The organism is Alteromonas sp. McT4-15 (assembly GCF_020515205.1).
Classification (GTDB): Bacteria; Pseudomonadota; Gammaproteobacteria; order Enterobacterales; family Alteromonadaceae; genus Alteromonas.
The window spans coordinates 1-57671 of record NZ_JAJALG010000020.1 but is presented as its reverse complement, the minus strand read 5'-3'; the positions used below and the strand labels follow the sequence as shown (position 1 = coordinate 57671).

General features: G+C 43.4%; 54 protein-coding genes and 1 tRNA gene (1 of these 55 running past the window's edge). 24 read left to right on the top strand and 31 right to left on the bottom strand.

The window, feature by feature from the left end; translation table 11 throughout:
* Window positions 1–473 carry the 5' end (the start) of a thioredoxin-disulfide reductase gene (gene trxB, locus LHL20_RS14070; RefSeq protein WP_159625795.1) on the bottom strand. Its footprint begins 493 nt before the window's first position, so the window shows 473 of its 966 coding nt (coding positions 1–473); the start codon lies at window positions 471–473; the stop codon falls past the left edge of the window.
* A 446-nt stretch (window positions 474–919) separates the two neighbouring features.
* Here trxB and yfbV point away from each other — a divergent pair, with 446 nt between their 5' ends.
* Window positions 920–1369: a terminus macrodomain insulation protein YfbV gene (gene yfbV, locus LHL20_RS14065; protein ID WP_226433747.1), complete on the top strand. Its 450-nt coding sequence runs from the start codon at window positions 920–922 to the stop codon at window positions 1367–1369.
* A 71-nt stretch (window positions 1370–1440) separates the two neighbouring features.
* Here the strand turns inward: yfbV and LHL20_RS14060 are convergent, their stop codons facing one another.
* The 3 genes from LHL20_RS14060 to LHL20_RS14050 form a co-directional block, all read right to left on the bottom strand.
* Entirely contained in the window at window positions 1441–1893 is a 453-nt protein-coding gene (locus tag LHL20_RS14060; RefSeq protein WP_226433760.1) for a SprT family zinc-dependent metalloprotease, read from the bottom strand.
* A 115-nt stretch (window positions 1894–2008) separates the two neighbouring features.
* Window positions 2009–3874 (bottom strand): signal peptide peptidase SppA, encoded by a 1866-nt coding sequence (gene sppA / locus LHL20_RS14055; RefSeq protein WP_226433746.1) that lies wholly within the window; start codon window positions 3872–3874, stop codon window positions 2009–2011.
* 130 nt (window positions 3875–4004) lie between these two features.
* Window positions 4005–4202, bottom strand: a complete 198-nt coding sequence (locus LHL20_RS14050; RefSeq protein ID WP_226433745.1) for a hypothetical protein — start codon at window positions 4200–4202, stop codon at window positions 4005–4007.
* Between the two features lie 46 nt (window positions 4203–4248).
* On the opposite strand from LHL20_RS14050, the gene LHL20_RS14045 reads away from it, so the two are divergent.
* Entirely contained in the window at window positions 4249–4860 is a 612-nt protein-coding gene (locus LHL20_RS14045; protein WP_226433744.1) for an HvfX family Cu-binding RiPP maturation protein, read from the top strand.
* A gap of 156 nt (window positions 4861–5016) precedes the next feature.
* The gene (locus LHL20_RS14040; protein ID WP_226433743.1) at window positions 5017–5568 is read left to right on the top strand and encodes an NAD(P)H nitroreductase; all 552 of its coding nucleotides are present in this window, start codon (window positions 5017–5019) and stop codon (window positions 5566–5568) included.
* 72 nt (window positions 5569–5640) lie between these two features.
* On the opposite strand, the gene LHL20_RS14035 is transcribed toward LHL20_RS14040, so the two are convergent.
* The 18 genes from LHL20_RS14035 to LHL20_RS13950 form a co-directional block, all read right to left on the bottom strand.
* Complete coding sequence (locus LHL20_RS14035; RefSeq protein WP_226433742.1) at window positions 5641–5916, bottom strand: hypothetical protein; 276 nt, start codon at window positions 5914–5916, stop codon at window positions 5641–5643.
* A 17-nt stretch (window positions 5917–5933) separates the two neighbouring features.
* Window positions 5934–6512: a DUF6624 domain-containing protein gene (locus LHL20_RS14030; protein WP_319003234.1), complete on the bottom strand. Its 579-nt coding sequence runs from the start codon at window positions 6510–6512 to the stop codon at window positions 5934–5936.
* Between the two features lie 136 nt (window positions 6513–6648).
* On the bottom strand, window positions 6649–7488 hold the full coding sequence (locus tag LHL20_RS14025) for a DUF2797 domain-containing protein (protein ID WP_226433740.1): 840 nt from the start codon (window positions 7486–7488) through the stop codon (window positions 6649–6651).
* Between the two features lie 13 nt (window positions 7489–7501).
* Window positions 7502–8509 (bottom strand): asparaginase, encoded by a 1008-nt coding sequence (gene ansA, locus LHL20_RS14020; protein ID WP_226433739.1) that lies wholly within the window; start codon window positions 8507–8509, stop codon window positions 7502–7504.
* Between the two features lie 193 nt (window positions 8510–8702).
* Window positions 8703–9665 (bottom strand): lipoyl synthase, encoded by a 963-nt coding sequence (gene lipA, locus LHL20_RS14015; RefSeq protein WP_202261632.1) that lies wholly within the window; start codon window positions 9663–9665, stop codon window positions 8703–8705.
* Complete coding sequence (gene lipB / locus LHL20_RS14010; protein WP_202261631.1) at window positions 9658–10329, bottom strand: lipoyl(octanoyl) transferase LipB; 672 nt, start codon at window positions 10327–10329, stop codon at window positions 9658–9660. The genes lipA and lipB overlap by 8 nt, the downstream gene beginning before the upstream one ends.
* A complete protein-coding gene (gene ybeD / locus LHL20_RS14005) occupies window positions 10330–10593 on the bottom strand; it encodes a DUF493 family protein YbeD (protein WP_159625775.1) in 264 nt (87 codons plus the stop codon). It abuts the gene before it with no gap.
* Window positions 10594–10692: 99 nt separating this feature from the next.
* A complete protein-coding gene (locus tag LHL20_RS14000) occupies window positions 10693–11877 on the bottom strand; it encodes a D-alanyl-D-alanine carboxypeptidase family protein (protein WP_226433738.1) in 1185 nt (394 codons plus the stop codon).
* 335 nt (window positions 11878–12212) lie between these two features.
* Entirely contained in the window at window positions 12213–13184 is a 972-nt protein-coding gene (locus tag LHL20_RS13995) for a septal ring lytic transglycosylase RlpA family protein (protein WP_226433737.1), read from the bottom strand.
* 4 nt (window positions 13185–13188) lie between these two features.
* Window positions 13189–14304, bottom strand: coding sequence for a rod shape-determining protein RodA (gene rodA / locus LHL20_RS13990; protein ID WP_226433736.1), 1116 nt, complete (start codon window positions 14302–14304; stop codon window positions 13189–13191).
* Entirely contained in the window at window positions 14301–16220 is a 1920-nt protein-coding gene (mrdA, locus tag LHL20_RS13985; protein ID WP_226433735.1) for a penicillin-binding protein 2, read from the bottom strand. The genes rodA and mrdA overlap by 4 nt, the downstream gene beginning before the upstream one ends.
* A 30-nt stretch (window positions 16221–16250) precedes the next feature.
* Entirely contained in the window at window positions 16251–16721 is a 471-nt protein-coding gene (gene rlmH, locus LHL20_RS13980) for a 23S rRNA (pseudouridine(1915)-N(3))-methyltransferase RlmH (protein ID WP_226433734.1), read from the bottom strand.
* A 97-nt stretch (window positions 16722–16818) separates the two neighbouring features.
* Complete coding sequence (rsfS, locus tag LHL20_RS13975; protein WP_159625763.1) at window positions 16819–17136, bottom strand: ribosome silencing factor; 318 nt, start codon at window positions 17134–17136, stop codon at window positions 16819–16821.
* A 17-nt stretch (window positions 17137–17153) separates the two neighbouring features.
* Complete coding sequence (gene nadD, locus LHL20_RS13970; protein WP_226433733.1) at window positions 17154–17831, bottom strand: nicotinate (nicotinamide) nucleotide adenylyltransferase; 678 nt, start codon at window positions 17829–17831, stop codon at window positions 17154–17156.
* Window positions 17832–17833: 2 nt separating this feature from the next.
* Window positions 17834–18862: a DNA polymerase III subunit delta gene (gene holA, locus LHL20_RS13965; protein ID WP_226433732.1), complete on the bottom strand. Its 1029-nt coding sequence runs from the start codon at window positions 18860–18862 to the stop codon at window positions 17834–17836.
* 7 nt (window positions 18863–18869) lie between these two features.
* Window positions 18870–19388 carry an LPS-assembly lipoprotein LptE gene (locus LHL20_RS13960; protein WP_226433731.1) on the bottom strand — a complete coding sequence of 173 codons (519 nt, stop codon included), beginning with the start codon at window positions 19386–19388 and terminating at the stop codon, window positions 18870–18872.
* A gap of 10 nt (window positions 19389–19398) precedes the next feature.
* Window positions 19399–22002 carry a leucine--tRNA ligase gene (leuS, locus tag LHL20_RS13955; protein WP_226433730.1) on the bottom strand — a complete coding sequence of 868 codons (2604 nt, stop codon included), beginning with the start codon at window positions 22000–22002 and terminating at the stop codon, window positions 19399–19401.
* Between the two features lie 223 nt (window positions 22003–22225).
* Complete coding sequence (locus tag LHL20_RS13950) at window positions 22226–22846, bottom strand: SRPBCC family protein (RefSeq protein WP_226433729.1); 621 nt, start codon at window positions 22844–22846, stop codon at window positions 22226–22228.
* Window positions 22847–23069: 223 nt separating this feature from the next.
* Here LHL20_RS13950 and LHL20_RS13945 point away from each other — a divergent pair, with 223 nt between their 5' ends.
* The 3 genes from LHL20_RS13945 (at window position 23070) to LHL20_RS13935 (ending at window position 27314) form a co-directional block, all read left to right on the top strand.
* Complete coding sequence (locus LHL20_RS13945; protein WP_226433728.1) at window positions 23070–25466, top strand: Lon protease family protein; 2397 nt, start codon at window positions 23070–23072, stop codon at window positions 25464–25466.
* A 130-nt stretch (window positions 25467–25596) separates the two neighbouring features.
* On the top strand, window positions 25597–26403 hold the full coding sequence (locus LHL20_RS13940) for an alpha/beta fold hydrolase (RefSeq protein WP_226433727.1): 807 nt from the start codon (window positions 25597–25599) through the stop codon (window positions 26401–26403).
* A complete protein-coding gene (locus LHL20_RS13935; protein WP_226433726.1) occupies window positions 26400–27314 on the top strand; it encodes a GGDEF domain-containing protein in 915 nt (304 codons plus the stop codon). The genes LHL20_RS13940 and LHL20_RS13935 overlap by 4 nt, the downstream gene beginning before the upstream one ends.
* Window positions 27315–27434: 120 nt before the next feature.
* Here the strand turns inward: LHL20_RS13935 and LHL20_RS13930 are convergent, their stop codons facing one another.
* Together LHL20_RS13930 and yhbY are read right to left on the bottom strand one after the other, a co-directional pair.
* A complete protein-coding gene (locus LHL20_RS13930; protein WP_226433725.1) occupies window positions 27435–28211 on the bottom strand; it encodes a 3-hydroxyacyl-CoA dehydrogenase in 777 nt (258 codons plus the stop codon).
* A 102-nt stretch (window positions 28212–28313) separates the two neighbouring features.
* Window positions 28314–28607, bottom strand: a complete 294-nt coding sequence (gene yhbY / locus LHL20_RS13925; RefSeq protein ID WP_159625746.1) for a ribosome assembly RNA-binding protein YhbY — start codon at window positions 28605–28607, stop codon at window positions 28314–28316.
* A gap of 95 nt (window positions 28608–28702) precedes the next feature.
* On the opposite strand from yhbY, the gene rlmE reads away from it, so the two are divergent.
* The 7 genes from rlmE (at window position 28703) to LHL20_RS13890 (ending at window position 35033) form a co-directional block, all read left to right on the top strand.
* Complete coding sequence (rlmE, locus tag LHL20_RS13920; protein WP_202261618.1) at window positions 28703–29332, top strand: 23S rRNA (uridine(2552)-2'-O)-methyltransferase RlmE; 630 nt, start codon at window positions 28703–28705, stop codon at window positions 29330–29332.
* 101 nt (window positions 29333–29433) lie between these two features.
* The gene (gene ftsH, locus LHL20_RS13915) at window positions 29434–31380 is read left to right on the top strand and encodes an ATP-dependent zinc metalloprotease FtsH (RefSeq protein ID WP_159625742.1); all 1947 of its coding nucleotides are present in this window, start codon (window positions 29434–29436) and stop codon (window positions 31378–31380) included.
* Between the two features lie 152 nt (window positions 31381–31532).
* A complete protein-coding gene (folP, locus tag LHL20_RS13910; RefSeq protein WP_202261617.1) occupies window positions 31533–32357 on the top strand; it encodes a dihydropteroate synthase in 825 nt (274 codons plus the stop codon).
* A gap of 9 nt (window positions 32358–32366) precedes the next feature.
* On the top strand, window positions 32367–33710 hold the full coding sequence (gene glmM, locus LHL20_RS13905; RefSeq protein WP_202261616.1) for a phosphoglucosamine mutase: 1344 nt from the start codon (window positions 32367–32369) through the stop codon (window positions 33708–33710).
* A gap of 96 nt (window positions 33711–33806) precedes the next feature.
* A complete protein-coding gene (gene tpiA, locus LHL20_RS13900; RefSeq protein ID WP_226433724.1) occupies window positions 33807–34550 on the top strand; it encodes a triose-phosphate isomerase in 744 nt (247 codons plus the stop codon).
* Between the two features lie 10 nt (window positions 34551–34560).
* Window positions 34561–34935, top strand: a complete 375-nt coding sequence (gene secG / locus LHL20_RS13895; RefSeq protein WP_226433723.1) for a preprotein translocase subunit SecG — start codon at window positions 34561–34563, stop codon at window positions 34933–34935.
* Between the two features lie 12 nt (window positions 34936–34947).
* A tRNA-Leu gene (locus tag LHL20_RS13890) sits at window positions 34948–35033 on the top strand.
* 314 nt (window positions 35034–35347) lie between these two features.
* On the opposite strand, the gene LHL20_RS13885 is transcribed toward LHL20_RS13890, so the two are convergent.
* The gene (locus LHL20_RS13885) at window positions 35348–36763 is read right to left on the bottom strand and encodes a sensor domain-containing diguanylate cyclase (RefSeq protein ID WP_226433722.1); all 1416 of its coding nucleotides are present in this window, start codon (window positions 36761–36763) and stop codon (window positions 35348–35350) included.
* 282 nt (window positions 36764–37045) lie between these two features.
* Here LHL20_RS13885 and LHL20_RS13880 point away from each other — a divergent pair, with 282 nt between their 5' ends.
* Window positions 37046–39340 (top strand): EAL domain-containing protein, encoded by a 2295-nt coding sequence (locus LHL20_RS13880; protein ID WP_226433721.1) that lies wholly within the window; start codon window positions 37046–37048, stop codon window positions 39338–39340.
* 255 nt (window positions 39341–39595) lie between these two features.
* Window positions 39596–39754: a YqaE/Pmp3 family membrane protein gene (locus LHL20_RS13875; RefSeq protein ID WP_014949371.1), complete on the top strand. Its 159-nt coding sequence runs from the start codon at window positions 39596–39598 to the stop codon at window positions 39752–39754.
* Between the two features lie 184 nt (window positions 39755–39938).
* On the opposite strand, the gene LHL20_RS13870 is transcribed toward LHL20_RS13875, so the two are convergent.
* The 3 genes from LHL20_RS13870 to LHL20_RS13860 form a co-directional block, all read right to left on the bottom strand.
* Window positions 39939–40394, bottom strand: coding sequence for a hemerythrin domain-containing protein (locus tag LHL20_RS13870; protein ID WP_226433720.1), 456 nt, complete (start codon window positions 40392–40394; stop codon window positions 39939–39941).
* Between the two features lie 193 nt (window positions 40395–40587).
* The gene (gene gdhA / locus LHL20_RS13865; protein WP_226433719.1) at window positions 40588–41934 is read right to left on the bottom strand and encodes an NADP-specific glutamate dehydrogenase; all 1347 of its coding nucleotides are present in this window, start codon (window positions 41932–41934) and stop codon (window positions 40588–40590) included.
* Between the two features lie 4 nt (window positions 41935–41938).
* A complete protein-coding gene (locus tag LHL20_RS13860; protein WP_226433718.1) occupies window positions 41939–43570 on the bottom strand; it encodes a diacylglycerol kinase family protein in 1632 nt (543 codons plus the stop codon).
* A 214-nt stretch (window positions 43571–43784) separates the two neighbouring features.
* Here LHL20_RS13860 and LHL20_RS13855 point away from each other — a divergent pair, with 214 nt between their 5' ends.
* Together LHL20_RS13855 and LHL20_RS13850 are read left to right on the top strand one after the other, a co-directional pair.
* Window positions 43785–44309 (top strand): DUF2878 domain-containing protein, encoded by a 525-nt coding sequence (locus LHL20_RS13855; protein WP_226433717.1) that lies wholly within the window; start codon window positions 43785–43787, stop codon window positions 44307–44309.
* Window positions 44310–44335: 26 nt separating this feature from the next.
* Window positions 44336–45040, top strand: a complete 705-nt coding sequence (locus tag LHL20_RS13850; RefSeq protein WP_226433716.1) for an SDR family NAD(P)-dependent oxidoreductase — start codon at window positions 44336–44338, stop codon at window positions 45038–45040.
* 2 nt (window positions 45041–45042) lie between these two features.
* On the opposite strand, the gene LHL20_RS13845 is transcribed toward LHL20_RS13850, so the two are convergent.
* Together LHL20_RS13845 and LHL20_RS13840 are read right to left on the bottom strand one after the other, a co-directional pair.
* Complete coding sequence (locus LHL20_RS13845; protein ID WP_226433715.1) at window positions 45043–45873, bottom strand: HAD family hydrolase; 831 nt, start codon at window positions 45871–45873, stop codon at window positions 45043–45045.
* A gap of 185 nt (window positions 45874–46058) precedes the next feature.
* On the bottom strand, window positions 46059–46616 hold the full coding sequence (locus LHL20_RS13840; RefSeq protein WP_226433714.1) for a hypothetical protein: 558 nt from the start codon (window positions 46614–46616) through the stop codon (window positions 46059–46061).
* Between the two features lie 406 nt (window positions 46617–47022).
* Here LHL20_RS13840 and LHL20_RS13835 point away from each other — a divergent pair, with 406 nt between their 5' ends.
* The 5 genes from LHL20_RS13835 (at window position 47023) to LHL20_RS13815 (ending at window position 53485) form a co-directional block, all read left to right on the top strand.
* Window positions 47023–48060, top strand: a complete 1038-nt coding sequence (locus LHL20_RS13835; protein WP_226433713.1) for a DNA topoisomerase IB — start codon at window positions 47023–47025, stop codon at window positions 48058–48060.
* Window positions 48061–48493: 433 nt separating this feature from the next.
* The gene (gene putP, locus LHL20_RS13830; protein ID WP_226433712.1) at window positions 48494–49993 is read left to right on the top strand and encodes a sodium/proline symporter PutP; all 1500 of its coding nucleotides are present in this window, start codon (window positions 48494–48496) and stop codon (window positions 49991–49993) included.
* Between the two features lie 16 nt (window positions 49994–50009).
* A complete protein-coding gene (gene proB, locus LHL20_RS13825; protein ID WP_226433711.1) occupies window positions 50010–51119 on the top strand; it encodes a glutamate 5-kinase in 1110 nt (369 codons plus the stop codon).
* The gene (locus tag LHL20_RS13820) at window positions 51116–52363 is read left to right on the top strand and encodes a glutamate-5-semialdehyde dehydrogenase (RefSeq protein WP_226433710.1); all 1248 of its coding nucleotides are present in this window, start codon (window positions 51116–51118) and stop codon (window positions 52361–52363) included. The genes proB and LHL20_RS13820 overlap by 4 nt, the downstream gene beginning before the upstream one ends.
* Window positions 52364–52549: 186 nt before the next feature.
* Entirely contained in the window at window positions 52550–53485 is a 936-nt protein-coding gene (locus tag LHL20_RS13815) for a mechanosensitive ion channel family protein (RefSeq protein WP_226433709.1), read from the top strand.
* Here LHL20_RS13815 and LHL20_RS13810 read toward each other — a convergent pair.
* Complete coding sequence (locus LHL20_RS13810) at window positions 53482–54036, bottom strand: HNH endonuclease (RefSeq protein ID WP_226433708.1); 555 nt, start codon at window positions 54034–54036, stop codon at window positions 53482–53484. The genes LHL20_RS13815 and LHL20_RS13810 overlap by 4 nt on opposite strands.
* Window positions 54037–54362: 326 nt before the next feature.
* Between LHL20_RS13810 and pnp the strand changes: the two genes are divergently transcribed.
* Window positions 54363–56474 carry a polyribonucleotide nucleotidyltransferase gene (pnp, locus tag LHL20_RS13805; protein WP_159625706.1) on the top strand — a complete coding sequence of 704 codons (2112 nt, stop codon included), beginning with the start codon at window positions 54363–54365 and terminating at the stop codon, window positions 56472–56474.
* A gap of 162 nt (window positions 56475–56636) precedes the next feature.
* Complete coding sequence (locus LHL20_RS13800) at window positions 56637–56930, top strand: DUF1244 domain-containing protein (protein WP_061485818.1); 294 nt, start codon at window positions 56637–56639, stop codon at window positions 56928–56930.
* The last annotated feature ends 741 nt before the right edge of the window (window positions 56931–57671 follow it).

The window sequence follows — 57671 nt, the reverse complement described above, 5'->3', positions numbered from 1 at the left end:
GCTGTATTCCCACCGCCCACAACGGCTACTTTTTGATTGCGATAGAAGAATCCATCACACGTTGCACATGCAGACACACCTTTGCCCATGAACGCTTGCTCTGACTCCATACCAAGGTATTTCGCCGAAGCACCTGTTGCGATGATAAGCGCATCACACGTATACGTACCACTGTCACCGTACAAGGTGAATGGACGTTTGGTTAGGTCAGTTTTGTTGATGTGGTCAAAAATGATTTCGGTATCAAATTTTTCGGCGTGCTTTTGCATACGCACCATTAGGTCTGGACCAGTAAGTCCTTCCGGGTCGCCTGGCCAGTTCTCCACTTCAGTAGTGGTAGTAAGCTGTCCGCCTTGTTGAATACCAGTTAGAAGTACAGGTTCTAAGTTAGCGCGTGCCGCGTAAACTGCAGCTGAATAACCCGCGGGGCCTGAACCCAAGATAAGTAGACGGACGTGTCTGCTTTCTGCCATTTTCGTCTCCAAATAATTCACCCAAGCGGGCTACTTTATTAAATCTCTTAGAACGCTAGGTAAGGGCAATCATGATTAAATCAACCTTATCACTGCGTTTCTTTTTGTTGTTATACATTAAAGGCAGCTATGATGCCTTTTAGCGATGAAAATGTCACTCAAAGAGTAGCGCCTCTTTTAGAGCAAGTTAGTCTTTGATGTATGCTTTTTTGCTAAAACAATTACCATTGACCTTATTTTTGCGACGAACAAACGGCGTAAAATGATACGCTCACCAATGAAATTAAACTTCTGTTAGGTTTCTGTGTCTTAAGATAAGTAGGCGTATAAAACCCACAAACAGTCTTGTATTAGCCCAAAAGACGATTACAATTTGACTTAGGAATGGTGATAATAAATTACGCATTCTTTTTGGTTATGCATGATTTTAGGCGCAGAGGTGAAGCATGTCTCAATCGGTGATCACGTTGTTAAAAGATGGACAGCAATACATGAAGACATGGCCTGTAAAGAAGGAGCTATACGCTTACTTCCCTGAGTGTCGAGTGATTGCAGCAACCAAGTTTGCCATTAAAACCATGCCGCCGGTTGCCATTGTGTCCTGTGCGTTACTATTGCAAAATCTTGGTGTGGAGTATTTGCCGCAGACAATCGCGATTGGTGCGTTTTTTCTAAGTCTTCCCATGCAAGGATTGTTGTGGCTTGGACACCGTTCCGACCAGTATCTACCGCCCCAGCTTAAAAGTTGGTATCAGGATATTCATTCCAAAATGCGATCTCAGGGATGTAATGTTGCATCAATTAAGTCTAAGCCAAAGTATAAAGAGCTGGCTCACCTACTAAAAACGGCGTTTAACGACTTAGACAGTGTATTCACTAAACACTGGTTCAACTAAAGCGCTCAACAAACACCAATATAGTTAATTGTGTGTCGCTTTAAATGCGCGTTTATCGAGCGCTAGTGCTCTTACGTACGCTCAAGTATACCGTTACACTTCTTACAGCGATACTGAGCCCCCTTAAGAATCTTATTATGCCGTCTAATAGTAAGTGCGTAGTTATCGCATAAGCAGTGGTAATTTACTGTATTGGTGGTGTTTCCTATATCAAAACTATGCGTCGTATTTGGCATGCACCCGAAAACCTGCTTCATGATAGCTTGCCACTCGATGCCGTGAGGTTTAACTTTTCCATATAATTGCCAAGTTAATAGATGGCTAACTTCGTGAGGAACGACATCTTGCAAAAAAGCGCTGGTATTGTCTTTGTATAGTATTGGGTGAAAGTTAATTCTGTTTTGTTGTAAAAACGCGGTACCTGCGTTCTTTCCAGAGCGTCGATAGCTAATCGATGGGCGAGGGAAGTGTTTGTCGAAGAATCGTTCTGCACGCTCGTAACAAACAAAAACAGCGTCTTGTATAACTTGACGCTGCTCTGGTGATAAATCATGTGTTGCGATGTTTTCTTACTCTACAGATTAGGCCATTGGGTAACCGCTAGCTAATAGACGCGTAGCGGTTACCCTTTTTAAGGCGCTATTTTACATCGCAAGGTAAGCAAAGCACATAGGTACCTTTCGGATCGTTCAATTTGGTCACTGTACTTACTTCATTGAGAACGCGTTTTAGTTCATTGACCAACGCCGTGTCTGTATTTGCAAATTGCCATTTACCGACTACTGCCATTGCTTGTCCGAAAAATTCTTTCCAGAATATTTCCTGAGCAGAAAGAGTACGCTGTACATAGAAAGTATCGAAGTTTTCAAGTTCAGCCATTTCCGCAGCGGCGGTAACGGCATCATCTAAAGTGCCTAGTTGATCGACAAGTCCTAAGTCAATGGCATCACTACCAATCCATACGCGGCCTTGTGCTACCTTATCAACCTCTTCAACAGACATATTACGTGCGTTTGATACCAGTGATAAGAAATTGCCATAGGTGTTCTCGACATTGCGCTGAAGTATTTGACCAAACTCTGGCGCAAGGGGGCGGGCCGCAGAAAAACCAGTAAGTTCTGTAGAGCCTACGCCATCACTGTGAATACCTAAGTAATCCAGTGAATTTTCGTAAGTCATAAACATGCCAAATACACCAATAGAACCGGTAATAGTACTAGGGCTAGCGATAATGCGATCGGCACTTGCTGCAATCCAATAACCACCTGATGCTGCGTAGGTGCTCATTGAAGCAATAACCGGTTTGCCAGCACGCTGAAGTTCAAGTACTTCCTGACGTATAATCTCAGAAGCAAACGCGCTGCCTCCCGGCGAATCGATTTGTAGTACGACAGCCTTAACATTGTCGTCAAAACGCGCTTTTCGCAATAACTTTGCAGTACTGTCACCACCTACCGTGCCCGCTTTTTGGTTACCATCTAAAATAGTACCTTTGGCGACGACAATCGCGACTTTATCGATATCGTTGTTAACCACTGGCATCGGTGGGTTGACCACCTTCAAGTACGTGTTGAAAGCGGTGTAGTTAATACCAAGTTGATTTTCATCCTTGCCAACTAACTCAACAAGTTCTTGGCGCACTTCTTCACGGGTTTTAAGTGCATCTACCCAGTTGTATTCAAGCGCGTATTGAGCAAAGTCACCGCCAGCCGCTTCGAATTTATCCAACAAGCCTTGTAGCGTTTCGTCAAAGTTAGCTTCGTCGATACCACGAGCTTTTGCAACGTCTGCTTTATACTGTGCCCAGTAGCCATCTAGCCACTGCTTTTCGGCACGCTTAGCGTCTTCTGACATGTCGTTACGTATTATTGGCTCTACTGCCGACTTATAAGTTCCTACACGGAAAATGTGTGTAGTAACCTTGAGTTTTTCCAGCATATCTTTGAAATACATGCCATAACGACCGTAGCCTTCAAACATTAGACCACCCATAGGATTCAAATAGATATGGTCGGCATGGGCAGCAAGATAGTATTGGTCCTGAGAAAAGTAATCACCAATTGCATACACTGGTTTCTCAGACGTTTTAAATTCATCGATAGCGTTGGCAACAGTACGCAATTTATCTAAACCACCGCCACGAAGGCCCTGAAGGTCAAGCACTAACGCTTTAATACGGCGGTCTTTCTGTGCATTTTCTAGTACTTTTACTACATCGCGTACCAGTACTTCCGGATTTTCAGGTTGGTCACCCAACGACTCTTGAATGAATTGCTCGAAAGGGTCAACGCTTTCTTTTTCAATTACCAATTGGCCATTGAGTGTTAGAAATAGCGCGCTGTTTGATTTCACGGTGAGTTGATCACCATCTTGGCTAGTAATGGCGATGATAAGACCAACAAAAATAACCAAAAAGATGATGTTAAAAAACAGTTTGCGGGTAAAGTTTAGCACCGTCCACAAGCCAATAAACAAGGATTTCGTCCAACTTCCTTTGGCTGCCATAAATCACTACCTTTTCTAAATTTAATCAATGAACTCTTGCTGCTTTAGCGCAACGCGTTCAGCGTATAAACGTATATAAGCCTATTATGTTACCGAAAACGAGTAAGATCGCGAATTTAATTGTAACTTTTTATTTGGCGCTATCACTTTTCTCATTTTCATCCTCGATCCATTTGGCGATGAGTTGTGCAATACGTTTGTGGTCGTTTTCGCTTAGCGTTAACAATAGGTTACCTGACGTTTTTTTATACCCCGTTTTTTTGTGACCTTTTTGCATTATTCGCAAAAACGGTGAATGGTTATCGTTTTGAGATGAAAGATTTTTCATAAACCACCGTTCTTTTAAAGTATAAATACCGATAAGGATAACAATAATGATAGGCCTATATACACGAGTAGTTAAAAGTTTACGACACGCCGATGGTATACCACTGCTTTTGTTGCGACTTTATTTAGCACCAGTAATGATTCAAGCGGGTTGGAATAAAGCATCAAGCTTTGAAAGTATTGTAGAGTGGTTCGGCAATGAGGACTATGGTTTGGGCCTGCCTTTTCCAATGGTGTTAGCATTTTTGGCCACAGCCGCTGAACTCGTAGGTGGTGTGCTAATTCTATTTGGTGTATTAACACGACTAGTCTCTATCCCTTTAATGATAACGATGGTTGTTGCCATGGTGAGTGTGCATGCAGAAAACGGCTGGTTAGCAATTGCTGATGCGTCGTCGTGGCTTGCTGACGGTACCATTCTTCACAGCGAAAGTATTTTATCTGCACCCGAAAAACTCGCGGCGGCCAAGTCATTGCTTCAAGAATACGGAAATTATGACTGGCTGACTTCCAGTGGTAACTTTGTAGTGCTAAATAACGGGATTGAGTTTGCTGCAACCTATTTTGTCATGCTGCTTGTTTTGTTTTTCTACGGTGGCGGTAGGTACGTTAGTGTCGATTACTTTTTTACACCATCTAAGAGCGAACGCTTTGAATAGATAAACCTTGATAAAGACCGGAAATTTCTGGTCTTTTTTATTGTGCAGTCGTAGGATCATTACAGCTAGCGCGTGTAAACCTTTGCGGTACATCCTTAACGCAAAGCTCAACATTCGCGAATTTAAATTACACTATTTTACAGCTGGAGGTTGCACGTGGATGCATTAACCCTACTACTTAACAGAAGCTCTCAGCCCAGATTGTCAGCACCAGCACCAAGCGGTGATGAACTTGAAAATATTATGCAGGCAGCGCTTAGAGCGCCTGATCATGCGTGTTTAACGCCGTGGCGATTTATTGTCTGTGAAGGAAAAGGGTTAGACAAGTTAGGTGCGCTCTACGAGCAATCTGCTATTGAAAACGGAAAGTCACAAAAAGAAATTGATAGGGCTGTTCAGTTACCTCATCGTGCACCTATGGTGATAGTGGCTATTGCTAAGTATCACGAGCATGAAAAAGTACCGCGCGTCGAGCAGATTGCATCGGCAAGTTGCAGCATAATGGCAATGCAAATGGCAGCCGTAGCACAAGGTTTTAATGGCATGTGGCGCACAGGTAGCTACGCGCAATGCGATACCGTAAAGAACGGTTTTGGTTTGGCTGAAGACGATGAAATAGTTGGTTTTTTATATCTAGGTACGCCAGCATTTAAGCCTGCCCCTAAGCCACAACGAAATACACAAGACTATTTTGAATATTGGCGTTGAGTTTTTTTACATGTAGTTTGAGTTACAAAGTGCGCTGCTCTTACGCGGCGTGTTTTTTACTGTCACGTTTTATTAAGAAATTTTCTTAAATCGACTCGGCATAATGGCGTAAATGACCGAACATATTGTTATTACAATGAACGAATGAATAATGAGGCCTACTGAATTTAGCGGGTCAGGCTGACATTGTGTTTTAAGGACAGAGCAGAAAAGAAACTCCACGGTAAACGTAGACATGACAGTTAATCCGACTATCGCTAAGTAGCTGAACAACTCTCTTAATTTTAGGGTCACGATGACTAATAAAATGACTATTACTGGCACACCCATAATTAATAATGTTTGCATCTTCTTTCCTTAGCTTGTTATTTCACCGGCATTCCATAGGCTTTTGATATTAACTTTTTATATTCTTCCAATGAAGGTAGCCCAACTTCGGCTCTTCTACTGTCTACGTTATCAATATCGTAAATTGGGTCAAACACTAACTCACCATCTTCAATATTTAACTGAGTGCCATACACTTGTTGTTTATCTTGATGAACCAAAACTCGGTCTGTTAAAAGCGCAAGCTCTTGACCTGAAATGCCTTCACCATTTAAGTATGAACGTTTTAACACAGGGAGCATTTCTTCTTGAAAAGCATAATCAGGCGAGTGTTGAACAATCAAAAAAGCAGCGTTAACGCCATCTTTGCCTACTGATTTTTCATTTACCCATGAGTGCTTTTTAACGATAGCTTTTAGTCTTGCGGTGTTTTTGCTGTCAACTGAGCGCATCTTTTCGAATAGCTCAAAAGGTGCATTTTCCAACCCTATGCGAGTTATCTCGTTCCTCACTGTTTGATCTGCTCTGGCCATGGATTGAAGTTCTTTTTGCAATGGAACATTCGATGCGCCTAAACAATTAAATGAGAAAAAAAGAGTGAGAAGAAAGATACGCATTGCTAAAGTCCTTTTTTAGTACGTCGTTAATCGGTCGGCTACACAATGCACAAAAGAAAGAAGAAAGGGAAACTTCGTTTAGTCGCATAATCAAAAAGCGAGGTATTGGCGGTCACATAAAACCTCTCTTTTCTTGTTAGCATGTTAGCGTAGCGTTGTAGCCAGCAAACTTTCTAATGTTAATAACTCTATCGTTATCAAGTAGCCAGTATTGGCCTTTTATGCCTTTTAATACGCCTGAAAAGCTTGGATCTTTGTCCAGGTTAAGTGATTTAATTTTTACCGGATAATCATTAACAGGGTAGTGAATATCATGGGTAGTGGTTGTCACTTCGCTGACAGCTTGTAAACCTTTCTCTTGCTTTAGTGCGTCTAAATTGGTGGCAATTTTTTCAAGTAATTCTTGTTTTACTTGCAGCAAGTCTACATCCTCAGGCTTGCCTTTTAACATTGTTCGCCAGTTTGTTTTATCTGCAATATGCTCTTTACACAGCGTCTCAACAAGCCCGCTGGTTAATCTGTCAGGTACGCGTAACATTACTGTTGCCTGTGTTGCGCCTTGGTCCATCCAGCGGGTCGATACGCCTTCGGTGATTTGTCGCGTAATTCCTACTTTAACCGTGCCAGTATTCGCCAAATAGACAAAATGTTCGTTAAAACAGTGTGCTTCGCCCCATTCAGGTTCACGGCATGTTCCTTCATGATAGTGGCATTTCTCAGGCTTGATGATGCAACTGTCGCATTGTGCGAGTGAAATTAGGCAAGGGTAACAATAGCCTTGGTTGAAGCTTTTTTTGGTCTTGCGGTTGCAATGTACACAGTTTATTTCGCCGTTGTACGTGAGTGATATTTCATTGCCTATTAGCGCATTAATATCAACATTCTCATCGCCTATGGGCAGTGTATAGTGCACGTTATTATTATCGTCTGCGTGAGTGCGCATTTTACGCAATACGCCAGTATAGGTTGTTGTCACGGTATTACCTTTGTTATTCGCTTAGCTCGCCGCGCAAGTTTAGCGTGAGCTTTTCACTGATTTCTTCAAAAGACAAGCCTTTGCTGAGTAAGTAATGCAGCTTCGCCAATGCTGCCTCGGGTGTCATATCGCTGCCTGACAATACGCCGACTTCTTGTAATCCATGACCCGTAGCGTAGCCCCCCATATTTACGCGACCACGCATACATTGGGTGCAGTTAAGTACAGGTATTTCGCGCGCTTTTGCATACTTTAGCTGTGCAATCAACTCAGGGTTTTGTGGTGCATTACCTACACCATAACTCAGTAAAATGAGTGCATTGACAGGTTGCTGCAGCGTATTTTTAATTACCTCTGGAGCAATGCCCGGGTAGAGACTTACCATTCCAATCGGTTGTGCTTTAACGTTAGACACCGTGAGTGAATCGGATGGGGTAGTGGCTAGCTTTCCCGATTTAATGCGAATGTTAATGCCAGCCTCAAGCAATGGCGGAAAGTTAGGTGAGTCAAATGCGCTAAACCCATCAGCGTCCACCTTTCTGCTGCGGTTTCCGCGTAGTAAACGATTGTTAAAAAATAGACCGACCTCAGCAATAGGGTAGTTCGCTGCGACATAAAGCGCGTTTAATAAATTAACCTGACCATCTGAACGCAATTCGGCAAGTGGTATTTGCGAGCCTGTGACAATAACCGGTTTAGAAAGGTCTTCTAGCATGAAACTGAGCGCCGATGCGGTATACGCCATGGTGTCAGTACCATGCAAAATGATAAAGCCATCATAGGCATCATAGTTTTGTGCTATGTCATCGGCAATACGCTGCCAATCGGACGGGTTCATGTCAGACGAGTCTATGAGATTGTCATACTCATGAAGCGTAAACAACGGCATTTCTGGGCGATGGAATTCAGGCATGTTTTTAAGAGTATCTGCCAAAAAGCCAGCAGCAGGGACGTACCCTTGCTTCGAAGGCTTCATACCGATGGTTCCGCCAGTATAAGCAATGTATATGTGTTTGCGCATTGAATGCCCTTAGCGTTAACGAGGGAATAAACTTTTAAGACGGGCATTCTAACAACCCGAATTAGTTTGTCACGCTAATAGCGTTAATTTCGACAATCCAAGTGCTCCGATTTAAAGACACAAAAAAAGCGGTGATAACACCGCTTCTTAATTAAACACATACCGCAAAGGCAATCATAGTAAAGAAAATGACTTACTTAACTTCTTTACCTGCTGCTTGTTGGTCTGCATGATAACTTGAACGAACCATTGGGCCACATGCTGCATGGGTAAAACCAATTTCTTTAGCATAGTCACCTAGTGCGTCAAACTCTTTCGGGTGCACATAACGCTTCACAGGGTAATGGTGACGGCTTGGCTGAAGATATTGACCAAGGGTTAACATGTCTACGTCATGTGCACGTAGGTCACGAAGTACGCCTTCAATTTCTTCATTTTCTTCGCCCATACCCATCATTAGACCTGATTTAGTCATCACATCCGGGTGTTGCGCTTTAAACTTCTTAAGTAAATCTAGCGACCACTGATAATTAGCCCCTGGACGACATTCACGGTACAAACGTGGAATGGTTTCAAGATTGTGATTGAACACATCAGGAACACCATTTTTGAAAATCTCTAGCGCACGGTCCATACGACCACGGAAATCAGGCACTAGCACCTCAATGGTGGTCGATGGACTATGTTCACGAATAGCGTTAATACAATCAACAAAGTGTTGAGCACCGCCATCGCGCAAGTCATCACGGTCCACAGAGGTAATAACCACGTAACGAAGATTCATTTCAGCAATCGTTTTAGCGAGTTTTTCAGGCTCTTCTGCACTTGGTGGTAACGGTTTACCATGGGCAACGTCGCAAAATGGGCAGCGGCGAGTACAAATGTCACCCAGAATCATGAAGGTTGCAGTGCCGTGATTAAAGCATTCTGCTAGGTTAGGGCAGCTTGCTTCTTCACATACTGAATGCAGATTGTTTTTGCGAAGTGTTTTCTTGATGTGATCAATTTTTTCAGTTGTTCGAGGCAACTTAATTTTGATCCACTCCGGTTTACGCAGCATTTCTTCCTTTTCAGTAGGAATAATGGTGACGGGAATATGTTTTACTTTTTCATCATCACGGAGCTTAACCCCCGCTTGCGGTCGTGCGTTACTCATCAAAACCTTCTTTGTAAGTTGTTTGGGTAATGGACAGCGCTTCTAACAATAAGTCAGTTAGCTCACTACCCGCTATTTCAAGCGACGTGGGACCGTTTAGACGTGCAGTATCAATCATTTCCATACCTGCATATCCACACGGATTAATTCGCTGAAACGGCGATAAATCCATATTAACATTTAACGCCAAGCCATGAAATGAGCAGCCATTACGTATTCTTAAGCCAAGGGAGCAAACTTTTTTCTCATCCACGTACACGCCAGGTGCGTCGGGCTTCGGGTAAGCTTTTACACCATATTTTGCAAGTAATCCGACCACTGCTTCTTCCATCGCAGTGACTAAATGACGTACACCTAACTTTCTGCGTTTGATGTTTAGCATTAAATAAATAACTTGCTGACCTGGGCCGTGATAAGTTACCTGACCACCGCGGTCCACTTGGACTACTGGGATATCACCGGGCATAAGAATATGTTCAGCTTTTCCCGCTTGTCCTTGGGTGAATACAGCGTCGTGTTCCACTAGCCAAATTTCATCTTCAGTGTCAGCGGTTCGCTCATCGGTGAAGCGTTGCATAGCCTTAAAGATAGGCTCATATGATTGTCGGCCTAACTGACGAATAATCACGTTGTGATCACTGCTGATAGTTGACTGCTCGTTCACTTATAGTACAACCCTAACTAGCTCAAGCTTTGCCAGTTCAGTATAAATGGTTTCCATATGCTCTTTGCTGGTAACGCGCACGCTAACAGAGATTGAGTGATAGCTACCTTTGCTGCTTGGTTTAACCGTTGGCGAGTAGTCGCCAGGGGCATGTTGTTGTAGACACGTTACCACTTGCTCAGGCAAGTCTTCATGAGCAACGCCCATTACCTTAAACGTTTGGTGTGTCGGAAAATCAAGTAATTCGTCGAAACGGGTATCCATGCGATATCCTCGGTACAGTAAATCTCATATAAAAAAACGGCCAGATTGTAACAAATCTGGCCGCTTCACCACTAGGTTTTTGACGTATTTTATACGTCGCTACTCATCATCAAAGCCTAGCTGAAGCATTATGTAGTCTTTCATGCGGTTGAAGAAGCTGCCTTCTTTCACTTCTTGAAGTGTCACAAGCGGGTAACTTGCTACATCTTCTCCTTCAAGTTGAAGATAAAGTTTACCGACTACTTGGCCCTTCGCCAGTGGTGCCTCAAGCTTTTTGTCTAGCTCAAAGTTAGCTTCTAGGTTCGCCGCTTGACCGCGTGGAATAGTAATGGGGGTAGATTGGTTAATTCCAAGGTCTACTGTTTCTCTATCACCCATGTAAATACGGTGAGCAACAAAGCTGTGGCCTGCTTCGTAAGGAGTCAGTGTTTCGTAGAAGCGGAAGCCATATTTTAACAGCTTCTTGTTTTCTACTTTTCGAGCGCGTTCGCTGTCTGTACCCATCACTACCGAGATTAAACGCATGCCGCCTTGTTCTGCTGAAGTAATTAAGCTGTAACCCGCATCAGACGTGTGGCCAGTCTTAATACCGTCAACGTTTAGGCTCTTGTCCCACAACAGACTATTGCGGTTGTACTGCTTAATGCCGTTGTAGGTGAATTCTTTTTCGCTGTAAATCTTGTACATTTCAGGCGTCTCTGAAATAAGTGCGCGAGAAAGCGTGGCCATATCACGTGGAGTGGTGTAATGGTCTGGGTCGTGTAAACCATGTGCATTCACCCAATGAGAGCCAGTTAAACCGAGCGAAGCCGAATGCGCGTTCATCATGCTAGCAAACGCAGATTCTGAACCTGCAACGTGTTCGGCCATTGCGACACAAGCGTCATTACCCGATTGCACTACAATGCCGCGTAGAAGGTCGCGTACTGATACTTGAGTACCAACTTCAATAAACATTTTTGAAGAGTCAGGAAACTTCTTAGCCCACGCATTTTCTGAAATGGTCACTTCGTCGTCTAAGCTAATATTACCAGCTTGCAACTCTTTGCCGATAACATAGATGGTCATGATTTTGGTCAAACTTGCTGGCGCAAGCTGCATGTCTTCGTTTTTAGACGCGATAATGTGACCGGTTTCAAAGTCGGTAAGAAGAAAGCCTTCTGCCGCAACGGTTGGAGCCGGCGGTGTTACCACTGCAGCGTTAGCCATTTGCGTTAATGCGCCAAGCATTAAAAAGGCAAAGGTGAGGAATGACGGTTTAGCGCGTTTAATTGTTTTTAGCATGGTTCTAATTTCTTTGACCGTTGTGTCCGTGTATTTGTGAAGCTTACTCTAACAGGTATTGAACTACCTAAAGAGCGACCCAATTTTAGCTTTTCTGTTCAACACCGTTTCTTAAGTGTTGTGACTGTTATTATGATCCTATCGAAAGGCTTAGTAGAAAGCTAGCGATATAAGAATTCTAGCGATTTGCATTCATCGCTCAGCGATAGGACTAGGTTTTATCAAAAAAGTTTAGTGAAGAGTAGGGACAAGGCGAAGAAATACGGATATTGCCTGTTGAATGACACATTGTTGCCACATTTGCGCTGGATAAATCACCAATATAATCGTGCTAGCTACAAAGTTTGAGTAACCGTGTATGCGTTGGGATAGCCATTTTGTTTTAACTGCTCAAGTACTTCCGCTGCAACTGCTTCTTCAAAGATAGGACCTAATTGCAATTTGTAGATATTGTTCGATATAGGTAGGTGGGCTGGAATTTGATAAAGCGCCGACAATACATTCGAAATAGACTTGGCTTTCTGTGCGTCAGAAAGTGCTGCAACTTGGATATAAATGCCATTTGCATCACTCGCCGTTGTTTTGGCTAGTTGTTTATCACCACCCAATTCTTCTGCCTCAAAATGCTCACTGTGGGGGGGACTTGCTATTTGCGGGGAAGGTACAACTGCGATACCAAGATACTCATCGTATGACACCGTTGGTTTATTACCCACTGTCACGTTGTTGTTTTCATCAAAGTGAATAACTTCGAGTTTTACTTTAGTTGTCCCTTTGCTGTGATAACCCAGTTTTACCGCTGCGGCATACGATAAATCAATTATGCGATTGTCGTGGAAAGGCCCTCTATCATTTACTCGCACAATAGCTTGTTTGTTATTTTCAAGGTTTGTAACGCGCACATATGACGGCAATGGTAGGGTCTTATGTGCAGCACTCATCGCGAACATATTGTACGTTTCGCCATTTGACGTTAAGTGCCCATGAAATTTTTGACCGTACCAGCTAGCGTAGCCTTCTTCTTCGTAGCCTTTGCCCGTGCTCATAGGGGTGTAGTGCTTGCCTAATACCTTGTAAGGTCTACTGTTAAACATGCGGTAGGCCTCGTATTTTGGCACTGCATCTAACGTTTCAGGCGTTTTGGCAACATGACGCGGGGCAGAGTCTTGTTTTTGTGTATAGCGGCTTGGTGCAGTGCTACTACAGCTAAACAAACACAAAGTAACCAGCGCGGCCAATAGCGTGTTTAAATACGTCTTTGACAAAGACGCAATGTGTGCAGGCTTCTTAATTAGACCATAGCGCATAGTGTTACCGGGACATCAGCCTTTTCTGTGTGGCAATTGACATAAGAATGCCAAAACCTGCCATCAAAGTCACCATAGAGGTGCCACCATAACTTACAAGAGGTAAAGGTACGCCTACCACGGGTAACAAGCCAGATACCATTCCCATGTTTACAAAGACGTATACAAAAAACGTTAGGGTAATACTGCCACCTAATAATTTGGCGTAAGCATCCTGTGCGCGGCTGGAAATAATTAGGCCACGTAAAATGATAAAAACGTAGATAGCGAGAAGACCAACAACACCAGTTAACCCAAATTCTTCACTGAAGACCGAAAAGATAAAATCGGTATGACGTTCAGGTAAAAACTCTAATTGTGATTGGGTTCCCTGAAGCCATCCTTTCCCGTCTACGCCACCCGAGCCGATGGCTATTTTAGATTGAATGATGTGGTAGCCAGATCCAAGCGGGTCGCTTTCTGGATTTAAAAACGTCAACACACGTTGTTTTTGATAATCCTTCATAAGGAAAAACCACATTACCGGCGCAAAAGCGCCCACCATAGCGCCGACAATTGAAATCAGTCGCCAACTCATCCCGGCAAGAAAAATGGCAAAAATTCCTGAGCTTGCAATAAGCAAAGACGTACCTAAATCGGGCTGTTTGGCAATAAGAATTGTGGGCATAACAACAAGAGCGAAACCCACTACAATATGTGTAGTGTTGGGCGGCATGGTGTACTTGCTAATATACCAGGCTACCATCATAGGTACAGCAAGCTTCATTAGTTCAGAAGGTTGAAAGCGCACAAACCCCAAGTCTAACCAACGCTGGGCACCTTTACCCATGTCGCCAAAAAGTAGTACCGCTACCAGCATCAGTAAGCCCACTATATAAGCATAAGTGGAAAGGCGTCGATAGAATCCAGGAGGGAGTTGGGCTAGCACTAACATAACAAAAAAGCTCAAGCCCAAGCGGATAAACTGGCGCTGCATTTGCCCCATATCTTGCCCTGACGCAGAGTATAGCGTGAATAGACCAACGCCACTTAGTACCAGTAGGCCAACCAACAGCCATCCGTCAATGTGAATGCGCTGAAGAAAGCTTATTTTGTTTGGGTTTAGCGTGGTCCGTTTCATGGTTGGGTCGTATTTACCTGATTTTGTGCTATGTCGGTATCGTTAGTCACCGTCTCGAAGACGCGATCTCTAAAGTAGAAGTCCATAATCTGTCTGGCAACAGGGGCGGCATTTTTACTACCGCCACCCACGTTTTCAAGCACTACCGTTACCGATATTTCAGGGTCGTTAAATGGAGCAAAACCTACGTACATAGCATTGTCACGTAAACGCTCGTCAATTTTAGTGGCGTCGTATTTTTCGTTTTGCCCAACAGAGAACAACTGCGCCGTACCTGTCTTACCTGCTGAATCGTAATTTGTATCAGCAAATGCGTGTCGCGCACCACCTTCTTCACCGCTCACTACATCGTGCATAGCGTTTAGAATAACGTCTAAGTTCTCTTCGTTTTTAATTTCAATGGGACGTAACGATTTAAGGGGAATAAGATCTACTGAGCTATCTACATTCATGTAACCTCGAATAATTTGAGGTATATAGCGTTCACCACGGTTAATCAGTGCATTCACTGAATGATTTAACTGAATAGGGGTGGTTGTCCAAAAGCTTTGACCGATTCCTACAGGAATTGTATCTCCGATATACCAGGGCTGATTAAAGCGAGCACGTTTCCATCCGCGACTGGGCATGTTGGCATCAGACTCTTCATACAAATCTATTCCCGTAAAGTCACCAAAACCGAATTCGTACATGGCTTCACTGATTTTGTCGATTCCTAATTTATAAGCCAGTTCGTAATAAAACGTGTCGCACGATACTTCAATAGCCTTAGATACATTAACTTTACCATGGCCCCAACTGCGCCAGTCGCGCCATACGTGATTAACATTGGGCAACCGGTAGCGACCTGTATCATTAATGGTATAGTCGGCAGTTATTGTGCCTTCTTCAAGACCAAGTAAGCCCAAATGAGGCTTGACCGTTGACGCGGGCGGATATTGCCCTTGTGTTGCTCTGTTGATAAGTGGTCTGTCAGGAGAATTTAATAGAGCAGAATAATTCTTGCTACTTATTCCGTGAACAAACAAATTGGGGTCGTAACTTGGATTTGAATACAGTGCTAATACACCACCTGTTTTTACATCGGTGACCACAATGGCGCCCCGAATGCCTTCTATAATACGTTGAGCTTCAAGCTGTAACTCAAGGTCAAGGTTTAAAACAATGTCTTTGCCTGGCGTTGGTGGTTCAACGTTGAGAACGCGTATTATTCGCCCCTGATTATTTACTTCTACTTGTTGGTAACCCACTTTACCGTGCAGTATTTCTTCGTGGTATTTCTCAATACCTAGCTTACCGATGTCATGAGTTGCAGCGTAATTGTCTTCAAGGCCTGCTTCTACTAACTTTTGTAGGTCTCGCTTATTAATGCGAGCAACATAACCTAACGCGTGGGTAAGGGTTTCTTTATAAGGGTAATAGCGAGCAAGACGCGCTTCTATTTGAACGCCTGGGAATTTGTGTTTACTGGCAGAGAAAAGCGCAACGTCTTCTTCGCTTAACTGTGTACGTAGTGCCACAGGCTTAAAACGACGAGTGCCTTTCAAGGTTGATTGGAAGCGTTCAATCTCGTCACTTGTTATACCCATTAACTGCGTGAGTTGCGCTAATGTGGCGTCAATGTCTTCAACCTGTTCTGGGATAATCTCAAGGCTAAACACGGGACGGTTTTCGGCCAGTAAAATACCGTTTCTGTCGTAAATTAAACCGCGATTGGGCGCAACCGGTAGCACTTTGATGCGGTTGCCATTGCTGCGGGTTTGATAGTCTTCATATTGTGTCACCTGCAATGAATGCAGGTTGTTGAGCACTATACCCAGCATGGCAATTACAATGATAAACGCAATTGTTGCTCTTCGAGCAAACAAGTTCGCTTCAGCAGAGTGGTCGCGAATTGCTTGGCGTTTTCGGTGCATTGACGTTCTTTGCATAGTCCAGTTTACGCGCTATTCGCGATGGTATGGATGATTTTGGGTAACAGACCACGCGCGGTATAAACTCTCGGTGAGAATAATACGCACAAGTGGGTGAGGTAATGTTAAAGCGGAAAGCGACCATTTTTGTTCAGAAGCCGCAATGCATTCTGGGGCTAGGCCTTCTGGACCGCCGATAAGTAAACTAACGTCTCGTCCGTCCATCTTCCAATTGTCTAGCTGTTTGGCAAGAGTAGGGGTATCCCACGGCTTCCCTTTAACTTCTAACGTTACAATTCGGTTCCCTTTAGGAATTGCCGCCAGCATCAGCTCGCCTTCTTTTTCTAAAATACGCTTGATATCAGCGTTTTTGCCGCGTTTCCCTGCTGGTATTTCGGTAAAGCTTACTGGCATGTCGCTTGGAAAGCGTCGAATAAATTCGTCGACTCCCGTATTAACCCAAGCGGGCATCTTAGTACCAACGGCGACAATTTGTATACGCACTGCGCTTTCCCTTACTGCTTATTCACTTTTAAACGGCTGAATATCTTGCGATATCCAGCCGTTTAAAGACGTTACAAAAATATTTACTCGTTGGCTATTAAGACCACAACTTTTCTAGTTGGTAGAAGTCACGTGTTTCATCTTGCATAACATGCAAAATAACATCACCGAAATCAACTAATACCCATTCACCGGTCTCTTTACCTTCCACGCTGCTTGGCGCGTGCCCCGCATTCTTTGCTTCAACCATTACATTCTCAGCAATAGATGAAACATGACGCTTTGAGTTACCAGAGCAAATGATCATAGTATCAGTGATGGTAGATTTGCCGCGAACATCTAATTCAATGACATCGCGTGCTTTCATATCGTCAATTTTGTCTTTAACAAACTGTTTGAGCTGTTGACTCTCCAAGAGTTTTCCTCACTTACTTAACTTTTATATAACTGGTTCGCATTAATGTAGTCTAGCACCCGACGAGGAACCCATTCATTAATCATGGATATGGCATGCGTCGAGTCGCTGCTTTTACTTACACACAATGCGTTACGAATATCAGTGGATGAAACGGGATAGAGTGGGGTATTTATCAGTATTACTGCACCGTGAGATTGCTTGTTAATTACACTCATGTCTTGTGTAACATGCTTGTTCAGCCAATTCCTTATTTCACTACCTGGCGTAAAGCTTTCGCCATCGCGTCGCATTACCACAAGGTGGCAGTAGTTTAACAATTGGTCCCACTCGAACCATTTGTTGAGATTATACAGGGAATCCGCACCAATGAAAAAACAGATTGTGTGTTCTGATTTTTCTTTAAGCTTGCTAAGTGTTTTGACCGTGTACGATGGAGAAGGCAGTGATAATTCTATGAGCTCTGGTACAAGACGAGATTGTCCCTCACAACAAAGTTCTATCATGCGCACGCGATGGTCTTCTGATACTTCAACAGGCTTATGCGGGGGCACTTTACTTGGCATAAGATGTACGGTCTCAATACCTAATTCACTTGCTGCACTAAGTGCCGCATTAATATGCCCCATATGAGGTGGATTGAACGTGCCGCCTAAAATAGCTTTAACGGGAGTGCAACGGGCTGAACTCGTCACTGCTAGGCTTCCAAATAGGGCACAGCGCGAAGATCAATTCCCATAAACATCATGCACAAATGGCAAAGCTCAATGTAAGGCCGTGCAATCACATTTTGTTTAAAAGCGTGGTCAGCCTTAGTCAGTGCGTGTTGGATTTCTTCTAACTGCTCAAGACTTAGTCGGTTTAACGCGTTTTGATAAAAACCTTGTCTATTGCGCCATATCCCAAACTTTTGCCACTGTATGGGCTCGCGATTGAAAAGCGCCGACTTCAACTTCCATAGTTGTTCCCACTCGCGTATTAGAGCCCAAATTACGATGTTGGGTTCTAACCCTTCACTTTCTAGTCGATATAGCATTTTGATACAGCGCGTGCTCTCACCGTTTAGCATAACGTCAACTAACTGGAACACGTTATAGCGGGATTGATCCACCATGGCTTGCTCAATCTGCGCCTCAGAGACTGATTGATTGGGGTACAACAGCGCTAACTTATCAATCTCTTGTTTTGCGGCGAGCATATTGCCCTCGCAAAAATCAGAAATCATTTTAACACCAGCAGGTGTGACGCTTAATTGATGAGACTGGAGTTGTTGGTTTATCCACGTATTTAGCTGCTTACCTTCTAGAGGATAGCAGAGCACGGATACACCTAGGTCGTCGAGAACTTTAAACCACTTTCCACGTTGAACATCTTTGCCAATTTTAGGGCCGTGGACCAACAGCAATATATCGGGGTTGAGTGATGCGGCAACTTCTTGAAGCATTTTGCTACCTTCCGTGCCGGGTTTTCCCGTTGGTAGTTCTAGTTCAATAAATTGTTGGCTAGAGAACAGCGACATGCTTTGCGTTGCTTCAATTAACTGATTCCAAGAAAATCCAGTTTCTGCAACAAGTACAGTGCGCTCTTCAAATCCATTGGCTTTTGCTGTTGCACGAATTTGCTCAATTACATCAAACTTTTGTTGAGGCTCGTCACCAAAAACCAAGTAGCAGGGACGTAAGCCCTTTTTGATATCTTGAGAAAACTGATTGGGGTAGATTTGCATAGCCGTTTTACTGAGCGTCTTGTGCCGCTACAGCTTGGCTTGAAAGTCGTCTTACTATGATATCAGCCGCTTCGTTACGCATTTCATCAAGCATCAATTCAAGCTCTCGCGATTTAGCGAGTACTTGGTCTGGGTCGTCTTGATAATCGCGCACCACTTCAAACTGTGCCATCAGAGGCTCTTTATCTGGGAATTGGACACGGTAGCGCACGATATAGATAAGCTCGTATTCGGCAACTTGTCCAGAAGGGTAGACTGAGAGTAGCTGGCGCTCTAATTGCTCGGGCAACAGATAAATATGGATATTTTGACCCAAATCACGAGTGCCTTGTGGGACACCTTTTAAGCCGTAAACATTAAGGCTGTCATCCAGCGCACGCGCCAGCGGCGCGTGTGCTCTCGCACTTTCAATAGCAACCGTGTTGATGTCGTTAGGCAAGCTTGGGCCACTACGCAAGTGAAAGCCACAGCTTGCAACTAACAGCGGGCCAATCAAAACAATCGCTATTTGAAAGTACTTTTTCATGCCGTTTTACCTAGTTCGCTACAATATTAACAAGCTTGCCAGGTACAACGATTACCTTGCGGATCGTTTTCCCATCAATAAATTGTTGTACATTTTGTTGGCCTTTTGCCGCTTCCTCAATGGCTTCTTTTGAGGCATCCGCTGCAATAGTCATTTTTGCACGCACTTTGCCATTCACTTGTACAATGATGAGTTTTTCATCTTCTACTAGCGCAGCTTTGTCAGCTGTTGGCCAAGGTGCCACATCAATGTCTTGTTCATGGCCAAGCACTTTCCAAAGCTCATGGGCAATGTGAGGAGTAATTGGGTTAAGAAGCAATAATACTGACTCTACGGCTTCACGCATAATTGCAACGTCTTGCTCGTCTTCTTGTGGCGCTTTTTGAAGATGGTTCAATAACTCCATAATTGCTGCTACTGCAGTATTGAAAGTTTGTCGACGACCAAGGTCATCTGACACTTTTTCAATAGTCTTGTGTACTTCTCGACGTAGTGCTTGCTGGTCTTTTGACAGCGCTTTAACGTCAAGCGCTACAGGCGCGCCTTTTTCAACATGTTCAGTAACAAGTTTCCAAATACGACGCAAGAAGCGGTTTGCCCCTTCAACACCTGAGTCAACCCACTCAAGCGTTTGCTCTGGTGGCGCTGCAAACATAGTAAATAGACGCACTGTGTCGGCACCGTATTGGTCGATAACCTCTTGTGGGTCAATACCGTTATTCTTTGACTTTGACATTTTTGTCATGCCGCCGTGAATAACTTCTTCACCGTCGGCAGTTAGCCACGCTTTTACAATGCGACCTTTGTCATCTTTTTCAGTACTGACTTCGGTCGGTGAGTACCATGTTTTCTTACCAGAAGCGTCTTCACGATAATACGAATCTGCTAGTACCATGCCTTGACACAATAAGCGCTTAAATGGCTCATCTGAGTTCACAAGACCTTCATCGCGAAGGAGTTTGTGGAAGAAACGCGAATACAACAAGTGCAAGATAGCGTGCTCAATACCGCCGATGTATTGGTCAACCGGCAACCAATAGTTAGCTGATTTCGGATCAAGCATCGCATCGTTATTTGTTGCACAGGCATAGCGTGCATAATACCAAGACGACTCCATGAACGTATCGAAGGTATCAGTCTCGCGAAGCGCAGCTTCACCGTTGTACGTGGTCTTTGCCCACTCAGGGTCAGCTTTGATTGGCGAAGTAACACCGTCCATTTCTACGTCTTCTGGCAACACAACAGGTAGCTGATCTGCCGGAACAGGTACTGACTCACCGTTTTCCAAATTAAGCATTGGAATAGGTGCACCCCAGTAACGCTGACGGCTTACACCCCAGTCGCGTAAGCGATAGTTCACTTTGCGCTTACCACAACCTTTACCTTCAAGCTCGTCGGCAATACCGTTGAATGCCGCATCAAAATCTGCGCCATCAAACTTATCAGAATTAATTAGGCTACCTTTCTCCGTATAGGCAGAAGAGGTTAGATCACACTTGTCTTCATCACCCGGTACAGGTGCAATAACCTGTTTAATAGGTAAATCGTACTTTGTCGCAAATTCCCAGTCGCGTTGGTCGTGTCCAGGAACAGCCATAACTGCACCAGAGCCATAATCCATTAGTACGAAGTTGGCTACCCAGATTGGTAATGTTTCGCCAGTAAGCGGGTGAACAACTTCAAAACCAGTCGCACAGCCTTTTTTCTCCATTGTTGCAAGTTCAGCTTCTGCAACTTTGGTGTTTTTGCATTCTTCGATAAAAGCCGCAAGATCTGGATTCGACTGCGCCGCAAATTCAGCCAGTGGGTGCTGTGCAGCAACCGCTACATACGTAACACCATAGAAGGTGTCTGGGCGAGTAGTGTATACCGTCAAGTCATTGATATCATTGACCGGTGCTGAAAGGTTAAAAGTAATTTCTACACCTTCAGAACGACCAATCCAATTTGCCTGCATGGCACGCACTTGATCGGGCCACTCTTCAAGCTGTTCTAAGTCTTTTAACAACTCTTCAGCATAGTCAGTGATTTTGATAAACCATTGCGGAATTTCTTTCTGTTCAACGAGGGCTCCCGAACGCCAACCACGACCGTCGATAACCTGTTCGTTTGCAAGTACAGTTTGGTCAACAGGATCCCAGTTAACCGTAGAATTTTTCTTGTAAACAAGACCTTTCTCGTACAAACGGGTAAAGAACCATTGTTCCCAGCGGTAGTAGTCTGATTTACAGGTAGTAACCTCACGGTCCCAATCATAACCAAAACCCAAAGAACGAAGCTGGTTCTTCATGTAATCAATATTTGAATACGTCCATTTGGCAGGTGCAGTATTGTTATTAATTGCAGCATTTTCTGCCGGTAGGCCAAAAGCATCCCAACCCATAGGTTGCATCACGTTTTTACCCTGCATGCGCTGGAAGCGGCTAATTACATCGCCGATAGTGTAGTTGCGCACGTGACCCATATGGAGACGGCCACTTGGGTAAGGGAACATCGACAGGCAATAAAATTTCTCTTTGCCTTCTTCATCATTTGCTTTGAAAGATTGATTGTCTTCCCAGTATTGCTGAACGCGTTGTTCTATATCTTTAGGGTTGTACTGATTATCGGCCATGAAACTTAGGCTTCCGCATTAAGAGTTAAAACGTTTTTATATCGATGGTCTTTAAGCACTTTGCAGCATTTTATGCTGAAATGTTGGCGCAATGACTCGATTGAACATATACATAGCCCATTAGAATACCCCAGCGCGAAGCCATGCCTCAATAGCTTAACACTAGGTTAGGACATTTTTATTGTTAGTTGCTGGAAAAGTAACCATGTTTGCGTGTGTCGGCTTAGTTTTTGTCACTAAATGACGTTAAGGCGCTGAGTTGTTGTGCCTGGACTTGGTCTACAACCTTTACCAAACCCTTTGCTTCGTCTAATGATGCGGGTTTGCCGTTAAAATGAATATGCCCTGACGCGGTGTATGTGAGAGTCACTTTTGTTCCTTCACCGTTTTCTTGCTCATCGAACTGCCAAGTCAGCGCGCCGAACATCCCCATTTCCTGTAGTGGGCCCAACCCACCGGTCATTACAACTTTTTTGTTGGGTTCTATGTAGCTTACCTGCATGTGCTGGGCACTTGCGTTGTCTTTCGTTTCACAAAAGCAGCCGCCTGCGCGCTCATCAATGCTAAGTGTACCTTTCCACCAGGTATGATCTTTAGGCCACCACATGTCAATGTGCTGCACAAAATGTGAATACACCGCCTCAATAGGCGCGCTGCTCTCGCTCACATTAGTGATAGAGAAACCTGTTTCAGTAGCAAATTTGACGTCAGCATGGACATTGCTATTACAGGCTAGGAATAATGGAGCTACCAGTACCGAGCGTAAAACGGCCGATTTCAAGAATGTTGGACTGCAAGAGGCACGGCGCGCGATGAGTTGAGAAGTAAAGTCTGGTGTTGTCATAGTTTGCAATCCTTTTTTTATTGTTAGTGAGTTATTCGTAAAACGTTGCTTTTCCATACTAGTGGGATTTAACGTTAATCACCATAGCGCTTTGACCTTTAGTAACAAGTTGTGCTCGATTCTTGCGCAGTTGAGTGCAATAAAGTGGGATATGAAGGATAAGCGTTTGACACAATTGTTAATTAGGGGTTCACTTACTTTAAAGCAACAACGATAGAAAAGCATGTCTGTAGACACTACCTTGTACGCGTTAGACGTTGACGCATTAACGCCTACCATAAATCGCCGAGCCATCAACAGTGCGTTGAAAGACAACGAAGCACTGAATGCCACTTTTATTGGACAAGAGCGCGCGCGCGAGGCGCTAACCTTTGGCTTAGGTATTAATACAAAAGGTTACAACCTTTATGTGATGGGCGAACCCGCCACAGGTCGATTCACGCTAGTAAAAGATTATATTGAGCGTCAAGTGGCTCAATTGCCGGCACCGGACGATTGGTGCTACATCAATAACTTTGATGAAGAGCGCGAACCCATTGTATTGCGTTTCCCTCCGGGCAGTGGCAAGGCATTTCATAAAGATATGGCAGCGTTGATTGATGATGTGTTGGACTCCTTACCCATTGCTTTTGATAATCCGGGTTACCAACGCAGGCGCACATCGATATCGCGTGAATTTGAACAAAGATACGATGCTGCTATCGATGCTGTAGAGCGTTATGCGCAAGCAAATAATGTGGCGCTGTATGAGGAAGGTGGCTCAATCACGTTTTCGCCAATTGTTGACGGTAAACCAATAAGCGATAACGATTTTGCCAGTTTAAGCGACAGTGAACGAGAAAGTTTCTATGCGCTGATAGATGAACTTGAAAACAGGCTTAGCGAAAATTTGTTGAGCTTACCTACGTGGAAACGTGAAAATTCAGAGCGACTGCGTGAATTAGACAAAACAACGGCAGAGCAGGGTATAAAGCCACTTATCAAGGTACTCGAGCACAAGTATTCGTCAGACCTTGGTGTGATGAAATTTTTAAAGCAACTAAAAACAGCTTTAGTCAATGCCGTGTTAGTTATCCATAGTGAAGAGCAAAAAGAAGAAAAAAGCGACGACTTTGATAAAAAGATCTTCCTAGAAGAACAATTTCTTCCCAATGTGCTTGTATCAAACAAACTTGATGATGCTGCGCCTGTTATTTATGAGCCTAACCCTACTTACCAAAATCTGTTTGGCAAAATTGAGTACACCAATATTCACGGTAGCGTTTTCACTAACTATCGCATGATTCAAGCTGGGGCATTGCACCGTGCTAATGGTGGCTATTTGCTGCTTGATGTTGACCAACTTATAGAACAACCGTATGTATGGGACGCCTTAAAGCTGGCGATAAAGTCTACGCGCTTACGCATGGATTTGCCTCAACAAGACGTGGGTATGGTGAATAACATTACGCTGAACCCGCAACCTATCGATTTAAATGTGAAGATAGTGCTGCTTGGATCGCGAGACTTGTATTACACGCTACAAGACTACGATGATGAATTTGATGAGCTTTTTCGGGTACTGGTTGATTTTGATTTAGAAATTCCGGTGACGAGACAAGCGTTATTTGATTTTGTGGGCAAAGTCAGAGCGCACCTGCATACGTTGGGCCTAGAGGGCATAACCGCAAATGCCATGTGTCGTTTAGTAGAATACTCATTAAGAATGGCAGAGCACAAAGAAAAACTGTCTGCGCATTTTGCTGAAGTGATTGAACTTGTGAACGAGGCATTTTACTTTTGCCAGAAATCCAATGCGCAAATGTTGGAGCTCGATCATCTTAAAACGGCGCTAAGCGCGAAGAAGCGTCGCACGGGCAGGGTAAGTCAGACGTTACTTAACGATATTAAAGAAGGTCATGTGCTTATTGCCACTGAAGGGAAAGCGGTCGGTAAGGTAAATGGCCTAACGGTATTAGATATTGGCGATACAGCCTTTGGTACACCTGCACGTATTACATCTACCGTGTTCGCTGGCGCGAGCGGTGTTGTGGATATTGAGCGCGAGGTGGAACTTGGCCAGCCAATTCACTCAAAAGGCGTTATGTTGCTAAACGGCTATTTGGGCAACAAGTATGCGCAACACTTTCCGCTTACGCTTTCAGCAAACATTGCCCTTGAACAGTCGTACGGTCACATCGATGGTGATAGTGCGTCGTTAGGTGAATTGGTCGCACTCATCTCAGCACTTACTGAAATCCCTTGCCTACAAACACTGGCTATCACTGGATCGATAAACCAATACGGCGAGGTTCAAGCTGTTGGAGGCGTAAACGAAAAAATAGAGGGCTTTTTTGACCTTTGTCAGCATCGCGGATTAACCGGTACGCAAGGGGTCATTATTCCCAAATCAAATGCGATCAATTTAGTGCTAGATACAACCGTAGTCGATGCCGTTAAGAAAGGGCTGTTTCATATCTACACCGTTGAAACGGTTGACGATGCGTTAACTATTTTGATGGAACAGGAAGCGGGTAAAATTAGCTCTAAGGGGCGCTACCCTAAAAACTCTATCAACTACCATGCAGTAAATCGGCTATATAACATTGCGTTAATTGTGAATGGTGGCGATGGCGAATAAATGAAATATTTACCTTTCCTTTGAGGTATTCGTGCTAAGTTTAAAGTAACTAGAAGAATAACAGCGGCGATTATCGTCGTCTTGTTCGCTATGTTCATTTTGCGAACGTAGAAGGTTTTGAGGTAATACTATGCAATATCCTCATAGTGTAGAGGCAAGAAATAATGTCACGATTCATGGTTCAGGCGATAAGGTAATAATGCTCGCTCACGGTTTTGGCTGTGACCAGAAAATGTGGCGCCACCTGATACCGTACCTCGATACGCAGTATAAAGTTATTTTATTCGATTATGTGGGGTGCGGTTCCTCTGACTATTCAGCTTATAACAAACAGCGTTATTCAACGTTAAATGGTTACGCGCAAGATGTACTGGATATCTGCGAGGCATTAAGCTTAGATGATGTAATTTTTGTTGGTCACTCTGTAAGCAGTATGATTGGCATGCATGCCGCCATTCAGTCTCCTCACGTTTTTTTAAAGCTTGCTATGATATGTCCCTCTCCTTGCTTTCTTAATTTTCCTCCTGAATATGAAGGTGGCTTCGACAAAGAAGATTTAGAAGAATTAATTAATTTGATGGACAAAAACTATGTGGGGTGGGCGAACTACTTGGCACCTCTCGTTATGGGGCAAGACAACGATGTCGCACTAACTCAAGAACTTGAGTCTAGTTTTTGCTCCACTGATCCTAACTATGCAAAGCCCTTTGCCAAAGCCACGTTTTTCGCTGACGACAGGGCTATGCTTTCTAAGCTTACCCTTCCCACACTAATTGTACAAAGCAAACACGATAATCTAGCTTCTACCGCTGTGGGAGAGTACATGAATAAAATAATTCCACACTCCCAGCTAAAAATTGTTGATGCGTATGGGCATTGTTTGCATATGACGAATCCCGCCACAGTTTCTTCAATCGTAATGGAGTTTGTTAGTTGAGTGAGTGGGTAGAGGAAGATTTTCCCTGTTTATTGATAAAGTCAGATATTGAAACCACGAAAATTATCTGGTTGAACCCATTTGCGCACAAATACCTTGGTTTGGAAAAGCCTGTTGAGGCGAAAATAACCAATATTGTGTCTAGAGCCAGCTTAATTTTTTATGAAAGTTACATAAAACCCATTATTCTCGCTAACGGAAAGTATTTAGAAGTTCAAATTACGCTGATTTCTGAAGGGGGAAGGCGTGTTCCCGCTGTGGCGAATTTAACAATTTCAGACAATATCGTGTACTGGGCTATCTATGTAGCCGAAGAGCGAGATAAACTTTATCAGGAATTACTAGAAGCAAGAGATCTGCTTGAAAAAAAGACGGAAGAGTTAACAGCGCTTAGTCGAAAAGATTCACTAACGCCATTGCTGAATCGTCGAGCAGCAAAAGACGACATAAATGTATTAATAACCCAATCATCTCGAGCTTTTTTCCCTTTATCATTTCTGCTTTTAGATATCGATTTTTTCAAAAATATTAACGACTCCTTTGGACACGATGAGGGAGATAAGGTTTTGCTAGAACTTTCTAACCTACTCCTTAAGCACGTGCGTGAAACGGATGTGGTTGCCAGATGGGGCGGAGAAGAGTTTTTGATTGTTCTGTATAACACGAATATTGGATCGATCAAGTCTTTCAGCGACAGACTACATAATGCTATCTCAGCCATTGTACTTCCAAATGGTAATCCATTAACCGTAAGCATTGGTGGAGCGGTACTAGAAAAAGATGAACTGACAGAGTCAGATGTTATTGCTGCGCAATTATTAAAAGCTGATAAAGCATTATATTCAGCAAAAGACAATCAAAGAGCGCACACGAGGGTATATGATAAAGAAAAAGGTATTATAAGGCTTTAAACGTCTCAAAACGGGAGGGAAATGTCCCGACATTTAAGCGTTTTTATTCTTTGGTCTTTTTTGGGCTGTGAAATAATAAGGGGGAACAGTGTGCTCCCCATCATACGTACCGCTTAACATTTATTTAGGCGGCATGCGCAGGCCACCGTCTAAACGAATGGTTTCGCCATTTAAATAGCTGTTGTTGGCCATGTGAATAACGAGTTTCGCAAATTCTTCAGGGAAGCCTAAGCGTTTTGGAAATTGAACATTGGCAGATAGTGCATCTTGCACTTTTTCTGGCATCGCTAATAGCATAGGCGTGCCCATTACCCCAGGTGCTATCGTGTTCACTCTAATACCAAGGGGCGCTAGATCGCGGGCCATGGGAAGCGTAAGACCGATTATTCCCCCTTTGCTTGCCGCATATGCAGTTTGGCCAATTTGCCCTTCGTATCCCGCAACTGATGCCGTATTGATAATAAGACCGCGCTCACCTTCGTCGTTAATGGGCGATTGCTTAGCCATTGTTGCTGCAACTAAACGGGCTACGTTGAAGCTACCAACTAAATTAATATCGATGGTTTTTTGAAAGTCGCCAAGTGGGGCAGGCTTGCCTTCGCGATCTAATAAACGCTTGGCGGGCGCTATACCGGCACAGTTGACGACCAATGAGATTGTGCCAAATGCCGCTGTTGTAGCGTCGATTGCGTTTTGAACTTGTTGTTCGTCGCGCACATCAACTTTTGTGAAAAGTGTGTAGTCTTTGCCTAGTTCTTCAACGCGCTGTGCGCCTAGCTCTTCATTTAAATCAAAAAGACTCACCTTGGCGCCTGCATCGCGAAGTGCAATTGCAGTGGCATGACCAAGTCCAGAGCATCCGCCTGTTACAATAGCGGTAAGGTTGGTTAGCGTCATAGTTAATTCTTACTCCCGTAGTATTCACTTTATTAATGTGATGTTAACGGGAAGTAAGAAGAAACACTACGGTGCCGCAGGTTATCGACACCTAATGAGTAACTATTTTGGCAACTGAATTTTACAGTCTTCGCTTTGACGATAGATTATCAGCGTGTGGCCGATAACCTGAAGCTTAACTGAGTTTGTTTCACGAACGATGGCATCCATGATTAGCGCTTTCTCTTCGCGATCATCGGTTGGCACCTTAACTTTAATTAATTCGTGATGGTTAAGGGCGTTGTCAATTTCTGCTACTACCCCTTCTGTAAGGCCGTTTGCGCCTAGTTGCACAACGGGTTTCAGTGGGTGTGCAAGGCCTTTAAGAAATTGTTTCTGTTTATTTGAAAGTTTCATGAAGTAATAATTCTTACAATTAATCTGTTAGTTTATGCTTGAAATAACGTATTCTAACGCCATCTCGTTTACAATCCTAATGACATTGTATTGGAATGACAAAAAAGAAACACTCTGCCAGTAGTAAACGCTGGTTACAAGAACACGTCAGCGACCATTATGTGCAAAAAGCACAGAAGGAAGGTTGGCGCTCGCGAGCTATCTACAAACTGGAAGAAATCCAGAAAAAAGATAAGCTTATAAAACCCGGTATGACACTTGTGGACCTTGGGGCTGCGCCTGGTGGCTGGTCTCAGCTGGCTGCACAACTGGTTGGTGACAATGGTCAAGTTATCGCATGCGATATATTGCCCATGGACCCTATAGTTGGCGTAGACTTTCTGCAAGGTGATTTTCGAGAAGATGCCGTTCTCGAAGCACTATTGAACAGAATCGGTGGGAACACCGTAGATATAGTGTTGTCTGATATGGCACCAAATTTAGCGGGTAATGCTTCTGTTGACCAATCGCGCTCGATGTATCTATGTGAACTCGCGCTCGATATGTGTCATCAAGTATTAAAACCAGGAGGGGCTTTTGTTATAAAAGTCTTTCAAGGTGAGGGTTTTGTTGAGTACATGAACGCACTTAAACAATCTTTTACCACCATAAAGACACGCAAGCCAGACTCGTCCAGATCACGTTCTCGTGAGGTGTATTTGGTGGCTTGTGGGTATAAAGTGTAGTAGGCTTTGGGATAAGCGGTTTTCGTTGCGAACGAGTTTGGTTGTTCAATAATCAAAGTGTTGAATATCCCAGCAGTTCGGGTTTATAGAGGTTAGTAGCATTGAGCGATATGGCAAAAAATTTAATCTTATGGTTAGTCATCGCCGTTGTTTTAATGTCGGTTTTTCAGAGCTTTTCACCTAGTGAATCAGCTCGTTCACAAACCGACTACACAACGTTTTTGAGAGAAGCAGAACAGGGAAATATTCGTGAAGTTCGCATCAATAATAATGGCGAAATTCGCGGTACAAAGCGTTCAGGCGACACTTTTCAAACTTTCGTACCTTACTTCGACGACAAGTTGATTTCTGACTTGGTTAAGAATGACGTAAGAGTGTACGGCGAACCACCTGAAGAGCAGTCTCTTCTTACATCTATTTTTATTTCATGGTTCCCCATGTTGTTGCTTATTGGTGTGTGGATTTTCTTCATGCGTCAAATGCAAGGCGGTGGTGGCCGTGGTGCAATGTCATTTGGTAAGAGCAAAGCGCGCTTACTGGGTGAAGATCAAATTAAGACAACATTTGCTGATGTCGCTGGTTGTGACGAAGCGAAAGAAGACGTGTCTGAACTGGTAGATTTCTTGCGCGACCCATCTAAGTTCCAAAAACTTGGCGGTAAGATCCCGAAAGGCGTATTAATGGTGGGGCCTCCTGGTACAGGTAAAACCCTACTTGCAAAAGCAATTGCTGGTGAAGCAAAAGTGCCTTTCTTTACCATCTCAGGTTCTGACTTTGTCGAAATGTTCGTTGGTGTTGGTGCATCGCGTGTGCGTGACATGTTCGAACAAGCAAAGAAAGCAGCCCCATGTATCATTTTCATCGATGAGATTGACGCGGTAGGCCGTCAGCGTGGCGCAGGTTTAGGTGGTGGTCACGATGAGCGTGAGCAAACCCTTAACCAAATGCTAGTTGAAATGGATGGCTTCGAAGGTCACGAAGGTATTATCGTTATTGCTGCGACAAACCGTCCAGATGTCCTTGACCCTGCATTACTACGTCCGGGTCGTTTTGACCGTCAGGTAGTGGTAGGTTTGCCAGACATTCGCGGTCGTGAACAAATCCTTAAGGTGCACATTCGCAAGGTGCCAGTGGCTGAAAACGTAGAACCTTCAGTTATTGCCCGTGGTACACCAGGTTTCTCTGGTGCAGACTTAGCGAACCTTGTAAACGAGGCTGCATTGTTTGCTGCTCGCGGTAACAAACGTCTTGTTTCTATGGAAGAGTTTGAAAAAGCCAAAGACAAAATCATGATGGGCTCTGAGCGTAAGTCTATGGTCATGTCTGAGCCTGAAAAAGAAATGACAGCGTATCACGAAGCGGGTCACGCTATTGTGGGTCGTTTAGTGCCAGAGCATGACCCTGTTTATAAGGTATCTATTATCCCTCGTGGTCGCGCGTTAGGTGTTACCATGTATTTGCCTGAGCAGGACCGCGTAAGTCACTCTAAACAGCACTTAGAAAGTATGATCTCTAGTTTGTTTGGTGGCCGTATTGCTGAAGCCATTATTTATGGTGACGATAAAGTAACTACCGGAGCGTCTAACGATATTGAACGTGCAACTGAAATTGCGCGCAAGATGGTAACGCAGTGGGGCTTATCGAGTAAAATGGGTCCAATGCTTTACGCTGAAGATGAAGGTGAAGTTTTCCTTGGTAAATCTATGTCAAAGGCAACAAATATGTCTGATGACACAGCGCGTGCCATTGATGCGGAAATTAAGTCTTTAATTGACCGTAACTATGACCGTGCTCAGAAGATCCTTGAAGAAAACATCGATATCTTGCATTCAATGAAAGACGCACTGATGAAGTACGAAACCATTGATGCTAAACAAATCGACGATTTAATGAATCGCACTGACGTACGTCCTCCTGCAGATTGGGACGACAGCAGACCTTCTGACGGCGGTAAACCAAGTGGTGGTGCACCTGTTCGCGAAGGTGAGATTAAAAATGATGGCGTTGATAAGCCGTCTGTAGGTAAGCCTGGAGATATTCCAAGCTAACCACATTTAAATAGTGAAAAACGCCAGTTTATCTGGCGTTTTTTATTTGTACTGAATTAGGTAGACTACACCTAGTGAAACCACGTTCTTTGACTTTCTTAGTTTGAACATCGGTATTCTACCTGAGCCACTTTTTTAACGATGAGCCTATCATGCAGTTCGGTAATCATTTTATTAGTCTTTCTCAGCCCCACGTAATGGGCATATTGAATGTCACTCCTGACTCTTTTTCAGATGGTGGTAAACATGCTTCTGTTGAAAAAGCGCTGAAGCGCGCGCTTGAAATGGTTGAGCAGGGCGCAACCTTCATCGACATTGGTGGTGAGTCTACGCGACCGGGTGCGCCAGACGTTTCGTTGCAAGAGGAGTTAGATAGAACAATTCCCGTTATTGAAGCCGTAGCGCGTAATAGCGACTGCGTAATTTCTATTGATACAAGCAAAGCTCAAGTGATGACTGAAGCGGTAAAAGCGGGGGCGGGCCTGATAAACGATGTTCGTGCACTTCAAGAACCTAATGCACTTGAAGCCGCAGCAAATGCGAAAGTGCCTGTATGTTTGATGCACATGCAAGGTCAGCCACGCACAATGCAAAACAATCCAAGTTACAATGATGTTGTCGCAGATGTAAGCGCCTTTTTAAGCGAACGCGTTAAAGCGTGTGAAGCTAAAGGGATTGTAAAAGAACGGGTGTTACTTGACCCGGGTTATGGCTTTGGTAAGTCACTTGAGCACAATTATGCATTAGTAAAACATTTGCCAGAAATTATGGAACTGGGCTATCCGGTGTTAGTCGGCATGTCACGAAAGTCTATGATCGGCAATCTTCTTAACAGAAAAGTAGATGAGCGCTTGGCTGGAAGCATAAGCCTCGCTACAATTGTTGCCCAAATGGGCGCACATATCATTCGCGTACACGATGTTGCCGAGACTGCTGATGCAGTAAACATCGTAAAAATGCTGAATACAATCGAATAAGGAATAATAATGACTCAGCGCAAATACTTCGGTACGGATGGCATCCGCGGTAAAGTAGGTGAAAGTAACATCAACCCTGAATTTGTCACCAAGCTTGGTTGGGCCGCAGGTAAAGTGCTTGCAGGAAGAGGGACAAACAAGGTACTTATTGGTAAAGATACACGTATATCGGGATATATGCTTGAATCGTGTCTTGAAGCAGGATTGTCTGCAGCGGGTATCGACATTGGTTTACTTGGACCAATGCCAACACCGGCGATTGCTTACCTTACCAAAACCTTCCGTTCAGAAGCGGGTATTGTGATTAGTGCATCACACAACCCGTTTTACGACAATGGTATAAAGTTCTTTTCTGCTCAAGGTTTTAAGTTAGATGATGACATTGAGCTTGCTATTGAAGATATGCTTGACCGACCTATGACCTGTGTTGCGTCAGACAAACTGGGTAAAGCGGTACGTATTAATGACGCGGCTGGGCGTTATATTGAGTTTTGTAAGGGCACATTCCCATCAGAGCTTTCACTAACTGGCCTGAAGATTGTTGTGGATTGCGCACATGGCGCGACTTATCACATTGCGCCAAACGTACTGCGCGAGCTCGGTGCGACCGTAATAGAATTGGGTACGGCACCTAATGGCTTGAACATCAATGAAGGGGTAGGCGCTACCTCGATGGACAGTATTGTTGAAAAAGTAAAAGAAACGGGCGCTGATTTAGGCTTTGCATTAGATGGTGACGGTGACCGCATTATGATGGTTGACCATTTAGGCAATGTGCTAGATGGAGACCAAATTGTTTACATCATTGCTCGCGATGCGCTAAAAAATGGCAAAATGCAAGGTGGTGTTGTTGGCACACTAATGAGTAACTTGGGTCTTGAAAATGCATTAAGTAAGCTTGGTGTTCCTTTCGCACGCAGCAATGTTGGTGATCGCTATGTAATGGAATTACTTCAACAAAAGGGTTGGAGTATTGGTGGCGAAAACTCAGGTCACGTACTTAACCTAAACATGTGCTCGACAGGTGACGGTATTGTTGCCGGATTACAAGTGCTTGCAGCTATGTTGCGCTCTGATATGGATCTCAACAAGTTGGCAAGTGGCTTTGAAATGTATCCGCAAACGCTAGTAAATGTTCGTTACGCCAATCAAGATGAAGATTATCTCGCTCATGAACAAGTCCAAGCCGCTAAGCTTGAAGCTGAAGCTGGTCTAGGCAAAAACGGGCGTGTTCTTCTAAGAAAAAGTGGTACCGAGCCTTTAATCCGTGTGATGGTTGAGTCTAACGATGAGCAGCAATCAGCGAAATGGGCTGAGCACATCGCTGAAACTGTTCGTAAACTCGCCAATTAGTTGGCGTAGCAGGATTTTTCACTTTTTGTGCTTGTATCTTACCGATTAAATAGTTAATATCACGCCCGCTTGAAAGACAGGGCTAAGGTCTGCGTTGTGAGTAAAATAGAAAGACAGCCATTTGTGGCTGGAAATTGGAAAATGAACGGAAGTTTGTCGCTTGTAGCAGACTTCAACAAAAAGCTCGCTGAAGTGAAGTGTGATGCACAAGTCGTTGTTTGTGCGCCATCAGTTCTACTTCACGGATTTGAAAAAGTTGGTTTTTCAATTGGTGCTCAAAACGTCAGCCATCTTGATAACGGCGCTCATACTGGTGAACTATCAGTAGAGATGTTAAAAGAAGCAGGGTGTGATTATGTAATTGTCGGTCACTCTGAACGTCGTGAAGATCAAGGTGAGTCGAATGCTTTGGTTGCGCAAAAAGCGCAAAAAAGCATAGCGGCAGGTCTTACTCCCATTATCTGCGTAGGCGAATCGCTTGACGTTAGAGAAGCTGGGAACGTAGAGTCTTTTGTTGCTGAGCAGTTAAATGCGCTAACATCGCTAATGACAGTTGATGAGCTTAAGCGAAGTGTTATTGCCTACGAGCCAATTTGGGCTATCGGAACAGGTAAAACAGCAAGCCCTGAACAGGCACAAGAAGTTCACGAATTTATCCGCGGTTACTTTAGTAAAGTAGACGCAGAATTGGCGCAAGGCCTTCGTATATTGTACGGTGGTAGTGTTAAGCCTGATAATGCGGCAACCTTGTTTTCGCAGCAAGATGTCGATGGTGGCTTAATTGGCGGTGCCAGTTTAAAAGCTGAAGATTTTATTTCAATTTGCCAAGCGGCAAACTGACGAGGTATTTATGATTTACGAAGTGCTATTAGTAGCATATCTTATCGTTGCACTTTTATTGATTGGATTTGTACTTATCCAACAAGGTAAAGGCGCAGACATGGGCGCTTCATTTGGTTCAGGTGGTTCAAACACTGTGTTTGGGTCAACAGGTTCAGGTAACTTTATGACGCGTACAACTGCTATTTTGGCAGGTTTGTTCTTCTTTATTAGCCTTATGCTAGGTGCATTGTCTGCAAACCGCGAAAGTGCGGAAGACGAGTGGAACAACCTTGAGGTACCTGCGGCAGTTGAAGCGCCTGTAGAACTACCTGCTGACCAAGATGTTCCAGTAGCAGACGACGCTAGTCAGTCGGATGTACCTGATACAGACGGTAGCAACTAAATAATCTAATTCGCGGAAGTGGTGGAATTGGTAGACACGCCATCTTGAGGGGGTGGTGAGCATAGCTCGTGCGGGTTCAAGTCCCGCTTTCCGCACCAATTAAAAAACCGTAGCTAATGCTACGGTTTTTTTTGTTTGTTGATAAGCTAGCAATACAACAATACTTCACTGCTGTTGTCACTTTAGTTTCGCTTCTACTTCTACTTCTGCTTCTGCTTGTGCTTCTTCTTTTCCGATATCCCCACACTAACGATTTGAGGGCTGACGCCCAAAGCCCAATGCCCAACCTAAAGCGCGACTAAAAAGCTACCATACACTGTCTAATAGGAGCGTTTGATTGACCTTATTATGTGTGATTTATGCAACGTTCAGAGTATATTGCGCTGCTATGAAGAAGATAGTTAGAAAGCCACTACTTTTTAAATAGTGTCGCTCTGTTTCTTCCATTTCGCTTAGACTCGTAAAGCGCCATATCTGCGTTAGCTAAGTGTTTAGAAAGTTGAAGCGATGTAGAGCCTGCTGTCACACCAAAACTCGCAGTAAATGTAATAGTGTGGGTGCCGTGTTTTACGTTACCGCGTTCTACTTCACGGCGCGCTTTTTCAACTAGCGCCATACAGTTTTGAGCGGTTATTTCAGGGATAAGTAATACAAATTCCTCTCCGCCCCAGCGACATACTGTATCTCCGTTGCGAAGTATATTAGTTAAAACGTTTGCTGCAGTGCGCAGTACTTCATCGCCTGCACCGTGACCGTATTGGTCGTTAATCTGTTTAAAATGGTCTAGGTCAACCATGACAATACAAATGTTAGCGGAACGCTTTCTTAACTGCTGATAACGACGTTGCAAATAGCTACGATTGGCAAGCCCTGTAAGCGCATCTGTTTCCATACGCTTTTCTAGTTTGCGCTTATAGCTAATAAATACAGCGAAAATACCAGATATAACAATGATTATAACCGATGAAGCAAGTAATGCGTTCATCGCAAAGGTTTTAGTTAATTGTGCTTGCCTTGTCTCCAATGGCGTTAGAAGTAACAAGCGCCAATTAAGTTGTGGAATACTTATTTCTGAAATTAATACTTCTTTGTCATCGTTCTCTACAATGACATTGCTTAAATCGGTGAGGTTTACAGCGGCATCGTCGAACCATGGCAAGCTTTTAAGATCAGGTACGTAATCATCGGTTACTACATAATCTGGCACAGATGACAGAAGCACTTGATTGCGCTCATTAACAAATAGAAAATCGTAACCGTATTGCGCTTTGTATTTGTTAAGTGACTCAATAAAAGACTTAATGGGCTTGCCGACGCCGACAAAGCCTAAAAATTCGTCGTTATCGCTGTATATTTTCACATCAAAAAAGAGATGGACATTACCCACTTGGCCTAGGTCAGCGAGGATACGTTCTTTGGTGTCTAGCGCTTCAAAATACCAGTAAACTTCACCCTCAACCAGATCGAAACTGCGTCCATCTGACATGAGCTGTCTACGTTGTTTTTCTAACGCGACAAAAAAAATTAAGCCTAGCCTTTCTTCCATTCTCGCTAATTGCGCAAGGAGAAACGATTCATCAACTTCGTTCTTGAGAATTTGTTCAAACGTGATTGTTTCCGCGAATGTCTCTGCAATATGAAGGGGTTTTAGCAACTCGCGATTAACGAGTGAGTAGACGGGGCTGACGGCTTGTTGTTGAATGCGACTTTGTTCTGAGACAATATTGTTAATGGCGACATAACCTGTAACCGCGAACACGGATAACAGAGTAATGAGTATTAATATAAGCAAACTTTGATAATGCTTGCCCACTAACGCCTTGAACATTAATACCTCTTTACAGCCCGAACGGTCATTGGATGCGAATAGTACCAGATATTATTGCGTATTTGTTTAACTATTGCAGGTATCAATTCGGCTATATTAGGTCCTTACAAATTTTAAGCTGACCGTTTGAGTCTCTAGGGCTAATTTGTAACAAACATTTAAATTTGCGGAAATACAGCGTCTTACTACTGTCAGAAAAAGTGAGAATCAGCTATTCTTTAGTCGAAAGGTAGTAGTGGTTGTGTTAGCGAAATACAATAAGATGCATCGAGAGGCGCTATAGTGCAGAAAACGCTAAGTCAAAGCTTGTTCCAAACCCTGTTTTTGGGAATTGTAATAGCATCATTGTTAATTATTGGCGCGGTTTGGAAATCTGCTAATTCGTTAGTCGTCGAGAGCATTGACAAAGATATTGCATTAGCAGAAAAAGTGTTTGATAAAGTCGTAGATGACCGCCAAGAAGTCATACGCAGCGTTTCAAATGTTTTATCTCGCTCATTTGATTTTAGAAGGGCAGTGGGCACAGAAGATCTTCCTTCCATAACTGCGGCATTTACCAGCTACGCTCAACGACTTAACACTAATATAATAGCGCTAGTCGGTCTCGACCATACCGTTGTCGTGTCTCACTCATCCTTATTTGAAGAAGGGCAACAACTCGACAGTACACTTCAGTTAGCGGCAAAAGGCGTAGATAGCGGTTTTTTCGTTGTCGATGGCAAGCTAGTGCAGTTGAACCTGTATCGTGTAGAAATTCCCACACTACGCTACTACATGATTATCGGTATCGAATTCGACCAAACGTTGTTAGATGAATTAAAAACACTTGTTGATGCTGAAATCATAATCTCTGAAAAGCAGTCAAAACAGGTGTTGACCACAACGCTTGATGAACCTGTTGCTAATTCTATCTTAGCGCTCGAAGATGACCCCTCATGGTTAGAAGTGACATTTGGCAGTGAACACCACTATTTCGCTCGCAAAGTGAATATCTCATCTGAGACTAGCTTGCCCGTTAATATAACCTTAGCGTTGGACACCTCTGACTCGTTTAATGCGTTTACGAGTATTCAAATAACAATTCTAGCCTTTACAGTAATCGCTATTTTTATTGCATTAGCGCTTTCCATGCTGCTGTCACGTAATGTAAGCCAACCCGTTTCTAATTTGGTTGCGGCGGTGAATAAAGTGGCGTCGGGTAATTACGGTGCCACCCTTGAAAAACCCTCGAAACTTAAAGAAATTTCTGAACTCGCCAATGCCGTTGATAGCATGCAAGCCAGCATTAAAAGTCGTGAAAAGCACATTCGTTATCAGGCACAGCACGACGTACTTACCGGATTGTACAATCGCAATTTCGTAGAAGATTATTTTGAAAATCAAATGGCCGAGAAAAAATCTGTTCAGGTTATTGCTATCACGGTGCTAGGTTTTCGAACGATCAATGATTTGTACGGCTATTCAAATGGGGATAATACGCTTAAAACATTGGCTATTAGGTTGCAGCGTTGGCCAGGTACTTCAGCGCGTTTGGCAGGCGGCGAGATCTTGTATATCACTGAACAGCTCCTAACTGAAGACCAGCTCAATACATTAAGACATATTTTAGAACAGCCGGTTGAAAGTAACCTTATTGCAATTCCAGTCAAGGTAGCGATGGCTATTATCAATTGTCCTCAAGATGCCTCTACCTCTGAAGAATTGTTCAGAAAGATGAACATTGTTACTGACGAAGCGATTCATTCGGGGAATTGGTGTGTTAATTATCGCGCTGAGCTTGAGGACAAATACTCAAGAAGGCTTTCGATAACGACGGAACTTAAACGCGCGCTTTCAAGCCAACAAGATGAACTTTCGATGGTGTATCAGCCTAAAGTCGACTTAACTAGCATGAAAGTTTCCAGTATGGAAGCGCTTATAAGATGGAATAATAGTGTACTGGGATTTGTTCCGCCAGATGAGTTTATTACTATTGCAGAGCAAGCCGGGCTTATTGAACAGGTTACGACATGGGTAATGCAACAAACCATCACCGACTTGGCGTACTTTAGGAGTAAAGGATATCACTTTACTGTTGCAATGAATCTTTCGACTCAAGATATTCAAAACAAAGTTTTGCTGAATAAATTGGTTCAGAAGCTCAATGATGAAGGCTTGTCTCCTGAAGCCCTTGAGCTTGAAATAACAGAAAGTGACTTAGTTGCAGATGCGTCGTTGGCTATTGAAAACTTGTCTGAGCTCACTGCACGAGGGTTTCATTTTGCAATCGACGATTTTGGAACAGGATATTCCTCACTTGCCTACCTCAAGAACTTACCTGTTAAAACCATTAAAATTGATAAGAGCTTTATATTATCGCTGGCAAGTGACGAAAACGATCAACAGATCGTCCATACTGTTCTGCGCTTAGCCAGTGCGTTTCATCTAAAGGTAGTGGCAGAAGGTGTAGAAGACAAAGCCTCACTTGAAATTTTGAAAGAGTGGGGATGTGATGTGGTTCAAGGTTACTTTATTAGTCGCCCGCTAAATAAAAATGATTTGGAAGCGTGGTTGCAACACACGCCGTTTGGCGCTTAGTCTTTTTTATTGATACCCGAATGTATTACATTTACGAATAAAAAGTAGTAAGTTCATGCTTGTATGTTCGTTTTCAATTATCTTTGTCGACATAAGTGGCACTTAATGTGCAGTAAAAACAGCGTAATAAATAAAGACGTGAATTGTGCCAGTAGATGCACTACATAATCACTAAAGTGTGACAATTTTGCTCACTAAAGTGTGACAATTTTGCTCACTAGATAGTGAAAATAATTCAACAACAAGGAATTTACTATGGATATTATTCGTATTTTATTGTCGATTTTGCTTCCGCCGCTCGGTGTATTTTTGCAGGTAGGAATTGGTGCTCACTTTTGGATAAATATTCTTTTAACGATCTTAGGGTATTTTCCTGGTGTAATTCATGCGGTATACATCATCGCTAAAAAATAGGTGAACATTACAGGCGTTGTTTTTCTTTACTGCAAAAACGCAGTGTCGAAGTCGACGCCTTTCACCATTTTGATTATAAAAAAATGCCAGTGTTTAGCTGGCATTTTTGTATTCAATTCGCGCAGTGCCACTTTTTTGGGGCTAGGGTTAATTGACGTTCCGTGTATTGTTTGCCGACTCACCATTAAGCGGCAGTGGTTGCTGATTCCACCGCTAGTTTCATTTCTTCACGGTATTCATCTGCAAGCTTTGATTTCTGGCGGTCATTAAGTACTTTACCCGCTAATTGGAAGAACTCCTGTTCTTCATCAGCAAGATGATGTTCTACTTTATCTTGCAGGTTTTTCAGGTGACGTAACCAACCTGGTGAACTCATATCGGTTTCATCCAGTTTTTCCAGTAATTCATCAATTTCGTGATGTTCCGCTATGCCATGTCGAGTTAAATCCACAGTGGCGTCTTTCTCTAGCAATTGCGAATAGAAATGACGCTCTTCCGCCACTGCGTGACTTTCTAGCTGTACTTTCAGCTCTTCATAGTACTCTCGTCTTGCCGCAGTGTTTCCGCTGGTTTCAGCAAGGATCTTCAACAGTAGACGTTGTTTTTCATGATCTTGACGTAATGCTTCGAAAATTTGCATATTATCTTCCTCAGGTAGTTTCGAACGATTTTACTAATGCGAGAACTATTCCAATCGGGAAAGCAATACTTACTTGATGTTTTTATTGGCTTTTTTTGTCTATGTTATGCGAGGGTGTTAGAGGTAAATATATAGCGAAGAAAAAATTACATAACTCTTGGAAAAATAGTGCACACCCTTGTGGTGCAAGGTGCTAAACACCTTGTGCCACTATTGCGTCAGCGAGCTTTCTAAAAGCGGCAACATTAGCGCCTTTCATGTAGTTGATGTAAGTTTCGCCGCCGAGCTTACCTTCGGTAACACAAAGGTTGTGAATATGGTTCATAATGGTTTGTAACTGCTCATCTAAGGTCTCTGCGTTACGTTGACTAAACATTGCATTTTGCGACATCTCAAGACCAGAGAGCGCGACTCCACCTGCATTAGATGCTTTTCCTGGAACGTAAGTTACTTTGGCATCAAAAAATACGTTTTGTGCTTTGTCAGTACAGGGCATATTTGCACCTTCTAAAATCATTGTGCAGCCGTTCTCTATGAGCTTGCGAGCATCGCACTCGTCTAACTCATTTTGCGTAGCGCAGGGCAGAGCAATATCGCACTTGATATGCCATGGGGTTTCATCGGCTTGCCATTTACCCATCCCTTCATCTTCCATATCAAGTAAAATGTTATCGCGTTGGTTATGATTTTCGATGGCCCAAGTTATGTCGGCCTCGCTCAAACCTTGCTCGTTATACAAAAGGCCACGACTATTAGAAAGTGTCACTACTTTAGCGCCTTTTTCACTGGCCTTAAGTGCAGCGTGAAGCGCGACATTACCAGCGCCAGAAACAATTACGGTTTTACCTTCAACAACGCTATCCTGAGCGCGGCAAACAGCCTCTAAAAAATAGATGAGACCAAAGCCCGTGGCTTCGGTTCTTACGTAGCTGCCACCGAATTCTAGTCCTTTACCCGTTAGTACACCTTCAAACCTATTATTAAGCCGTCGGTATTCACCATAGAGATAACCTATTTCTCTTGCTCCTACGTTAATGTCTCCTGCTGGCACATCAGTATTTGCTCCAATATGGCGTTGGAGCTCTCGCATGAAAGCTTGGCAAAAAAGCATGATATCTCTATCACTTCTTCCTTTGGGGTTGAAATCCGCACCTCCTTTACCTCCTCCCATGGGGAGGCCAGTAAGGGCATTTTTAAAACACTGTTCAAAGGCAAGGAATTTTAGTACTGATAAATTCACAGTTGGGTGAAACCTCAAGCCGCCTTTATAGGGCCCCATTGCTGAGTTGTGTTGAACCCGCCAACCTTGGTTAACCTCGATATCACCATCACTGTTCATCCATGAAATTGTGAAGTAGATAATGCGCTCAGGCATACAAAGCCGTCGTATTACGTCCAAAGATTTGTATGCTTCGTTAGCATTGTAAATAGGCACTATATCTTGAAGCACTTCATGTACGGCCTGAAGGTACTCTTTTTCATTCTCAAAGCGCTTATGCAAAAATTGATATATTTCATCAAAGTTACTAAGTTGTGGCATTCGCTTAACGCTCCTTTTTTTCGAAATTGGTCAGTACCGTCAAACTGCGAGGACGGGATGTGATCACAAGTTTTTCACTTTCATAAATCTCACCGTCGACGGCGTAGGGGGTTACACTGTCAAAGTGCAGTGTTATTTCGCTACCTTGCTTATGCTGAATTGAGTCACTTTGCTTTTTTGCTTGTACGGGGCTAAGCACAAGCTCCGCAAGCGAAAGAAACTGTCTATCTGAATTCGTTTGCGGTGTTAGCCATGTTAAATCGAGCTTTCCGTCAGTGATATCGGGGGGCTCAGAACCCTGGGCAAGTGCTGTTGTCATCGGCGCGGCATTGGCGATAACTAAACTTGGGGTTTCTAATGTTGTTTGCTCTTCATCGTCAATAGTCATAGTGAAAGCCATATTTTTGTTGTTGGATATGGCATTCCAAAGGCCTTTTAGGTAGGCAAACTGACCGCCCATATTCTTTTGTTCACGGTCTGCTGCAGAAATCATTTTTTCCTCGAAGCCTACAGCAGCGACCAGTAACATGACGTGGTCGTTACATGTTGCGGTATCGATAGCCATGGTATCGCCCGCTATAATGACATCACACGCGGTACTGATGGGCATTACTTTGCTTAAGTAACCATGCAGTACTTGGCTTAGCGCATTTGCGGTACCGAAGGGAATTATACCCATCACCACATCACTATTTACCAATGCACTTGCAACTTCAGTTAGCGTGCCGTCTCCGCCACACGCTACAACAATTTTTGCCCCTGTATTACGCGCTTCTTCGGCAAGTGTTTTACCATTGATATCTGGCGTGGTTTCTTTCACTGTAACGCTAAACTTTTCATTTAGCCTTGAAAGTACTTCGTCTCTATATTCATCCCACTTTCCACCGCCTGCAACAGGGTTCACAATAAGTGTTAATTTTTGTTGCAAAGACAGTAGCCCACCTTCTTTTACTTTCTCTAGTGCCGCCAATTGGCGCTTGTTGAGTCTAGCGGTTTGTCGAATATCATTAATTTGAGAAAGTGCTTCATTTACTGAAAGGCTAGGTTTTTTCGCGAGTAAAAATGCGGCCACGACCAACACAGAACGCCCACGCCCCAACGCGCAATGCACAACAACATTCTTGTTTTCGTCTATTTGCTGTTGTAGCCAGTTTATTGCCATTACAAGTTGCTCTGGCGTGGGACTGGTGTGGTCAAGCACAGGAATATTCAGATAGCGGAAGTCTTCTTGGTAAGCGGTCCAATCTAGACCGTCAAATTCGGCCGTGACATCTAAAATGGCATCAATATTATTGTCGTTTAATATCTCTACGTGCTTTGATGACATGCGACATGCCAGAAAAAGCTGAGGCTCAATTTGTTGAAGAGGAGGGACTTTATCAGTTCTTCTTGCATACTCGTTATATAACCAAGAGCCCAACAAAAAAGGAATAAAAATCCACCGAATGTAAAAAGGAATTGACCCATCTTCGCGTTTGCGAAATAAGCTTGGATAGTTCAGCAGATACGCACTGCTAACAGCAATTAAAGAAAATGCGGTCCATGCAAAAAGCACCGCTAATAGCGCATTAGGTGCCCACACCGTAAGAAGAAGAGCAATAATAGCGCCAAGCACGTAGTATTTAACCATTTTCACGTAAAACATATCCTTTGCTACTTTCTATATGCTTCTATACGTGTTGTTGTTCATTTCGATTACTTTCATACGTGTCGACCCTTGTCGATGGGAATGTTTCTTAAAATGAACTTACTTAAAATTGAAGACGTATTCCAATTGTATAAACGCGTGCAACATGTTGATTTAAGAATATGTGTATCTGCACGTATTGCTGTTTAAAAGAGTAGGGCTGATGAACCGAAGTACCGTTATTAAAGTAGGCAATTTCGTCTGGTTTCAAACTATCTGGTGGTTGGTTATTCTTTTTCAGAATGATGCGGTAGTGCCCGTTATGTTGCTGATTTTGGCATGGATAGCGTTGTCTCCTAAGCGCCTCGAAGATGCCAAACTGATGGGGACTCTATTCTTACTGGGAACAATAGTCGATGCTGCTTTGACAAACGTTGGGCTTTTTATCTTCAATGAAACAAAAGTCTTATTGCCTGGTTGGCCCATACCTATCTGGCTCAGTCTGCTGTGGGCAGCCTTTGCGGGTACTGTTTATCACAGCATGACGATGTTTCAAGGCCGGGTATTGTTGGCTGCAGCGGGTGGGGCAATCTTTGCGCCGCTAAGTTATATAGCTGGTGCTAAGTTTGGCGCCGTTGAACTAGGTCTAAGTATGACGTGGGCGTATGCAGCTATAGCAGTAGTTTGGAGCGTAGTATTTCCGTTTAGCTTTTTCTTATCGACAAAACTCGAGCGACAGACAATATAAACGTACTTGCAAGGAGTGTTAATACAATGACAAAAAATGTCTTAGTAACAGGTGGAAATCGTGGTATCGGCTTAGAAGTAGTAAAGGGCCTTTTGCAAGAGGGTTATAAAGTCTTGTTGGCTTGTAGAGACGAAGAGTCTGGTTTAGAGGCCAAAAAGGATATTGTTGGTGGCGACCTTCACGTTATAGAAATGCCGCTAGGCAACGAAACCTCGATTGTTGATGCGTTTGTAAGAGCTGAAGCGGTTTTTGGGCCAATCGATATCTTGGTGAATAATGCTGGCGTGCTTGATGACACATACTGGCGCGATGTCAGTGCAGAACAATTCGCCAAATCGATGCAAGTAAACGTGAATGCACCGCTTACGTTGATACAGCAAGCACTACCGCAAATGATCGAGCGCAAATTTGGCCGAGTTATTAATGTGAGTTCTAGTTACGGAAGCTTTGATGAGCAGTTACAAGGGCCATTGTGCTACGCCATCTCCAAAGCTGCGTTGAACGCATTAACGGTGAAAATGGCCGCTGTGGTAGACGAAGCTGCAAAAGACGATGATATTGACGTTATGGTAAATAGTATGACGCCAGGTTGGGTTCATACTCGTATGGGGGGGGCTGATGCACCGAAAACACCAGAAGAGGGGGCCGATACCATTATTTGGTTAGCTATGCACAAAAAAGGAGGCCCCAATGGAAAGTTCTTCAAAGACAGAAAAGCAATTAATTGGTAATTTTACAGTGAAAAGCGCTCTCTAAGGAAACGTGCAATGCCATCTTCATCATGATGACCGATTACTGATGTTGCGGCTTCTTTAATCATTTGCTTCGCGTTAGATGGCGCATAAGCTTCATCAGCAAACTGAAACATGCTGATATCATTGTCGCTATCACCGAAGCATATAATATTAGTAGCACCCAATTGAGATTTTAGAATTTCAACCGCGCTGCCTTTATTCGCTAACGTATGGTGCACGTCCATCCAGCGATACTCTTCGCCTTCTATTGCTGGTCCTGAATAAGCGATAAGGCCCTCTGTAGCGTTTAGCTGCTGATACATCTCGTAAATCACTTTGGCGTCTCCAATCATGCTTATGTTGGTAATGTGAGCATGAAGGGGGAGGCGTTCTGCACTTTCCAGCACTGCCTTAGTACGCGAAAAATACTTGTCGATGAGTTCACGCTCGACGCGATGCATTGGTGCAGAATGGTAAATAACGTGTTCGTGATTATCACTCGCCAAATCAACGGTGTTGATAAAAGGCGTAATATTGTTTTCCTTTGCACAGGATAAAATAGTATTTACTTCGTTCGGAGCCAGCAAATTTTCGAGAGTAAGTGCCTTGCCAGTTGGGTCCCAAATGGCAACACCATTATTATAGATGTGAGGCAATACAAACGGCGTATCTTGAATAACATGCTGAGCAGAGTGCATGGTTCTACCTGTTGCAACGGTATATGCAATATCATTTTCGGCAAGTAGCCCAAGGGTGTCTTTTGTGTATGACGAAATTTGCGAAGACTTATTGAGTAATGTTCCGTCTAAGTCGAAAAATATAAGGTCCATGATGTGCCCAACCAACTTCAAAAAAAGGGCCAATAGAAACGGCCAGAAAATAAAACGGCAAATAAGCATAATACGCAATTATTGCCGTTTTGTTTACATTCCTTTTATGATGTCGTACCAGAACCAAGCTTTATAATCATTAATGCCGACACTAGTGATGCTGAAAAGTGCACGGTAGATTACTTTTATCTAACCGACTCAACAACATTACCGGCATGCCTATCTAACAAAGTGATTACTTCATCAGATGATTGTGATTTGCGCATATTTATTACCATGGCGACTTTGCCGTAGCGTATCGCATGTTTGACTGACTGAATGAGATGGTCTCTATCAGGGCGCAACCCCAACAACCCTGCAACAAATAGCCCTACAAATATTCCTGGACTGATGAGCGCGATGTAAGTGAAAAGAGCATTTTGTTGCGTAAGCGCTGGGCCGAACTGCGTAAGTAAGAATGCGGCAACCATTCCAACAATTAAACCAACGCAACCAAGCAACAAATGTGAAGACCACAAACTGCGCCCAATTTTATTGCTGCTTTTTTCAAGTTTTTCGCTAAAGTAAGGATCACCCGCATCAATCAATTCGATTTGCGACGGCTCAACCTCAGTATTATCGCGAACAATCTCAACCATTTGTTGAGCACGTTGTTTTGACTCGAAAATAGCAGCCACTTGTAGCTTGTTACTTGAAATAACCGCCCCTCGCAAATTTTTGTGATTTGAAAATGTAGTAGACATCTTAGCACCCTAAATATCCATGTTTGACTCAACGAGAAATGCATTTCTCTAATCTATAGTAAAGGTGTATTCAAGTTATGTTCCGACCCCATTTGGGCACTACATAATTTGGAAGTATGGCGTATCCCAAGCTCGTTATTTCATTCTTATGTTATTGAATTTTATAGAGTAGTGGCGGTCATTACACCTGTTTAATCTTCTTTCAACCACGAGCTATTATTAAAAAAGAGGCAATATTTAAAACGACCTTAGTAATAGCAGCTACCCCCGGACTTACATGGTGTGTGTAATTTACGCATACCTTGCGAAAGCCTTACAGACCCTGCTTTGTATCAGTAATGGTGATCATTGTTGAGGTGTTGTCTGTAATCAATAACGAATGAAAACGCGATAATGGAGTGTTGCAGTGGAGAGAGTGGGGTTGTGTTATCACTACAACGACGACAGGCACCTGTCAATAAGCAGAATAAAGTGTGGTAAAAAACGCTTTTATTACCGCTATGCGAGTGGCAGAAAAGTAAATAGTAAACGTGTGCTTAATCGCATTAAAGGTTTGGCCGTGCCGCCAAACTGGCGTGACACGAAAATTAGTAAAGATAGTAAAGCGAGTATTCAAGCAATTGGAATAGATGAGAAGGGACGAAAACAATACATCTACCATCAACGCTGGCATGAACATCAGCAGGCGGTAAAGTTTTCTCGCTTGTTGGAATTTGGAAAACAGCTTCCTCAGTTTCGGCAGCGCTGCTTGGAGCTGGTTGAAAAAGAGGCATGGAACTACGAGAGGGCTTGCGCGCTGGTTTGTCTGTTACTCGACTACACAGGTGCACGTGTAGGTAACGTACAGTACAGCAAGCAGAATAATACGTTTGGACTGACAACCCTGCGCCGTAAACATCTTCAGAACTTTTGTGAAGATGGGGTGGCGCTTTCTTACATTGGTAAGCATGGTAAAACGCGCAACCTAAGTATTGACGACCCCGAACTTGCCAAGCTTATATGCGAAAGTGCGCAGCAACAAGGCTACAGCCTATTTCGATACAAAGATGAGTCATCACGATGGCACGATATAACCAGTGAAGATGTTAACGCGTTTATTCACGACAACATGAGTGAAGACTTTAGTTGCAAAGATTTTCGAACATGGGCAGCAAGTCGATTTGCGTTAATGTGCGTAGGTGATACGTACCGCGAAATACAAGAGTCAACAAATAAGAAATGGCAGAGCACATTGAGTAAACGCGTTGCTGCTGAAATAGGAAACACGCCCAGCGTCTGTCGCCAGTATTACATTCACCCGAAGCTATTATGTTTGGATGGCGACCCCCAACGGCTTCAATATACGCTTTCTCAAATCGATACTTTTTCTCTTGATGCCGAATACAACCTTGAGGCTCTTTCACCTGTTGAAAAGGTTCTTATGGATATTATTTCGCCTCAATGAGTTATATAATGCTTTCTTTTTCAAAATGACTTCAAAAGCACTTACTTTGCATAAAATGTAGTTCTTTGTACCGTTTTAATTGTGTTTCACGAATCTTTTGTTTGTGCCTTTGTTATTGATATTAATATGAAATATTTTAATTTAAAGGCCGTTTCTTCGTGTGAAACAAAAATGGGTAATAATTCGTATTAAAGCGGTTTAAGACCTGGTTGAACAATAATTGAACTTGAAATAAATTATAAAACCTTTATATTGTTAGAGCTCAAATGATTATTGCTCTACTTAAATAGTGCTTATTATATGAAGTTCTTTGAAGAGATAAGCAGCTTGCATGACGGATTCGTGAGATCAGTCGTGTGTACATTTAAGAACGCTTGAATGTCGAGAACAGTAATCGTTACTACTATGAGCAAAAGAGGATTAGTTCTACGTTATGCCATTAGAAAGTTACTTGTCGCTATCGGTTTATTTTATAGCGATGCTTGGGATAGGTCTTTTCGCCTACCGCCAGTCCACAAGTGATATTTCAGGTTACATTTTGGGCGGCCGACAAGTAAGTCCGCACGTCACCGCGCTATCAGCTGGCGCGTCAGATATGTCTGGTTGGATGTTGATGGGGCTACCAGGTGCAATGTTCGTATCGGGATTTGATGCGGTATACATTGCGATAGGCTTAGTGGCTGGTGCCCTTGCCAATTACTTATTAGTAGCGCCAAAACTGCGTGTTTACACTGAAATCGCAGATGACGCACTTACGGTACCTGAATTTTTTGCAAAACGATTCAATACGCCAAATGCTAGTTTACGCATAGTGTCAGCTGCCATCATCGTTATGTTTTTCACGCTGTATACATCTGCAGGGCTGGTAGCAGGCGGGAAGTTGTTTGAAAGCGCATTTTCAGTTGATTACCAGTTGGGGCTTTTCATCACACTCGGTGTAGTTGTTTCTTATACCTTGTTAGGTGGCTTTTTAGCAGTAAGTCTCACTGACTTTGTACAAGGCTGCATTATGTTTATTGCGCTTGTTCTGGTTCCTATCGTTGCCTTCAGTGAGTTCGATAGTGTGACCCAAATGACGTCGGCAGCGTATAAATCAGTGCCGAGTTTTTCAGAATCGTTAGAAACACTAACGGCTGTCGGTTTACTGTCGAGTTTGGGGTGGGGCCTTGGGTATTTTGGTCAGCCGCACATTATTGTTCGATTTATGGCAATACGTTCAGTAAATGCTGTCAGTACGGCCCGAAATATTGGTATGTCGTGGATGACTGTGACGATTATCGGCGCGTTAGCGACAGGCTTTGTTGGTATTGCATACGCTAATCAATTTAATTTGGCAGTGGATGATCCAGAAACAATATTTATCGTTTTTTCACAACTATTGTTTCACCCACTCATTAGCGGTTTTCTAATGGCAGCCATTTTGGCAGCCATAATGAGTACGATTTCGTCACAATTGTTAGTGAGTGCGAGTTCACTTACGGAAGACATTTATCGTGTAGTGACGAAAAAAGAAGTAAGCGAAAAGCAAACAGTGACCATCGGTCGTTACGGCGTAGCAGGCGTTGCAATTGTGGCTCTGCTACTGGCGTTGGATGCCTCTAACACGATTTTGTCACTGGTCAGTAATGCGTGGGCTGGATTTGGCGCAGCATTCGGGCCGTTAGTACTCTTTTGTTTATACAAGAAGGATCTTACCGCAAAAGCGGCACTTGCAGGGATGATGGGCGGTGCAATCACCGTTTTATTTTGGATTTACGCTCCGGTGCTTGATGGCGGTGAAACGTTGAGCAGCGTGGTATATGAAATTATTCCTGGTTTTGCAGTAAGCACATTGTTGCTTTATGGGGTAAGTCGATTAGATGAAAGCCCTTCATTAAGTGTTCAACAAACATTTATGCAAGCCAGTAAAGAATTAGCGAATCAACAATCTTAAGGTTTAAAAGTTTATTATGAGTAACCCTAATTGGAAACGTGTAGTGATAAAGGTAGGTAGTGCACTAATATCGCCCAATCAACAAGGGTGCAGTAGTCATTATCTATTGAGTATTGCTCAATTTATCGTACGTTGCAGAGCGAATGGTACCCAAGTGGTGTTAGTTTCGTCTGGTTCGGTAGCTGCAGGCGCACACCTGTTTCCCGAGCAAGAAAAATCAGACATAGCGGTTAAAAAAGCAATGGCCGCCGCAGGTCAGACTGAGATGATAGCGACGTGGGATAGACTGTTTGATTTTCCTTCGGCACAGATGCTACTTACACACGCGGACTTGCGTGATCGTGAGCGTTACGTAAGTATTCGCGAAACAATTTTCAGTCTGTTGGATAACAATATCCTACCTATCGTTAATGAGAACGATACGGTAACAACCGATAAATTAAAGGTTGGAGACAACGATAACTTGTCTGCAATGGTGGCATCGGCCTCAGAAGCAGACGCACTGATTATCTGTTCAGACATCGATGGACTGTACGACAAGAATCCGCATGAACATGATGATGCGACCTTGCTGAAAACAGTAGATCACATTGATGAGTCTATATATGCCATGGCAGGTGGTGCAGTGAAAGGTGGTGTGGGTACTGGTGGTATGCGCACTAAAATAGAAGCGGCTGAGAAAGCTGTTTCGCATGGTATAGACACATATATTATTAACGGCTTTACTGAGCTGTCGTTTAATATGCTGCTAAATGGTGAAAACCCAGGCACGCACTTCAAGCCTCACGCGAAACCGATGCAAGAAAATGTGCATTGGATGCGACATACGTCGAACGCGCAGGGCGAGGTAATTGTAGAAGGTGACTTCGATGCCTCACTCGACAGCAATGCAGACCAACTTACCAGTAGCGAGATAGTTGACGTAAAAGGTGAGTTTTCGGTAGGCGATACCATTTTGGTTCGTAAAGAAGATGGAACCAAGTTAGTGAAAGCTAAATCGAATTACAGTAGCTGTTTATTGAATTTTATTGCTAATCAGGAAAATGAAGAGTTCGCCAACGAATTCGAAGAGAAAACAGGACCGATTATTTCTGATCAGCACATAGCAAATCTGGAGAAAGAATGAGTATTATTACAGAGTTAGCACAACAGGCAAAACAAGCTGCACGTACATTGGCTATTTTAAGTGAAAGCCAAAAAAACGCGGTGTTAACTGACATGGCGGCAGCTATTCGCGCAAACAAAGACAAAATTATTGCGGTTAATGAGAAAGAAGTAGCACGAGCAAAAGAAAACAACCTTGATGCTGCCATGGTAGACCGCTTAATTTTGAACGACGAGCGCATTGAATCTATGGCCGAAGGTATCGAAGTTATTGTTGAACTTGACGATCCGGTTGGTAAAGAGCGTGTTATCGGCACTCGCCCTAATGGGATAGAAATTAAGAAGATGCGTATTCCATTAGGGGTTGTGTGTATGATTTATGAAGCACGACCTAATGTTACCGCAGACGCTGGCGCGCTGTGTTTCAAGTCTGGTAATGCGGTTATTTTACGCGGTGGTAAAGAAGCGTTAGACACAAGTTTAGCGATTGCTGAGCTTATGCAGGATGTGCTTGAAAAGCACAATTTACCAAAAGCATTGGTCACTGTAGTGCCAAATCCAGATCGCTCACTTATGCAAGAGCTTATGGAGCAACGCGATTACATTGACGTAATTATTCCGCGCGGTGGCGAAGGGTTAATCAACTACGTTACCGATAACGCGAAAGTGCCGGTTATCCAGCACTTTAAAGGTGTGTGTCACTTGTATGTAGACCAAGACGCTGACCTTGATAAGGCAATGGGTTTATTACTTAACGGTAAAACGCAACGCACAGGTGTATGTAACGCCCTTGAAGGGTTATTGGTTCATTCTGCTGTTGCAGGTGATTTCCTTCCTAAAGTAGCTGAAGCGTTTAAAGAGAAGGGCGTTAAGGTACATGTAAATGAAAAAGGCAGTGCCTATTTCACTGATGCAGACATCATCGCGGAAGACGCTTACGGTGAAGAGTATCTAGGGCTTGAAATTGCCATTCGCGTTGTTGATGACTTCAATGCCGCAATCGATCATATTGCGCAATTTGGTAGTAACCATACCGAAGTTATCTGTACCGAAGACGCAGAAAAAGGCAAGTTGTTTCAGCGTGCTGTTGACGCAAGTGTGGTTATGGTTAACGCGTCATCGCGTTTTTCTGACGGTAGCCAACTTGGACTCGGTGCGGAAATTGGTATTGCCACAACCAAGCTACACGCGTATGGCCCAATGGGACTCGAGTCGCTGACATCTGAGAAATATTTAGTAAATGGCGAAGGTCAAATTCGCGAATAACGTGATTGGCTTATAAATGAGACTGCACAGTATTTACCCGGTCTAACTGGTCGGGATTGTGCCTCAAGTCTTCATGCTTCATAATGCAAAGCGCTGACAGTAGTCGGCGCTTTTTTATGTTTTATCATAAGTTTATTGTTACGCATCACTAACAATAACTGCACTTTGCAACAGGATGGAGCCAACATGGAGATAGTGATAGACCCAGCACAGTTGTGGCAACAACTCATTGCATTTGCCAATGAGTATAAGCTGCTCACATCTTTGGTGCTGTTGGTCATTCTGCACTACATCAAGAAAGGCATTTTGCGCCTTATCAAACGGCGAAGTTCTCGTCGCGGTGAAGACCGCCGCAATCAAATAAACATCCTCGAACAGCTCGGCAACGCATTCATTATTATTTTGTTGATGATGGTGTGGTCGTCAGAAATTCAAACCTTAGCTATCTCTATTGCGGCGTTCATGGTAGCAATTGTACTGGCTACCAGAGAATTTATTCAGTGCTTTATGGGGTTCATTTACTATTTGGGGGCAAGGCCTTTCAGGGTAGGTGATTGGATCCAAATGAACAACGTAATTGGTGAAGTGGTTGAAATGGACTGGGCAAAAACCGCGTTGCTAGAAGTTGATGCAGAGACATTCAATTACACGGGTAAGCACGTTTATGTGCCAAATAGCCAATTGGTGACCCAGACCGTAAGAAACTTAAATTTTATGCGTCGCTACCGATTACATTCGTTTGAAATTGTGAACGAGCCAACCGTTAATGCATATAGCTTGTTACCTGCCTTCCATGCAAGAGCACAAGCCCATTGTGAGTATTTTCGTGATGTGGCAGAACGCTATAAAGGCTTGATAGAACGCCACTTAGAACAAGAGTTTATTCGAATTGATCCTGAAGTTGAAATAAAGACCAACGAACTTGCCAAAGTGGTAGTTAAAGTTAGTCTGTTTTGCCCAACTGCTGAGGCTCACGAGTTAGAGCACAAAATGTGTTCCGATTGGCTAAGTTTATGGTTTAAAGCCATGAAAGAAGAGCAAAAGCAGATTGAATTGCAACAGGGTGATCAATCAGCAGCACAACTCCCACAAAGTGTTACAACCAGCAATAGTGCCCTTTAAATATTACAGGCCCAGCTACGGTTGCTGGTAAAGTGACTTTGCAAAAATGCCATTTGATCAGCCAGTATTCGCCTGTTCATAAGGTAAAAGCGTTCATAAACGTTGGGTCTAAATGGTACGGCAAGCAAAGGCATGTTTGCTTCTTCTGGGGTTTTCGCGCCTTTGGCGTGATTACAGCGCTGACAAGCCGTTGCTACATTCGTCCACGTATCTTTGCCACCTCGAGAGCGGGGAATAATGTGGTCGCGAGTTAATTGTTTTGGCGTGAATTGATGGGCACAGTACAAACAAAGGTAGCTGTCTCTTCGAAACAAATATCGATTAGTAAGTGCCACTTTGCCAGAAAGGTCAGTTACCTTGCCATCACACGCGATTATGCTCGACAGTGTAAGTTGGCTTTGAAGGCCCTGATGATTCCAGCCACCTTTTAAGGTAATAGCATCACTGCCAAGCTCAAATAATACCTTATCTTGGCTATAGAGCTTTGCAGCTTGTTCAACATCTATCCACTCTTGTGGCATGCCTGCTTTATTTAATCGAAGTACCAACATGGTAACCCCCTTAGCACACTTATTTTTAGACGTTCTTTTTGAATTGTTTTCGCTTTTGTTTACTTATGAAAAGTGAAGACGACTTGTTTCCTTTTTGTTCTAGCATACGCTTTTTTGTGTCAGTATGATGAAAATATAGTCAATAATTGAAATTTCACAGATATTTCATATAGTCATGGTGCGATAGAGCATTACGATAAAACACCCAATAACACGACAAATTCTTCGCGGGGCTGCATTTGACCATGGTATTAATTCCACTTCATGGCTATACTATGCGCCGCGTTTAAAAGCGATAAATAAAGATTGAAATTAAAGGACAAATAGTGACTCCTATTACTAAATCATTTCAGTATGGACAGCATACTGTAACTCTAGAGACGGGTGTAATTGCTCGTCAGGCAACAGCTGCGGTTCTTGCGAGCATGGACGACACGTCTGTACTGGTAACAGTAGTTGGTAAAAAAGAAGCCAAAGCAGATCAAGACTTCTTCCCATTAACTGTTAACTACCAAGAGAAAGCGTACGCTGCGGGTAAAATCCCAGGTGGTTTCTTCAAGCGTGAAGGTCGTCCATCTGAAGGCGAAACCTTGATTGCACGTCTTATCGACCGTCCAATCCGCCCATTATTCCCAGAAGGTTTCAAAAACGAAGTACAGGTTGTTGTTACTGTAATGTCTGCTAACCCAGATATCCCTACAGACATCATCTCTATGATTGGTACTTCTGCAGCCCTTGCTATCTCTGGTATTCCATTTAACGGCCCAATTGGTGCGGCACGTGTTGGTTACAGCAACGGCGAATACATTCTAAATACACGCAACGAAGAGCAAGCTGAAAGCGAACTTGACCTTGTTGTTGCGGGTACAGAAGGCGCAGTACTTATGGTTGAATCAGAAGCTAGCGTGCTTTCTGAAGATACTATGCTAGGTGCGGTTATGTTCGGTCACGAGCAAATGCAAACAGTAGTTAACGCGGTTAACGAATTTGCGGCCGAAGTTGGCACTGAGAAGTGGGACTGGGCACCAGAAGCAGAAAACACTGCACTTAAAGATAAAGTTAAAGCACTAGCTGAAGCAGAAATGACTGCGGCTTACCAGATTTCTGACAAGTTAGAGCGTAAAGACGCGGTAACTGCAGCAACTGAAAAAGCACTTGAAGCTATTCTTGCTGAAGACGAAGAACAAGACAAGAAAGAAGTACTAGACCTTCTTCACGAACTTGAGTCTGACGTTGTACGTTCACGCATTCTATCTGGCGCGCCACGTATTGACGGCCGTGACCCAGCGATGATCCGTGCACTAGACGTGGCGACAGGTATTCTTCCTCGTACTCACGGTTCTGCACTATTCACACGTGGTGAAACGCAGGCGCTAGTAGCTGCTACGCTTGGTACAGAGCGTGACGCACAAATGATTGACGAGCTTCAAGGCAAGCGCGACAGCCGCTTCATGCTTCACTACAACTTCCCTCCATACTGTGTTGGTGAAACCGGTATGATTGGTTCGCCTAAGCGTCGTGAAATTGGTCACGGTCGTCTAGCGAAGCGTGGTATTCAAGCAGTAATGCCAAGTGAAGAAGAATTCCCGTATGTAGTTCGTGTGGTTTCTGAAATCACAGAATCAAACGGTTCATCTTCAATGGCCTCTGTTTGTGGTACTTCACTAGCGCTTATGGATGCAGGTGTACCAATTAAAGCGTCTGTTGCGGGTATCGCAATGGGTCTTGTTAAGAGCGACGACAATTTTGTTGTACTTTCAGACATCCTTGGCGACGAAGATCACCTTGGCGACATGGACTTTAAAGTAGCAGGTACTACCGAAGGTATTACTGCACTTCAAATGGACATCAAGATTGAAGGTATCACTAAAGAAATCATGCAAATTGCGCTTAAACAAGCAAAAGAAGCACGTTTGCACATTCTTAAGACCATGGACGAAGCGATTGGCGGTCACCGTGAAGAGCTAAGTGAATTTGCTCCACGCATCTACACAATGAAGATTGACCAAGACAAGATCCGTGACGTTATCGGTAAAGGCGGCGCAATGATCCGTCAAATTACTGAAGAGTCTGACACTAACATTGAGATTGAAGACGACGGTACTATCAAAATCTTTGCGACAGAGCGTGCGAAAGCAGACATCGCTATTAGCAAGATTGAGCAAGTAACGGCTGAAATTGAAGTGGGTAAGACTTATAACGGTAAGATTACACGTATTGTAGACTTCGGTGCGTTTGTAGAAGTACTTCCAGGTAAAGAAGGTCTTGTTCACATTTCACAAATCGCTCACGAGCGTGTGAACAAAGTAACTGACTACCTAGAAGAAGGCCAAATGGTTGACGTTAAGGTTATGGAAATCGATCGCCAAAACCGTGTACGTTTAAGCATTAAAGAGCTTCTAGAAAAGCCTGCGCCTAAGTCTGACGACGCAGAATAATGGCAATTAGGTTTTAAACCTAGTTAGTCACATATAAGTAAAAAGGGAGCTTGGCTCCCTTTTTTCGTTTTTGGGTTTAAAGAAATAATAACGGGTTGGGTTTTACCCGTTTACCCACACATTTAAGCCATAACGAACGCGCTTTTTTAAAGGTAATTGATAATGGATAAGCAAACGCAAACTGAAGTAGAAGCCGCGGTATTTCGCCGCTTAGTAGAGCACTTGGACGCGAACAAAGACGTTCAGAACATTGACCTGATGATTTTGGCCGACTTCTGCCGTAACTGCTTAGCAAAATGGTATTCGGCGGCTGCAAGCGAGCAGGGTGCTGATATTGACTACGAGGCGGCACGCGAAGTGGTATACAAAATGCCGTATTCAGAATGGAAAGAAAAGCACCAGCTTCCTGCCACTGACGAGCAGCTTGAAAAGCTAGCTGCCAGACAGAAAAAGTAACAGTTGCTATGTGTTTAAGAAGCCAGCGAAAGCTGGCTTTTTTGTGTTTGGCTGCGTGAAATACACCAAAATCACCTGCACACCGATTTGGTGTTTTTAATATATGAGCGAAAAACGACAACACGGTTTTTGCTTTATTTCTCTGTTGGTTGTGGTTTAAAGTAGTGAGCAATAAAATGAACAAATACCCTAAAGTGGTGTGGATTAGCATGACGGTTTGGGGACGAGTAAGCTCTTAGCTTCCTTAAAATATAAAGGAATAAATTTGGAAAACGTAGACAAGCATCGTCATACAAGAACAGTTTGTGGCTCTGGGATCATGGTCATGCTTCCTGGATTTTTTACATTTGCGGATTACAGTAATCCAAAAGTTTTTGCGGTAGTCCCTTTACTTTTACTCCTATGCTCATCAAGAGTATGTAAAGCGATTCTGCGATCTCAAGAGCAAACAAGCATTTTTGTAATCTGCGCTTTAATATCCGCTGGTAGCGGCCTTGCTTACAGGTACACAGAAACATTCCTATTTCTATTAATTGTTGTATTTCTTCCGCTGGTTTGGCTCAGTATTAGTTATAAGTCAATTAATAACTCGCTCATACGCATGGAAAAAAATGAGAACTGAATTGATTAATTCAGAAGCAGCTAACACATATGAGCCCAACTCCTGTCAATAGGTAATAGTTATTCGCTGGCTGCGCTAGCAGTCAGTCCAACTCCCTAAGCTAAACCTCCTAACTTCAT

Excerpts from the sequence above, each read along its gene's own strand:
- yfbV (WP_226433747.1), top strand. The coding sequence starts at position 920 with ATGTCTCAATCGGTGATCACGTTGTTAAAAGATGGACAGCAATACATG.
- sppA (WP_226433746.1), bottom strand. The coding sequence starts at position 3,874 with ATGGCAGCCAAAGGAAGTTGGACGAAATCCTTGTTTATTGGCTTGTGG.
- LHL20_RS14050 (WP_226433745.1), bottom strand. The coding sequence starts at position 4,202 with ATGAAAAATCTTTCATCTCAAAACGATAACCATTCACCGTTTTTGCGA.
- LHL20_RS14045 (WP_226433744.1), top strand. The coding sequence starts at position 4,249 with ATGATAGGCCTATATACACGAGTAGTTAAAAGTTTACGACACGCCGAT.
- LHL20_RS14035 (WP_226433742.1), bottom strand. The coding sequence starts at position 5,916 with ATGCAAACATTATTAATTATGGGTGTGCCAGTAATAGTCATTTTATTA.
- LHL20_RS14030 (WP_319003234.1), bottom strand. The coding sequence starts at position 6,512 with ATGCGTATCTTTCTTCTCACTCTTTTTTTCTCATTTAATTGTTTAGGC.
- ansA (WP_226433739.1), bottom strand. The coding sequence starts at position 8,509 with ATGCGCAAACACATATACATTGCTTATACTGGCGGAACCATCGGTATG.
- lipA (WP_202261632.1), bottom strand. The coding sequence starts at position 9,665 with ATGAGTAACGCACGACCGCAAGCGGGGGTTAAGCTCCGTGATGATGAA.
- ybeD (WP_159625775.1), bottom strand. The coding sequence starts at position 10,593 with ATGGATACCCGTTTCGACGAATTACTTGATTTTCCGACACACCAAACG.
- LHL20_RS14000 (WP_226433738.1), bottom strand. The coding sequence starts at position 11,877 with ATGCTAAAAACAATTAAACGCGCTAAACCGTCATTCCTCACCTTTGCC.
- LHL20_RS13995 (WP_226433737.1), bottom strand. The coding sequence starts at position 13,184 with ATGCGCTATGGTCTAATTAAGAAGCCTGCACACATTGCGTCTTTGTCA.
- rodA (WP_226433736.1), bottom strand. The coding sequence starts at position 14,304 with ATGAAACGGACCACGCTAAACCCAAACAAAATAAGCTTTCTTCAGCGC.
- mrdA (WP_226433735.1), bottom strand. The coding sequence starts at position 16,220 with ATGCACCGAAAACGCCAAGCAATTCGCGACCACTCTGCTGAAGCGAAC.
- holA (WP_226433732.1), bottom strand. The coding sequence starts at position 18,862 with ATGCAAATCTACCCCAATCAGTTTTCTCAAGATATCAAAAAGGGCTTA.
- LHL20_RS13960 (WP_226433731.1), bottom strand. The coding sequence starts at position 19,388 with ATGAAAAAGTACTTTCAAATAGCGATTGTTTTGATTGGCCCGCTGTTA.
- leuS (WP_226433730.1), bottom strand. The coding sequence starts at position 22,002 with ATGGCCGATAATCAGTACAACCCTAAAGATATAGAACAACGCGTTCAG.
- LHL20_RS13950 (WP_226433729.1), bottom strand. The coding sequence starts at position 22,846 with ATGACAACACCAGACTTTACTTCTCAACTCATCGCGCGCCGTGCCTCT.
- LHL20_RS13945 (WP_226433728.1), top strand. The coding sequence starts at position 23,070 with ATGTCTGTAGACACTACCTTGTACGCGTTAGACGTTGACGCATTAACG.
- LHL20_RS13940 (WP_226433727.1), top strand. The coding sequence starts at position 25,597 with ATGCAATATCCTCATAGTGTAGAGGCAAGAAATAATGTCACGATTCAT.
- LHL20_RS13930 (WP_226433725.1), bottom strand. The coding sequence starts at position 28,211 with ATGACGCTAACCAACCTTACCGCTATTGTAACAGGCGGATGCTCTGGA.
- yhbY (WP_159625746.1), bottom strand. The coding sequence starts at position 28,607 with ATGAAACTTTCAAATAAACAGAAACAATTTCTTAAAGGCCTTGCACAC.
- rlmE (WP_202261618.1), top strand. The coding sequence starts at position 28,703 with ATGACAAAAAAGAAACACTCTGCCAGTAGTAAACGCTGGTTACAAGAA.
- folP (WP_202261617.1), top strand. The coding sequence starts at position 31,533 with ATGCAGTTCGGTAATCATTTTATTAGTCTTTCTCAGCCCCACGTAATG.
- glmM (WP_202261616.1), top strand. The coding sequence starts at position 32,367 with ATGACTCAGCGCAAATACTTCGGTACGGATGGCATCCGCGGTAAAGTA.
- secG (WP_226433723.1), top strand. The coding sequence starts at position 34,561 with ATGATTTACGAAGTGCTATTAGTAGCATATCTTATCGTTGCACTTTTA.
- LHL20_RS13885 (WP_226433722.1), bottom strand. The coding sequence starts at position 36,763 with ATGTTCAAGGCGTTAGTGGGCAAGCATTATCAAAGTTTGCTTATATTA.
- LHL20_RS13875 (WP_014949371.1), top strand. The coding sequence starts at position 39,596 with ATGGATATTATTCGTATTTTATTGTCGATTTTGCTTCCGCCGCTCGGT.
- LHL20_RS13870 (WP_226433720.1), bottom strand. The coding sequence starts at position 40,394 with ATGCAAATTTTCGAAGCATTACGTCAAGATCATGAAAAACAACGTCTA.
- gdhA (WP_226433719.1), bottom strand. The coding sequence starts at position 41,934 with ATGCCACAACTTAGTAACTTTGATGAAATATATCAATTTTTGCATAAG.
- LHL20_RS13855 (WP_226433717.1), top strand. The coding sequence starts at position 43,785 with ATGAACCGAAGTACCGTTATTAAAGTAGGCAATTTCGTCTGGTTTCAA.
- LHL20_RS13850 (WP_226433716.1), top strand. The coding sequence starts at position 44,336 with ATGACAAAAAATGTCTTAGTAACAGGTGGAAATCGTGGTATCGGCTTA.
- LHL20_RS13845 (WP_226433715.1), bottom strand. The coding sequence starts at position 45,873 with ATGGACCTTATATTTTTCGACTTAGACGGAACATTACTCAATAAGTCT.
- LHL20_RS13840 (WP_226433714.1), bottom strand. The coding sequence starts at position 46,616 with ATGTCTACTACATTTTCAAATCACAAAAATTTGCGAGGGGCGGTTATT.
- putP (WP_226433712.1), top strand. The coding sequence starts at position 48,494 with ATGCCATTAGAAAGTTACTTGTCGCTATCGGTTTATTTTATAGCGATG.
- proB (WP_226433711.1), top strand. The coding sequence starts at position 50,010 with ATGAGTAACCCTAATTGGAAACGTGTAGTGATAAAGGTAGGTAGTGCA.
- LHL20_RS13820 (WP_226433710.1), top strand. The coding sequence starts at position 51,116 with ATGAGTATTATTACAGAGTTAGCACAACAGGCAAAACAAGCTGCACGT.
- LHL20_RS13815 (WP_226433709.1), top strand. The coding sequence starts at position 52,550 with ATGGAGATAGTGATAGACCCAGCACAGTTGTGGCAACAACTCATTGCA.
- LHL20_RS13810 (WP_226433708.1), bottom strand. The coding sequence starts at position 54,036 with ATGTTGGTACTTCGATTAAATAAAGCAGGCATGCCACAAGAGTGGATA.
- LHL20_RS13800 (WP_061485818.1), top strand. The coding sequence starts at position 56,637 with ATGGATAAGCAAACGCAAACTGAAGTAGAAGCCGCGGTATTTCGCCGC.